Raw genomic sequence first — 53,462 nt, forward strand, 5'->3', positions numbered from 1 at the left:
ACCTCAGCGATGGGGCCTATGTTCCCGCTGTCGGGGGGTCGTCCAGAACCGTGGGGTTCCTCTCGGTGGCTACATCCCCGGTGGAGCAATCAACACTGTTGCACGGTCGGTGATGAAGAAGACCAAGCCTTCATCGTCGGAGGTCGCTGAGGCCGTCCGGTTAACCCGAGGCACAAGGCATCGCGTCGGTGATTGGGCTGACCGTCCAGCCTACCGAATGGCTGTACTGAGACACGGCAAGGCCAGAGAGAGGTTGCCACATCTGTTGGTCGGTAGACGACACGTGCCGAACGCATCAGCCATTGCCAGATCATTCGTCCACTACGTCCTCGCCCGAGAGTTCCTCGGTACTGGTCATCGCTATAACGTCTACCTCGCTGGCGCGACTTTCATGGGTCGCCAAGGTCTTTGTGTCCCGCCTGGTCGCAAGGATGAGGTGCTGACCGGTGATGTCCACTACTCGAAGTACCGCCTGAGTTACAACGACTTCGCCATTATAGGCACACACACGCTCAAGGCAGCTGAGAAGCTTGGTCTGCGTCGATCTGATCGAGACCTAACCGCATTCATTGTGACCGCCTACGGGCGTCTCCTCGCCTCTGGTGAGGCATTCACTCCGGTCTCCGTTCCCATTCGATCCATGAAGACGGACATGCTCGGTGACAGCCTGTTCGATCACGTCCTCCCGAGGTCCCCAGCGATACCCCAGCGATACCACAAGGTGATCCGCAGGTCGTCGGGTCTGATCAAGGGTGAGTGGCCTGACGGCCTCGACCCCGTGTCCGATCTGACACCCCGACCGACACCCACTCCACGGCCAGCACCACCCCCGATGCCATCTACGGATTGGCTGTTTGACAAATAAGGACCGTCACCATGCCCCCAGCGCAGCGTAGAGCAAAACCCAAGAAGCCACCCCGGCAGATGTACCTCAAGACCTGCAACGCCTGCGGTGCGGAACACGAGACCCACAAACCCAAAGCCTCGAGGTGCAACCGGTGCATCGCTGAGAACCGCAGGATTACCTACAAGTCCTGCATCTCCTGCGGTGTAAAGTTTCCGGCTCCATTCGGCGATGAATACAACTGCCTATCCTGTGCCGAAGCTCATGGGATTGGGCAGGCAGAACTCACCCCAGAACAACGCGAAGCACTCAAGGCAGAAGAGACGCTCGCTCGATGGAAGAACAAGGTCGCGACCCTCGAGGCAGCACTCGACGAACGCAGCAACGCAAAACCCAAAGGGACAAAACTCATGAACGAAAAGACCAAGGCATCGGCTGTTGGTGTCGCTTGGCTCGAGTTGTGCGCAAGGGACGGACAGGTCTCCGCGCTGTCGCAGATACATGAACGCGATATCGATGAAGACACAAAGCTGCGTATCGTCCTTGCGTATTCCCGCATTCGACTTCGCGGTTACTCGGTCGAGGCAATCTCGAAGCTCTGCCCGGTACACCTGATGAGCCTTGATGAAGGCAAAGCAATCGACGTCCTGCCATTCGTCGAAAATCCGCCAACACCACAGCAAATGGCCGAGATTGAACTCGGTCTCCACTAGCCCCTCTAACCCCCAATCAAAAGGACCCATGAAACATGGTTGATAGAGTAACCCTCGGTGGTGGTGATGCCACCGTACAGACGATGATCTCCTCCAAGGAACACGCCTCAAGCAGAGACTACGTGAGTAGTGCCGTCACCGTCCGCAACACAAACAACATCCAGCGCGAGGTCCACTCACAGAGTGATCTCAGCGACACCGACGTGATCAATGTTCAGGGCATGTCGATGAAGGTCGCCCAGGCTAAAGAACTTGGCCTGTTGAACACCGTCTTTGATGAAGGTCTGTCTTTCGGTGCTGCTCAACGTGCCGCGCAGGATCACCAGTCGCAGACGCAGGAGACCCCTGAGGAGACCCCACGTAGCGACACAGGGTTTCCCGAGTTCGACACCGTGGTCGATGGTCTCAACGCCGCTCTCGACGATGATATCATGACGATGGGCGAGGCTCAGGTATACGAAGCAGCTTTCGGTCAGATTGCCATGTCCGGTATGTCGGTCGATGAGGTAACTGAAACCATGCGCGGTCTGGCTGATGGGTCGGTGTCGGAGCTAGACGTAGATGGTAGCACTCGCGCCATGTTTGCGAATGTTCAAAGCACGGTCACCGAGGCAGCAACACAGAGCGCAATGCAGGAACTCGGCCCGGATGGCTTCGACTTCCTGAAGCAAGCAGCCTTCACAAACCCCGGTGTTGACCGCGTGGTCCGCCAGTTCGCCGTAGATCGAGCAGCGGGTCGCGCCGATGGCATCACGTGGACCGAGTTCGCTCAGCACATCCGCGAACAACTTGGTCACTGACCTTCGGCATCAGCACGAATGACCGATCTATTAAACAAGGCTTGGGACACAGATATCGATCTGGTCCTGAACCGTATCCAACCCCGCACCTGCGCAGACCCGGATTACTTTTATGCGACCGTCGATCTCATCGAAGATGGGCGTTCACCGACAGGGACCGGGCAGTTGACGCTCAGTGAACTCGAAGCATGGGCAGAGCGCGTGAAGAAAGGAACCAAGGCCGATGTTGAAGATCAGACGCGCATCCACGTACCTGAGAACAACGATGTTCGCCACGTTGCCCCGCGAGAAGACCACCGGCCTATTCGTCAGATACACCCATCACCCAGCTGATCCACGAATAGATGCGACAATCATCGATATCGAACACGCCAAGACTGGTCGCTTCGGGATTGGCTGGCACTACTTGGTGCTGGTCGATGGTACGGTCGAGATTTGCCGCCACCCTCTGTCGGTCGGTGCCGTCGGTCGTGAAAACTTCACGAGAAGTCATATCCAGATCGGCGTGGTCGGTGGACGGGATCGTGAGACAGGCAAGTTCTCCGAGACCCTCACAGATGCCCAGCGCGAAGCACTCGAGGAACTCTACCAGCGACTAGCGGATACACTCGGTGTTCCTCTCGGTATCGATGAGAGCCTCGAGAAATATGCCCACAAACAACACCAACAAGACGAAGCCGCAGAGGCCGAACTCGAAGAACGCCTCGACCGCAACGAGGCGATGACCACAGGCGTCTACTGACGACGCCCAAGAACAACAAAAAGAAAGCTGACCCCATGAAGGACCAAACCGAAACACCCGAGGAAACTCGCAGATGCCGCCACTGCGCAGGACCGATCCCGTCTCACAAGCAACGCAGCGCGGTCTATTGCCACAAGAATTGCAATCGCAAAGCTGTGTATCACCGGAAGACCCCTGAGGAACGCGCTGAGATCAACAAGAGATCGAACCAAAGGCGCTACGTCAAAGACCTACTGCCCCGCATTCAGTTGCTCAAGCAGGTAGCCTCAGAGTTACACGCAGGCAGCGACGTGGGTTACGCTATCGCCGCGCTGGTTCACCGGCAGACGCTAACCGATTGGCGGTGGTCGCTTGCAATCGGTTACGCCCAATCTCAGGAAGCTCTGGTTCATCTTGTGGGTGGCCCTGAATATCTGGAAGAGATCATAGAAAAAGAAATCGAAGCGGTAGCGCTTCACTGACCTCTGGCGTCGTCTTGCCGATTATGAGGCGCTCTCAATAGGCGCTCATTAAATTCCGCGTTTCCCGGCGAAACGTACAATCACCCATTCCCCCGGAAAATCAGAAAGTTGTGGTTGAGAAAGCCTGTTCCATCAGTGGGTTACAGGAGGCGTTCTCACGTCCGCAGCTTTCGCACCATCCCCGCAATCAAGGAACCTAGCATATGTCCCTCGAGACACTCCCTGCATCCGCCAAGAAGGCGACCCAATACTTCATCGACAACAGCAAGCTCCGCAAAGGTAAACGCCGAGATGCGTTGATCGACCAGATCGCACAAGCCAAGCGACCCATGGTTCACGCCAAGAAACTCTTGGACACCTTCGGCAAACCCAAGCCTGCATCGCTGACCACCAAAGAGTTCGAGCATCTGTTCCTTGAACACGTTGCCAAGTCCGGCCTGCCCGATCCAACCGTCCTGCCGATGATCAAGAAGGCAAAGCTCCGAGCCTACCGCCAAGACCTTTCGCTCGAGCAGGCCAAGCACGTTATCAAGATCGCTGGCCGTGCCTTCAATGGCCGTTGCCAAGATGAGATCGACCAGAGCCGCGATGCCGCGCGTCTCGCTTTGGGATTAGACCCCTACGTCAAACCCGAGATCACCGCGAAGAAACCCGAGGTCAGCCCAAGCATGGCCGAGAACAAGGTTGCTGACGCTATCGGCTACGTCGAGACCACAGCGTCGGACACGGCTCGACGGTTCTACGCCAAGGCTATCGCTGAGAATGCTCGAGGTGAACTCACGACCCATCGGGCAGAGCAGATCGCCAGACTTATCAGTGTTCGATGAACCATCATCGCTACCAACAACAACGACACAAGGACCCAGAAACCATGACATCCAAAACCAACCCCACACCGGGACCACTGACCGACGACACCGAAAGCTGGAAGCGCACACTGTCGATCCTCGCGGGCATCAAACAGGTTGCCGGTGAGGTACGCGCCGAAGCTCGCCAGATCGAAGCGGCTTATCCTGACCAATGGATTAAACCCGGCCATTGGGAGCGGGCCGATTTGGTAAGCGCTCTTAACAACGCTTACGCGGTCATGAGCGCAGACGTTCGCGCAATTGCCCGTAGCCGTAACATAGCCGTGCCTGAGAGTTTGAGGTGACGATGGACAAATTCAAAACCTCAAATCACAGGTTTCAAGCGGCTCAGGGTTAACCCTTTGGCCGCTCCTACTTACGCCACATCAGCTACGGCTTTGGATGTACTGTCAGTTGTTCATTTTCCGAGCGGCCTGCTTCGCGTCGTATTGCTTCCACAGCCCCATATGTCCGTTTTGCCGCGCGTTTGCCAGCCATAGCTTCTTTCGAGCGTCGGGCATTTCCATAGACCGGTACTGTCCACCGGAGAATTTTGGCCAGTCTATCGCTAGACCAAGTTTGACCATTTCAGCGGATAGATCACGGCCATCCTCAAGGTAGCACTTTGCAACAGTCCGTCCGTGGGTGTCTTGCTCGGTCACCTCGGCCCTAATTTTTTGACCCTTGCAAAGCGAAACGAGCGCCCATTTCGCCTTCTTGCCATAGGGATGGTTCATCTCGGGAGCATCGACGCCGAACAGACGAACCTGTGTTTTTTTAATGACCAGTGTATCGCCATCTACAACGTACGCTGAACCCGCTAGTATCGTTACGTCGGGTTTCGGGACCGTATGGCCTGGATCAAAACGCTCTGGCTGCGATGTGCGCTGCCGTTGGTTCGTAGCCAATCTAGGGTTCTCATGCACACCTGACTGACTCGGCGACGTAGTTGTATCGTCTGGCCTGTTACTGCGAATTGCCAAATACACAGCAATAGCCAAAACCAAACCCAAAACTATCAATATTTCCACGAGCTAGGTCTCCAAGAGTTAGGTCAATCAAATTTTTCGCACTGGATCAGGATCGAACCAAGCACACGTTCGGGTTGATATGCTAGGGACACCTCATATTCACTCAGGAAGATGTGACGGATTTACCCCGCTGAGCGAATTCACGCGTGTGACAACGAGGCATCTGATCTATGCTCATTGCCGCTCCCAGAATAGCAACTGGAATTTCAGTTGGTTGATGTTTTTCCCGTCTTCTAGAGCTGGTGATGCAAGTTGGCGAAAACTCACATAGGAATGGCAGCTTCGCGCAAGCAATCCATTCGCAACGTCCAGATGTGCAACCCAGGGTGAAAAGTCTTAATAAATGATTAAGTGACGAACATCGCGTGATGAGTGTGGAGCATGTTGAAATATGACTGAGAACAAGGATCGCTTGACGGCTGAGGAAGCAAAGGGACTTCGGACCGCAAAGGAACTAGAAGGTCATCTCGCGTGGTTGGACACGTTTACCCCCGCAGCCTTGGGTGTCCTAGCCATCGCATCTGGTATTTACACCTATCTCGGTGTGTCCTCATTGCTCGAAGATAACGGTGCGGTATCTTTTTTTGCAGCCGTTGCGTACTCAATCGCGGTCTCTGTCGGCATATTCGTCTTTTGGAGCTATATGCTCCGTCTGCTGCCTTCAATGCGTACGGCTAGTGGCTTCATTGGTTTGACGATCTCCACGATTGTTGGCTCGGTCGCCATTATCGCCATGTCTAGCTGGCTGAACGCCGCCGCACTCGCAGGCTCGGCGGCAGTCGAACAACACTTGGAGAACACTGTTCGTGACTACCAAGCTGCTCTCGAGCAAGCCCACGACATAGCCCTCAGTGGCCAAGCGTTGGGTCGCGAGGTGGAACGCGCCCGCCAGAGTTTTGAAGAACTGGCTGAACTCGAGCAGTCCGGAGACCTCTCAGGAACCGCCGGTCGGGGTGCCGTGTTTCGTGTGCTGACACAAAAAGCTGAGGAGTTGCGAAACCTTGAAGAGCAGATCGCGGCGCAACAAGAACCTATCGAGGAAGCCTTCCAACAAGGCAACGAAATCCTCGCAAAGATGCGCGAGCTTACTGTAGCCCCCGGTCCAGTGGATCGCCGTTCGGTTCAGTTCTCCGAGGAAAGCGTGAAGCTGGCGGGTGTTATCTCGCGCCTAAACCAGTACAGCGTGGCACCACTGGTTGCTCGTGCTGCTGAGGACCTGCCATCGTCGGTCGTACTACCAGAGCTTGATGGGCGCAGTTCCGACGTACGAGACGCGCAATCGTCCACAATCAACTCCGTTTTGAACGCGCTGGACCAACGCAGCAAGACACTCAAGAACGCTGCTGACGAGGTGTTGGACATGGAGCCACCCATCGAGACGGCATATAACCCGATTTCCAGCGCCGATGCGGTGATCAAGTACGCCCACAACTTCGTACCTTCTTGGGCTGGAGCTATAGCCATCGACTTGTTGCCCGCCGTGTTGGTGTTTGTGCTGGCTATCACACAAGCCGCAATCCGCAGTGGTAAGGACGGCATGAGCATTGAGGATACTCTGACGCTTTCTGACCTTAGAGCCGCAATGAATGCCATGAAGGACGTAGAGGCGACAATGGGCGTGGCAGACGCAGCTATCCTCAACCGCGCCACTCCACAAAAAGATGAAACGTGATGAACTTACTAAGTCGTCTCGATCCTCGTTCTGGGCTGCGCTACGTACTGATCCTTCAGCTCGCGATTGCGGGCGTTCTGATAGCGTCGGACGTACTTGGTGTAATGCCCAGCCCGTTCAAGGAGCGTGTTGAACTTCCGACTGGCCCGATATCCCCCGGCGATCAACGTCGAGAGTATCGCACTGATCGTAGCGATCCGTCACTTGTGCCGCAGGACGGACCTCTGGACGTACCCGTGCCAGAGGCTTTTCCAAACCGATTGGACTTTTCAGTTCAGGAAGTCGAAGGAATGGGGAGAATACTTCTTCTTAGCGGCCAGATAGAGGTGGACGACTCGGCCCGCTTCGCTTCGTACCTGTCCGACATGCAGGAGAAGCCCGACCTAGTGGCTCTCCACAGCCCGGGAGGAGTAGTTTCTGAGGCACTGTCCATTGGTAAGCAGGTAAGAGGTGCTGAGCTTTCTACAGCCGTTCTAGCTGGCTCGATGTGCGTATCGTCATGTCCTTACGTTCTTGCAGGCGGTGAGGAACGCGTCGTCTCTCTTCGCGGCATTGTAGGTATGCATCAGCACTACTACGACCAACCTCGCTTAATACCTGTCGTCTTCGCGGTAGAGAGCATCCAGAAGGGGCAAGGAGAGACGATGCAGCATCTGATTGACCTGGGTGTGGACCCGTCACTGATGCTGTTCTCACTGAACACACCACCCGAGGAAATCTATGCGCTTATCGAGGACGAACTCGTGGATACCCGCATAGCGACCCAAATTATCGATTAACACGAGACCCCGAGGACTTCGCCTTGTTCAAGAAGCTAACAATTGCCTTGGCATTTTTCGCCACTACTGCTGCCGCTGGTGGCCTCCAAGTACGCGACGCGGACACGATCGTTGTCGATGGCACTCCGGTCCGTTTGAACGGCGTGGATGCGCCGGAGCTAGGCACTCGTTCTGGTCAGGATGCCAAGCGCTGGATGGTGAACTTCCTACGCGGCAAGAACATCGAGTGCAGTCTCAATGGCGAGCGCACATATGATCGCTGGGTTGGAGTTTGTTACGCGGACGGACAAGACATTGGTGCTGCAGTGATTGCTGCGGGGCATGCTCTGGATTGCGCGAGGTACTCGGGTGGGCGATACAGGCACTTGGAAACCCCGGCTGCTAAGTCTCGTTTGAGGCGGGCTGGGTACTGTAGGTAAGGACGATAGATATGAGAAAATCTAGGGTTGTAGGGGGAACCACTGGTGGAATTATTGGGTTCTTGGTTGGCAGTGGGACGGGGATCGTTGGAGGTCCATTCGTGGCTGTGGCTGGTGTCTTTGTGTTCACGTTAATTGGAATAGGTTGGGGCTTGAGTGCTGGCCCGGATATTGCGGACAAACTTCGTGCGTTGCGATCAAAAAGCTGATCTGCTTCCTGTGAATTCGGTCGCGAGCAGGTCGGGCGTAACCGTGAGTTATTCCCGGTAAAGGCTGGTGGTGCGGCTGTAAGGGTTAAACGCTGGAGCTTCGAGGATTTGCTGAAAGAGTGACCCAGCGAGAACTTGGAGGGAGCCGTTAGGTCCCCTCATTTTTTCCGGCCCCGAAGCCACCAACCAAATGTGGCCGTGAGTACCGCAACGAATATGGCCATGATCCAACTGATCGGGGCCACGCCTGTGTAACTCATTGAGGCCAATACGAGCGTGTCAATAACACCGAGAGCTACGCCGACCCCCGCAGCTATTGGCCATCGATCTATAAACAGACCAGAGATGAACCCTCCGATACCGGCTATGGAAAGGAGCTTAGCGAGGAAAGTTCCAAATAGGACAGCCATTTGTTTTCAATTCCTTCTTACCTAACACATCGGCAGTCCGCGTATGGTGACCTCTGCGGGGCATTGCAGATCAGACTAGTCGGGTTTCGGTCAAAGGCATAGTGTTTCTGACACAACGAAAGCTGAAACGGCTTCCGGAATGCGAAAGCGCGTTTTGTCCCGTATGGCCGCTGTTCACCGTTTCGGTAAGGGGATGAACTCCTGATCATCTCCGGGTGGCAAGTGGAACCGTGGGTTGCTTTCCCAAGCCTCAGCCCTCCAAGACTCCTTTGCTTCCTCAATGCGCTCCTTGGATGACGCCACGAAGTTCCACCAGATATGCCGGGGTCCCTCAAGCGTCTCGCCACCCAACAGCATCACCCGTGCGCCTCTCTCGCCGGCTTTCATCGACACTCGGTCACCGGGACGGAAGACCATCATTTGACCCGCTTCAAAGGTATCCCCGGAGACCTCCACTGAGCCATCCACGACGTACACCCCGCGATCCTCGTGATCATCCGGCAGTGGAATGCTGGCACCGGCTTGAAGTACAGCATCGGCGTAGAACATCTCTGCGGGCGTCTTGACTGGCGCACGTTCCCCGTAGGCGTTGCCAAGGATCAGACGCACCTCCTTGCCTTCACCTTCCATGACGGGCAGAGCATCAGCAGGGGCATGTTCGAAGGTAGGGTCTAGGTCCTCGTGGTCCTTTGGGAGTGCAACCCAAGTCTGAATGCCGAAGAATGGCATGGGGTCCACTTGGGTTTCATCGTCAGTTCTCTCAGAGTGAGTGATGCCTCGACCGGCAACCATCCAATTCACCGCACCCGGTTCGATCCATGAGTCTGTCCCGAGGCTATCCCGGTGGTGCATCCGACCGCGATACAAGTAGCTGATCGTTGCCAAGCCGATATGTGGGTGAGGGCGTACGTCCATGCCTTTGGTTGGCAAGAACTCTGCGGGTCCCATTTGATCGAAAAAGATAAAACTTCCGACCATCTGGCGCTTCGGTGCGGGTAGGGCGCGTCGTACCTCGAAACCGCCCAGATCGCGGGCGCGGGGGATTATGACGGTCTCAATGGCGTCCACGGCGTCGCCCGTGGGGCAGTGGGGGTCTAGCGCGGGGTTCCAAGACATGGGCGTACTCCTTTGGCCCTGTCGATAAGATGGCTCACGGAGGCGGGAAAGGAACCCCCAAGGAACGCTCAGGGTTCGTGCGGCGTTGCACATCCGAGCAAGTTACTCATCAACGCCAGTCTTTCTGGCTGGGAATGCGGCATTAGTTGCGTCTATGCTAAGCGATAGAAAACAACTGATTGATATCAATGAACACATCTTTAACACGTAGCGCTGCCCGAATTTACGGAACCCTTAGCGAGCTTGGCGGAGACTCCACGGATGTCTTGTCACGTCTTCTCCCATTTTTTGAACCGATCCTTCGGCCACTACAGGGTCACCGGTTTGAAGTTGACGAGTTCGCAGCGTCTGTACGAGACACTTGGAAGTGGAATTTTAATAGCGACGTAGTTGAGGTTTTTGTTCCTCACCTTGTCGCTGCCGGATGGTTGACTCCGGATAGCGCCGAAACAGAGCCAACTACCTACTCCATAACACTGCCAGATACTGACTTCGATGATCCTGCACATGCCTCGGCTAAAGCTGAACTTCGATCACTCGCCGAACAGTTCAAGTCGTTCTCCGAGGAGTTATCCCCGCTCACTGCGATCCCCAAAACGGTTGAGGAGTTCGAGGAAATACTCATCGAGTGGCTTCTGTATATCGAGGCATTCAGTGAAAAGAACTTGGAGTTCAACGCTAAGGTCGAAAAGAGCGACAGCGGCACCATGCAACAGGTTGTTGAGGTGCCTAGAACGACAAAACTGAAATCCGAAGAGAAATTTCTTTGTGCTCGATTTGTTGAAGAAGCGATCCGTACGCAACCCGAGACAGGAGAGAGACTGGCAAGGATCGCATCCATTGGGCTGTTGACAGAGGTCGTGCAAGACTTCGTAAAGCCGACCACTCCGGTCGAGACTTCGAACCTAGTTGTTTACTTGGATGCGCCTGTTGCAATGGAGTTGTTGGGCGTTTCGGGAAAAGCCTCGAAGGAAAACACTCTACCAGTAGTGAACGAATTGCAACGGATCGGCGCAAATGTCCGGGTGTTCGGCCAAAGCATCGAAGAAATCAGAAGAAGTCTCCATGCCGTCCTTAACAACCCTCGCCCAACAGGACCGACGGCTCAAGCCTTGGCGCGTGGTGAAGTCTTGAAGGACTACGTCGCACAGATCCAAGCCGACCCCGAGAGCTTCCTGAATGAGTTCAACATTTCAGTCACGCACCGGACGTTGGACCAAACACCCTCCGAACACCAATACTTCCCCGATGAATATTGGCAGGAGATATATGGTTCGTTGGTTTTCCAACAGAATATGACAGCGCGAGAGCACGACTCTGATGTCGTTACGCTAGTAATGCGACAGCGCAGGGGGCACACTGATCGTGATATCTTTCGTTCTCGCTTCGTGTTGGTAACTAGGAACGGGCTTGTTGCTCAGCTAACGAGGAAGATGTGTGTAGACTTGGGGGTGATCTCACCGGGCGCTGTTCCTCCGGTAGTCCACCGCAGGTTCTTGACGGCTTCCATCTGGTTAAGGACAGGTCTCGGTAGTCACGATTTGGAAGTTCCAAAGCGTCTTTTGCTGGCGAACTGCGAACGTGTCTTAGCGATCAGGCCTGGAGTTGTTGAGGCAGTCAAAAAGCTAACTGACGATCTTGGGGATGCAGAGAAGGCCAAACAACTAGACCTGCTGATCGGTCAGCATCGCAGCACCCAGGCGCTGATGGATAAGACGCTTGGGACGGCGAGTGTTGTTACTTCGGACAACATTGCAGAGTTGTTTCAAGAAATGATCCATCCCCACCTTGAAGAAGAAAGAGACCGCAGCAAAGAGGCGGTGAAGGCGGAACGTAAGAAAGGTGACGAAAGGGTCAAGAAGGTTCGGAATGAACTTGCCGAAGTTAAGATCGCTGAGCTTGCTGCGAAGAAGCAATACGAAGATAAAGTTGCCGAGGACAAAGAAGCCGTATCTGCGCTATGCGAATACGTTGAGGGTTCACTTGCAGGTGCTCGCAAGCAGCGAAGGACTTGGGCACTGCTTGTTGCAGCACTCCTCGTTCTCCCGATGCTGCTGGCTCCTTCTAGCAATTGGAAATGGCTATCGCTCGCCATAGCGTTTTTCTTGACCTATCTCTCTGTCACCGGGAGTAAGTTGATTGGTGTGACGACGCCCAAAGCTATTGCAATGAATGCCCTGAATGAAGCTGCAGACGACCGAGGTATCGCTAAGAAGCTCTCTCAGTTTTCCGTTGAGTGGCATGGTGAGAGCTTTACGGTAATCGATCCCCCGCAAGAAACGGTCGCTGACAACGGCAGACTGATTTAGCGATGGGAAGATTTGGATTTGGTTGAAAAATCTGAACGGGTTACATTAACGTGATCCTTTCCGCGATCCCCCCGTGGCCCCCTCGGATCACTCGGGGAAAACCAGCAGGACACCCGCTGGGTCGCCGGGGATCGGGCGCAGCCTCGGAAACGGCCGGTCTCCTGCCATTTGATAGGCCCTAAACCTTTTTTCGAATAAAACTCTTCGATCAAATGGGGCCCGCTGAATTCATTACCGAAGGCGGCATCGACGTGCGGCCCCACCCCCATATCGGACTGGGCACGGTCACCTATCTGTACCAGGGCGAATTCGAGCACCGCGACAGCCTTGGCACACATCAGATGATCTATCCCGGCGAGGTCAATTGGATGGTCGCAGGGCGTGGTGTCACCCATTCCGAGCGCACCAGTGACGAAACACGCGGCAGGAAACACAGCCTGTTCGGCATTCAGACCTGGATCGCCTTGCCCGAAGCGCATGAGGATATGGCCCCGGATTTCGAACATCACAAACAGGCCGCGTTGCCACATATTCAGGATGCAGGCGTCAGCGCCCGATTGATCCTGGGTTCAGCCTATGGTGAGACCAGCCCGGTCACGATGCTGTCCGAAACCTTCTATCTCGACGTGCAATTGGAACCCGGCGCGTCTTTGCCTCTGCCTGACGACCACGAAGATCGAGGTGTCTATGTCACGCAAGGTTCGGTCGAAATCGCGGGTGACAGGTTTGACGAGGGCCGCATGATGGTGTTCCGGCCCGGGGACGAGCTGTCTGTCAAGGCCGGTGCGCTGGGCGCGCGGCTGATGCTGCTGGGCGGAGCGACCCTGAATGAAGACCGCTACATTTGGTGGAATTTCGTTTCGTCTTCGAAGGAAAAGATCGAAACCGCAACCCGTGAGTGGATAAGCGCCGATTGGGCCAATGGTGCATTTCAACTGCCTCCGGGTGACGATCAGGAATTTATTCCTATTTCCAAAGAGCTTGAGCGCACCAAACCTCGGCTGGCCCGCTAGCGCGCGACGTCGGGGGCAAGCGGGCTTGTGTCACGGGACGTTTGCGGTGATCCTTTTCGGGTGTACCGGAGGGGGTATCATGAAACTTGTCCTTGCAGGCGCGGGCAGCATCGGCTGTTACTGTGGTGCTTTGCTGGCCCGTGCGGGCCACGCTGTAACCCTGCTGGGCCGCGCCCGTGTGCTGGACCCGATCCGAGAGCACGGGCTGAAGGTTACTGACTTTGACGGCCTTGATTACACGGTCCCGCCGGAATCTCTGGTGCTCAGCGAAGATCCGGCCTGCCTGCGCCGGGCCGAACTTGTCATTGTAACGGTCAAATCGGGCGCAACATCGGATATGGCCGAGCAGATAGGCGCCTTTGCGCCCCGGGATGCGCCTGTCCTGTCCTGGCAGAACGGGATTGAGGCCGCCGAGACGTTGCGCAATACCCTTCCCGGGCGCGACATACGCGCCGGAATGGTTCCGTTCAACGTGGTGCCGACTGCCCCCGCCACCTATCATCGGGCCACGTCCGGAGAGATCGTCATCCAAAGCGGCACCGGTGATCTGGCCGCGCAGCTGAGCAGCGCTGACCTTCCCGTCACGTCCAGCGACCAGATCGAAGCCGTGCAATGGGGCAAGCTGGTGATCAACCTGAACAATGCGCTCAATGCCTTGTCGGGCCTCACGCTGGTGGATCAGCTGATGAACCGCGACTGGCGCAATCTCATGGCGGATCAGATGTCCGAGGCGCTGACCGTCCTCAAGGCGGCGGGTCATCCCGTGGCCTCGACCACACCGCTTCCGGCATGGATGACCCCGCATATTCTGCGGCTGCCGACACCGCTGTTCACCAGGATCGCGGCCCGGATGCTGACAATCGACCCGCATGCGCGAACGTCCATGGCCTATGACCTCATGGCCGAGCGGCAAACGGAAATTGACAGCCTGCAAGGTCACATCATCCGGATGGGTCACGAAACCGGAGTGCCAACACCCATCTGCACGCAGGTGTCCGACCTGATCAAACATGCACCCGATCACCCGTTGTCGCCGGAACAGATCAGGCTCTGACGTCATCCCTCAGGCGAACGCGGTCAGCACCCAGTAAATGACGGCCGACATGGTTGCGGCGGCGGGCACGGTGACAATCCATGCGGCCACGATGGTCATGAAATGCGACCGCCGTACCAGCTTGCGCCGGCGATATTCTTCCGGAGCAAGGTGTTGTGCTTTGCGTTGAAGCTTTCCCTGCTTGCGCCGGCGCTCGGAATCCCACTCGCGGTAGAAGCCGACGCCAAAGACGGCACCAACAGCGATATGGGTCGAACTGACCGGCAGGCCAAGCCAGCTGGCCAGAATCACGGTGATCGCCGCCGACAGGGCGACGCAAAAGGCGCGTATCGGGTTCAGCTTGGTGATCTGGCGGCCCACCATCCGGATCAGCCTGGGGCCGAACAGGAACAGACCGAAGGAAATCCCGAAGCCTCCGATGATCATCACCCAAAGCGGGATTGGAACTTTCGCGGCGAATTCTCCGAATTCGGCCGCGTGGACAATCGCGGCCAGCGGGCCGACCGCATTGGCCACGTCATTTGCGCCGTGGGCAAAGCTCAGGAACGTGGCCGAGATCACAAGCGGCAGGCCAAACAGCGTTTTCAGCGACCGGGTCCGGTTCTCCATCCCTTCGGATCTGCGTTTGACCCACGGGACGGTCACGGACCAGGTCAGCAGCCCCACGCCCAACCCGATCAACAGGGCCATCTTGGGATCGATATGCACGATCCGTTGCAGGCCTTTGACGGACAGATAGGTGGCAAATGCCCCCGCCATCACCGCCAAAAGGATAGGTACCCATTTTCGCGCGGCGGCAATCTTGTCGTCCTGGTTCTGGATTTTCGACTTGATCAGCGCCAGAAAAGCCGCGGCAACCGCCCCCCCGAGCATCGGCGAAATCACCCAGCTGGCTGCAATTGCACTCATCGTGCCCCAGCTCACCGCGCTCAGGCCCGCTGCTGCAATGCCTGCACCCATCACCCCGCCCACGACTGAATGCGTTGTGGACACAGGGGCGCCGATCCAGGTCGCCAGGTTGACCCACATGGCCGAAGATATCAGCGCCGCCATCATGGCCCAGATGAACACCTCGCTGTTTTGCACCGAGGCGGGGTCGACAATCCCCTTTGAGATGGTCGAGACCACGTCACCCCCCGCAAGCAACGCACCAGCGCTTTCGGCAATGGCGGCAATCACGATGGCGCCGCCCATGGTCAGCACATTCGCACCGACCGCTGGGCCCATGTTGTTGGCCACGTCATTGGCACCGACATTGATCGCCATATAGGCCCCGAACGCGGCCGCCGCGACCACGACATGGCTGCCATCCGCCCGACCGAACAGGACCGCCGCCGTCAGCCCGGCAAGCGCCATGAAGGCCAGTGCGACCCCCGGTGCCAGCAGGTGGCGCGCGACATGGATGTTGGCGGTTTCGACCCGCGAAATTCGGTGCAGGTCGCTGTCCAACGTTTGCCAGCGTGGTTTCGGATTCGTGTCAGACATGAACTTGGTCAGATAGTGAAGGATCGTGCGCCACTAACGGTATCCGGCTGCTCAGGCAAGCTGGGTGCCATCGAAATGTTGCGAATTCCTTACAGTCTGCGCAACAAGGCCTGAAGCTCGGGCTCTTGCACCAGGGTGGCAGCTTCAGCCGGCGCAAACCAGCCGCGCTCGCGCTGATCGGCCTCGGGAAAGTCATCGGCCAGCGCACGCACCGATATCCTGTAGACATTGGTCAATACCGGTTGCGCCGATCCGTCTTTGAGGATCTTGTCGTAGGTGAATTGGCCGATGGGTTCATCGTGAACCGCATCCGCGCGCACCCCGGCCTCTTCCCAGGCCTCCTGAAGGGCTGTTTCCGCGCCACTCAAACCATCGATGGGCCAGCCTTTCGGGATGATCCAGCGTTTGGTGTCACGGCTGGTGATCAGCAAGACCTGGTCCTGCCCGTCATAAGTGCGGGTGCACAACGCCGCAAACTGCACCCGTCGGGGGCGCAGGAACAGCGGTCGTCCTACCTCTTCCCAGATATTTTGCAGCCATGCATTCATCAGTTTTTTTGTCAGTCTACTCTATGCCTTCAAAGTTGATACGACTTAACAACGGAAATGGTGAGTTTCAATTAAACCTTCCAGTTTTGGCCGGGTTTGGCCGATTTTTAAGGGTTTTCTGGGTTGTTTTGTGGATTTTGGGCAAGGCTCGGGCTTTGCTGACGGCTCTAGTCACGTCTGCGTTTTGCCCTCAGCGTGGGATCAGCCTGGGTCGGGTCTTCGGGCCAGGGGTGTTTGGGGTATTGCGCCCTCATGTCCTTGCGTACATCCGCGTAAGAGCCTGCCCAGAAACCGGGCAGGTCACGCGTTATCTGGATCGGGCGCTGCGCCGGTGACAGCAGAGTGATCTTCAAAGGCTGGCCGCCGATCGCCGGGTGTCGGGTCACGCCAAACACTTCCTGCAAGCGGACCGAGATTTCCGGCACGGCCGCGCTGTAATCAATTGGCACCTTGCGTCCCAGCGGCGTTTCAAATGACCCCGGAGCGCGCCGGTCCAGTTCCTGCGTCTGCGCCCAGTCCAGCCGCGCGCGCAGGGCGGGCAAAAGATCGAATTTCTTCCAGTCTTCGGCGCTTTTGACCCCTGACAGCATGGGCAGCAACCAGTCTTCCATGTCGGCCATCAGGCCTGCGACCGAAAAATCGGGCAGATCGACGCCATCGGCGCGCACCAGCTCGACACGGGCGGCCAGGCGCGCGGCGGCACCCTCCAGCCGCAGGCCAAGATCGCGTATCCCATCCAGCATCGCGCGGGCCACGGCGTCGTCCGGGACGTCCTTCCATATGCGGTCGTCTAATGTGATCGCGCCGAACCGCTCTTGCCGCCGCGACACGACCCGCCGCTCGCGTTTGGACCAGGCGCAGGTCTCGACCCAGCGGATCTGATCCGCGAACAGATCGCGGATGTCGCGTTCCGAAATCTGGGTGGCCATCCGGACCTTCGCCTCGCGCGGGTTGCCATCCGTGTCGATGGCGACCAGAAACGGCGCGTTGGCCAGTGAATCCGCACTGTCCAGAACAACGCCTTTCCCCCCTGACAGCACATAGCGCGGCGCGTCACCCTTGCGCCGCTGCCCGATGCGGTCAGGATAGGCCAGCGCAGCCATGGCGGCGGAGCTCAGATCGGCCGAGTCGCCCTTGAGCTGTTTCCGCAGCCGTCTGGTCTCAGCATTGATCCGATCCACTGCGCCCATGTTGACCTGCCAGACCCTGTTGCGCTGAAAGGCCCGGGGATCGCGCAGCACCTCTTGCCGCAGGGTGATATCCACCGGCGCACCGCGAAGGGGGTCACGCTCGGCCATCAACGCTGCCAACGGGGCGGCGTTCGGACCGGCCCGCACAAGCATGTGCCCCAACCGGGGATGCAAGGGCAGTGCCGCCAGGGCGCGCCCATGATCGGTGATCCGCCCATTGGTATCGAGTGCGCCCAGCATTGTCATTAAAGCCCGCGCCTCGGCCATCGTCCCCTCGGGAGGTGGTGTCAGAAAGGCAAGATCGGCCGCGTCAGCGCCCCACAGGGACAGTTCCAACGCCAGCCCGGTCAGGTCCGCCGCTTCGATCTCGGCAGGCGGGTAGGCGGCCAGCGCACCGTCTTCCCCCTTCGCCCAGAGCCGGTAACACACCCCTTCGGCCACCCGTCCGGCCCGGCCCGCGCGCTGTGTGGCCTCGGCCCGGGTCACCCGTTCGGTCACCAGCCGTGACATGCCCGATCCGGGATCGAACCGAGCCCGCCGGGCCTGTCCCATATCCACCACGACCTTGATGTCGGGGATCGTCAGCGAGGTTTCGGCAATCGACGTCGCCAGCACGACTTTGCGCCCATGTTCCACCGGGGCAATCGCCGCACGCTGGGCCGCAAAGGGCATGGCTCCGAATAACGGGCGCATCACGCAACTGTCGGGCAACCGACTGTTCAAATGGCTTTCAGCGCGTCGGATTTCACCCTCTCCCGGCAGGAAAACCAGAATTCCGCCGCCGGATTTTCGCGTCTCACGCTCGGCTTGCACCACCAGATCGATCAACGCATCCAACCGTCGCGCTTGCGGCCCCAATGGCCGATCCAGCCAGCGCGTCTCAACCGGGAAGCTGCGCCCGTCCGATGTGACCAGAGGGGCCGCCATCAACGCACCGACGGGATCCGCATCCAGCGTGGCTGACATGGCCAGCAGGATCAGATCGTCCCGCAATGCGTCGGTCACCTCGAGGCACAAGGCCAGCCCCAGATCGGCGTTCAGAGATCGTTCGTGGAATTCATCGAAAATCACCGCGCCAATTCCCGGCAGATCCGGGTTGGATTGCAGCATCCGGGTCAGGATGCCCTCGGTCACCACCTCGATCCGGGTGTCTTTCGACACTTTCGCCTCGCCACGTACACGGTAGCCCACGGTCTGTCCCGTGCGCTCTCCCAACGTCTCGGCCATCCGCTCGGCCGCGGCCCGGGCCGCCAGCCGCCGGGGCTCCAGCATCACGATCCTGTTGTCACACAAACCCGCCTCGAGCATTGCCAGAGGAACCCGCGTGGTCTTGCCCGCCCCCGGTGGGGCCTGCAATACCGCGCGGCCCTGCGCGCGCAATCTGTCCAGCAGTTCGGGAATGGCGTCGTCGATGGGCAGGCGTATCGTCATCCGGCTCTTATCCGCGATCATGCAGGTGGCGTCCAGTTCTCTCGCCGTGCGCGTTCTGGTGACGCCGGGGCGGCAGACCCAACCCTGAACGGCCAAGCGACGCACGAATTGACGCAGCTTTCGCTTTGATCGTATTTCCGGCGACCTGCGGTCTGGACAAACACCCCCCGAGCGCGGCAACTATTCCTGCCTCTAGGATCGGGACAAGAATGCAGACAGACAGCCTCAGCGACAGGATTTTGAAGGGCGAGCGTCGGGCGCTGGCCCGCGCGATCACTCTGGTGGAAAGCAATCGCGCGGATCATCGTGCACAGGCCAGCGAGCTGTTGGCCCAGCTCGTAGGATCGGGGCGTCAGGCGCTCCGGATTGGTTTGTCTGGTACGCCCGGGGTAGGCAAGTCCACCTTCATCGAAAGCTTTGGCATGATGCTGACGGGGCAGGGGCTGCGTGTCGCGGTTCTGGCAGTCGATCCCAGCTCTGCCCGTTCGGGGGGCTCGATTTTGGGGGACAAAACCCGGATGGAACGCCTGAGCCGCGAGAAGAACGCCTTTATCCGCCCCTCCCCCAGCCAGAGCCATCTCGGCGGCGTTGCCCGACGGACCCGCGAGGCCATCGCCCTGTGCGAGGCCGCAGGCTATGACGTGGTGCTGATTGAAACCGTGGGCGTCGGGCAATCCGAAACGGTGGTGTCCGAATTGTCGGACCTGTTCCTGTTGCTGTTGGCCCCGGCGAGTGGGGACGAATTGCAGGGTGTCAAACGTGGCATCATGGAGATGGCCGATATCATCCTGATCAACAAGGCGGATGGCGACCTGAAGGCCACGGCGACCCGGACATGCGCAGACTATGCCGGTGCGTTGCGATTGCTGCGCAAGCGCCCGCAGGATCCCGAAGGTTTCCCCAAGGCAATGACCGTTTCAGCGGTCGAAGAACAAGGGCTGGAGCAAGCCTGGGACGAGATGCAATCCCTGACCCGGTGGCGCCGCGACAACGGTATCTGGGAAGCCAACCGGGCCGCCCAGGCGCGATACTGGTTCGATCAGGAAGTCCGCCATGCCCTTCTGGCCCGGCTCGACACGCCGCAGGCCAAGGCCGAGATGGAACGCCTGAACGCCGAAGTCTCGGCCGGGCGGCTGAACCCGGCCCGCGCGGCCGAAAAACTGCTTGGCACGCTGAGCTGACGGGGTGAAAGGCGGCAAGGTTTCAAAGGCGGGCGCAAAATGAAAGAATTCGTTCGGTCCGTCTTGACCCTTCCTGCGATTCCCACTACACGCATCCAACCAGTTTTCGGGCGCGACTTCGGGTTGTGCCCCTTGTGATTTGGCCGAGGGCTTTGTGCCCGGCCTCCAGAAACAAAGGAAGAAACCATGTCGCGCCGTTGCGAACTGACCGGAAAAGGCCCGATGACTGGCAACAATGTCAGCCATGCCAAAAATAGAACTCGTCGTCGTTTCCTGCCGAACCTGAATGACGTTACCCTGCAGTCCGAGACCCTGGGCCGCGGCGTGAAGCTGCGCATCTCGGCAGCCGCCCTGCGTTCGGTTGACCACCGCGGTGGTCTGGACGCATTCCTGGCCAAAGCCAAGGATGAAGAACTGTCGGCGAACGCACTGAAAGTGAAAAAGGAAATCGCCAAGGCGCAAGCCACGGCCTAAGCCTTTTCGCGGATTGATTTTCAGGCCCTGCACCTCTTTGGTGCAGGGCTTTTTCGTTTTGAGCCGCCCGCTGCAGCCCGACACTGTTTTCAATTTCGAAATTATTTTCCGCTATTGGTGAATTGCTTCACATACGGAATGCCGAATCTGACCTATCGTCACTGTCATTCATCAGGCGGGGGCCTCACTATGACGTTAAAAAGTTTCTACCTTTTCCTGTTTCTGGCCGCGGTTTTTCGCAAAGCAATTTCGGCTTGTACGCGGATGCAGCGCAGGGTGAATCGTTCCCACACCAGCTTCAATACAAGCAAGGTGAAACGACCGGGAATTGATTACTGAAACCAGCTTCAAGCGCGACCCTTTGGCGCTTGAAGCTACTCTACCGACTGACCTATACCCGGGTCAGGATGAGACCAGCCATAACACGATTCCTGCCTTATGTTCTGTCCCTGCTTTTGGTTCTGACCGGGCAGAGCCTTGCCGTGTCCCGCGGCATGGACAAGGCCGTGGGTCAGATGGTGTTGTGCACAGGCACCGGTCCGGTCGTTGTCTACATGGACGAAGACGGACAGCCCACCGCGCCACCGCATTACTGCCCGGATTACGCACTGTCCCTGATGGGCGCGGTCGCCGTTGCCCAGCCGCCCATGCCTATGGCGCCAGAGCGGGCGCAGATAGCGCCGTTGCGACATCTGGTCAATCAAATCGCATTGCCGGTCCCCGGCACCCCGGCGCGCGCGCCGCCTGTACGTGTTTGAAGACACTACTTTTTCAAACTTACAATACAGGAGAGGCACGATGTCCCTCAAAACTACTCTGTTTGCAACCCTGGCCGCTGTGACCCTGGCCATGCCCGCTTTTGCCGAAGGCACTATCAAAGTTGATGACGCCTATGCCCGGTCGTCGGGAAAGACCGCTAAGGCAGGCGCCGCGTTCATGATGATCCAGAATCTGGGCGATGCGGACGACCGTCTGGTCGGCGTGACGTCGGATGCCGCTGCCCGGGTTGAACTGCATACGCACAAAGTCGACGACAATGGCGTGGCCAAGATGGTGCATGTCGAGGAAGGCTTTGCCATTCCGGCAGGTGAAACCCATATGCTGAAACGTGGCGGCGACCACGTGATGTTCATGGGGCTGACCGAACCGTTCGAGCAGGACGCCATGGTTCCGGTGACGCTGATCTTTGAAAAGGCTGGCGAGGTTGAGATCGAAATTCCGGTCGATCTGGAGCGTCAGGACATGGGCGGGCACGGATCTCATTCGAACTAGGGCAACGCCTGTCTTCGGGCCGCGCGGCGGCCGTCATCCATGCGTCAGGCCGGGCATTGCCCGGCCTGTTGTTCCTGCGGCCACCGTTGGTGCTATTTGTTGATGGTTTTCATACCAACACGGTCACCGGCCTGGCGGAATCGGGACGCAAGCCAGAACATGACCGCGGCAATGGCCAGCGCCGAAAAGGCGATGCCCCATCCCAGCGCAACAAGCGCGACCGCTGGCCAGATCATCAAAACAAGCCCGACCACAAGCGCGACAAAACCCGAAACGCGCATGGAGCCGCGTTGAGGGTCTCTCTCGTGCATTTGCCCGGATGCCGCCAGCGAGCCGATCCCGATGATCAGCACCCAGGCGCCCATCAGGAAGAAGGCCAGTTTGACCGTCCCTTCCGGCCAGATCAGCAGGACAAGCCCGATCAGAAGCGCACCGATTGCAGCGCCACCCATTACCCCGCGACGCCCAACGCCCAAAAGCGTCAGGCCGCCATCGAGGATCAGCAGCACACCAACCAACCGCAGCAGCAACGCGATGCTGCCAGACGGCCAGAACAGTGCTGCAATACCGACAAGCCCGGCCAATATTCCGCGCAGCAGAAAGGTCCACCACAGGCTGGAAAGCTGCTCTCCCAGCATGTCGCGCCCGGCCATGCTGCCTTCATCCAGAATTTCACCAGTCCGGGGGTCCTGATCCGTCATGTCTTGTCCTCCAGTCGTTTCGGGGGCAGTCTAACCGAATTAAGCGAGTGTTGTCTGTACTTTAACTATGCGGCGCAAGCAGGTGTCCGACCCATCGCGGAACTGTCTGGGTCGCTTTGCCGACAAGTCTTTCATCAAACCCGGATGCGCCCGGCGACGGTTCCAGATTGATCTCGATCGTCCGAGCGCCCGCCGCTTGTGCCTCGTGCACGAACGCTGCCGCCGGATAAACCTGACCCGAGGTGCCAATGGCGGCAAAAAGCGACGCGCTGCTCAGGTGGTCATAAATCTCGTCCATGAAATAGGGCATCTCACCAAACCAGACCACATCGGGCCGGGCCGTGGGCCGCGCACAGGCGGGGCAGGATTCCCCAACCGCCATTTCGGGCGGGGCGGTCCAGCGATGGCCACAGGCTGAACACAGCGCGCCCGCCAAAGTTCCGTGCATGTGGATGACATCCTTTGCACCGCCCGCCTCGTGCAGGCTGTCCACGTTCTGGGTGACGATCACGACGTCTCCGGGCCAGTCCCGTTGCAGCCGGGCCAGTGCCTCATGAGCGGCATTGGGTTGAACTTTGGCGGCCTGAACCCGCCGCGCATTGTAAAACCCTTGAACCAGTGCGGGGTCGCGGGCGAATCCTTCCGGCGTGGCGACATCCTCGATGCGGTGCTGGGCCCACAATCCACCCTCATCGCGAAAGGTGCTCAACCCGCTTTCGGCGGATATTCCGGCCCCGGTCAGAATCACGATCTTTTCCATTTCTCCTCCGCGCGGTACAGCATGGTGCATGTCACACCGTATCCTCTTTGTCTGCCTAGGCAATATTTGCCGTTCCCCCGCGGCAGAGGGCGTTTTTCGCGCCCGCGCGCCGCATCACGTAACCGATAGTGCCGGAACCATGGGCTGGCATGCGGGGAAACCGCCCTATGGCCCGATGCAAGCAGCCGCGAAGGTCAGGGGAATCGATCTGGGCGACCTGCGCGCCCGTCAGTTCACTACTGCCGATTTCGACCGCTTCGACCTGATCCTGGGCATGGACGCCAACAACATCGCGGATATCGAGAATCTGCGCCCCGCCGGCAGTGACACCCCGGTGCGCCTGCTGACCGATTTCGCCCCTGAAACCGGCGCGGATCATGTGCCTGACCCATATTACACGCGGGATTTCGAAGGCGCTCTGGACCTGATCGAAGCGGCGGTCGAGGGGCTTGCCGCCCATCTGGACAGTTAGCCGCCGATCACCCGCAGCGATCCGCTCAGCCAGGGCAGTTTGGCCAAAGCCGGGTCAACGATCTGGTTCTGCATCAGACGCCGTGTCATGCCCGCCACCTCCTGCGGCACCTGATCGGACCAGCCCGTTCGTGCCAGCAATGATATGCTGCGCGAGAAATCCCCGAACGGGGCAGGGTGGGCCTCCAGCCCGTCATGGAACCGCGCGGCGCGCATGAAACCCAGCGGCGTCGTGATCGCCCAACCCAGACCCCGTGCAACCATGGCCATCAGCGCCATGTGCGAGCCGATCTCGAACCGTTCCTCGAACTCCTGTGCGCCGCGCGCCATGTGCGCTTCGATCTGCCGGCTGATCAGCTGCTCGCGGGCATAGCGCAGATACGGCAGGCTGTTCTGCACAGCCTCCACTCCGCCCGCCCCCTGAGGCGCAACCAGAATGAACGGATCCCGGACCAGAGGGTACTCGACCACCCCCTCCAGCACTTCTCCGCTATGGGCGGTCACGGCCATGTGCAGGCGTTGTTCGGCCAAGGCCTCGAACAGATCGAGGCTCGACAAGGTGATCAGTTTGAAATTCGATCGGGTCAGACTGTCTGCCAGCAACGTGGCCAACCGCGGGGTCAGATCATTGTCGAAGTCGTCGATCAGCCCGATGGACAAAGTGGTCAGATGCCCCAGATCCATGACCGACAATTCGCTTTGTGCCATTTGCAGCTCGGCCAGAACCGCTTTGGCGCGCACCAGAAAGCTGCGCCCGGCCTGTGTCAGGCGCATCGGTCGGCGCCCGTGATCGACCAGTTCGGTGCCCAGAGCCTTTTCCAGATTGCGCAACTGTTGGGAAACGGATGGCTGGCTGAGCCCCGTGATCTCGGCGGCCTGTGCCACCGATCCCGTCCGCGCCAAAGCCTCGAACACCTCAAGGCCCCGCAGGGTCAGCCCTTTTATCACCATAAGATACACCTTTCGCTGCGCCTTTCTGGGGCGCAGCGTGGATCAGGTCAAGGTTTCAGAAGGGCTTAGCTGCAGATCGCCTGTGCCATCTGGCCAAAGTTCTGATACCGGTCCCACAGCGCATCATCGCGCGCGGTCTGCGACATCTTTAACTGTTGCGCCTGATGGGGGTCGGTGAACCATTTGGCCACGGTTTTCTGATCGCTACGGGTAAGCGCCTGATCTGCTACGCGCTGGATGCAACTGCACCGATCCCGCGTCGCCGCTGATCGATCCGACGCCAGACACGCCCGCTTGATCTGCGCCGCGTCAGCAACCGGAGCCACCGCCGTCAGCGATGCCGCACAAAATGCGATTAAGAGGAACTGTTTCATGCTCATGCCTCGTTTTTGCCTGCCCGGAGGGATCTTGCGCCCCTCTCGGCCTGCGGCGAAGTATGAATCAAACTGGAGTTTGGATCAACGGACAAGATGCTGTTGATCAGGAATGTTGCTTCTTTTCTCTTCAGCGTCAGCCTCGCGGTTTCAACGGCATATGAATCCTGATCGACCAGGCTGCGAAAGAACAGATCATCCGGGTTCTGGCCGCTGGTGGATGGTACCAGCAGCAGGCTTTCGGAAATTGCTCCGTTGGCGTTAATGGCATTATGTGTCTCAAGCAGCAGATGATGGTAAATTGCACTGTTTTCTCTGCACAATGTAGCAATGCCCGCATCAACAAGGCTGATGGCTGGTAAAAACACTTCGTTCTCTGCACAAAGGATTTCAGCCAAAGGGTGCGTGACCAGCATTCTGTGTTGCTGTGACACTTTCAAATGCGCGAAATTCGAAAGCGTTCCCTCGGGAATTTCGACCATTCTGAAACGTCCGGCTGTGATGACAGCCTGTTCGCCCGTCCAGATGACAGGTAGATAGCCATTGTCACGGGTCCAAATCTCATCACCCGGCTTCAGCATTTCGATGGGGCGGTATCCGGATTTGGTTTCGATCAGTGTCCCACGGCAGTAGCAAATGGGGCTGACATATGCGTTTGATGCGAAGCTTGGGCCTTCTTGCGTACTGACGACCGTCAGAGGCACTCCGGCTGGTGGAAACTGTCCGGGTCCGCCGATGAATGCGATGCCCTCGACGGTTCCATATGCCGGTGATGAGTTGTTCACGTTGAACGCAACCGCCTGCCACGTGGTTGTCCCGTCTGTCAAAGTAATACCATATTCGGCTTCAACACGCGTGCCGCTGGCGAAAAGCGTACCATCGATTGTCTGATCGCCGTTTAACCGCTGATTGCCATCATTGTCGGAAAAGTTGGTGTCCGATCCGGCATCCGTGATGAAAACTTCGGTCGCACTGCGCGAATTGATGGTAATCGTCTCGCCAATAAGATGTATCCCCGTGCCCTGATTGATCCCGTCCAGACCCTGCGCCACAGAGACGGACAATTGACCTTCACCCAACACAAAGATCGAATAATCGGCCAAGTCTTCCCTGCTTTCTGTTTTTGAAACGGCCAGATGATGCGATCATCTTAACTATTCACTGATTTCGGGTAAATGCCGCTGAACAGAAAGGCGCGGGTGGGACCTTTTTTGCAACGCTTCAACGCTTGACGAGGGGCAAAACTCCCGACATATCCCACTCCATGACAGACCTCGCTCATATCCGCAATTTCTCCATCGTCGCGCATATCGACCATGGCAAATCCACCCTTGCTGACCGGCTCATCCAAGAGACCGGCACGGTCAAGGACCGCGACATGAAAGAACAGCTGCTCGACAGCATGGATATCGAGCGCGAACGCGGCATTACCATCAAGGCCAACACGGTTCGCATCGACTATACCGCCGACAATGGCGAACAGTATGTGCTGAACCTGATCGACACCCCCGGCCATGTGGATTTCGCCTATGAGGTCAGCCGGTCGATGCGCGCGGTCGAAGGCTCTCTGCTGGTTGTGGACTCGACCCAAGGAGTTGAGGCGCAGACGCTGGCCAACGTGTATCAAGCCATCGACGCCGATCACGAGATCGTGCCGGTGCTCAACAAGATCGACCTGCCCGCGTCCGACTGTGACCGTGTGGCCGAACAGATCGAGGATGTGATCGGCATCGACGCCTCCGATGCCATTCAGGTCTCCGCCAAGACGGGGCAGGGCATCCACGAAACTCTGGAAGCCATCGTGCAGAAACTGCCCGCACCGCAGGGCAATCTGGATGCACCGCTCAAGGCGATGCTGGTGGATTCGTGGTACGACGCCTATCTGGGCGTTATCGTTCTGGTCCGCATCATGGACGGCACGCTGAAAAAGGGGATGCGGGTCAAGTTCATGTCGAACGGCACCCTGCACCATGTCGACCGCGTCGGTGTCTTCCGCCCCGAGATGGAGATGGTCGACTCGCTTGGTCCCGGTGAGATCGGCTTTCTGACGGCGTCGATCAAACAGGTCCGCGACACCCGCGTCGGCGACACCATCACCAATGACCGCAACGGCACCGAAAAGGCTCTGACGGGTTTCAAACCCGCGCAGCCGGTGGTGTTCTGTGGCCTGTTCCCTGTGGACTCCGCCGAATTCGAAGACCTGCGCGACGCGATCGACAAGCTGGCCCTGAACGACGCCTCATTCAGCTTTGAAATGGAAACCTCCGCCGCACTGGGCTTTGGCTTCCGCTGCGGCTTCCTCGGGCTTCTGCACCTTGAGGTCATCCGCGACCGCATCGAACGCGAATATGATATCGAGCTCATCACCACCGCGCCGTCGGTGATCTATCACGTCTACATGAAAGACGGCGAGATGATCGAGCTGCACAACCCCGCCGACATGCCCGACCCCTCGAAGGTCGACCATATCGAGGAACCGCGCATCAAGGCGACCATCCTTGTGCCGGATGAATTCCTTGGCGACGTGCTGAAACTCTGCCAGGACCGCCGCGGTATCCAGCTGGACCTGACCTATGCGGGCAGCCGCGCCATGGTCGTCTATGACCTGCCGCTGAACGAGGTCGTTTTTGATTTCTACGACCGCCTGAAATCGGTGACCAAGGGCTATGCTTCGTTCGACTACCAGATGACCGGCTATACCGAGGACAATCTGGTCAAGATGTCGGTACTGGTGAATGATGAACCCGTTGACGCGCTGTCGACCATGGTTCACCGCGACCGGGCCGAGATGCGGGGCCGTGCGATGTGCGAAAAGCTCAAGGACCTGATCCCGCGCCACATGTTCAAGATCCCGATCCAGGCCGCCATCGGAGGCAAGGTCATCGCGCGCGAGACCCTGTCCGCCTTGCGCAAGGACGTGACCGCGAAATGCTACGGCGGCGACGCCACGCGGAAACGCAAACTGCTGGACAAGCAGAAGGCGGGTAAGAAGAAGATGCGCCAGTTCGGGAAGGTCGATATCCCGCAGGAGGCGTTTATTTCTGCTTTGAAGATGGACAGCTGAAGCTGTCCGTTTTGAACAGTCACTGACAGGTTTGCTTTTTGGGTTCGAGCTTGATGCCACCTGATCAGGTGGCGGCTCGCACCAAATGGAATTCGCAGTCCGTCAGGCCGAATTCGCTGTAATCAATCGGCTTGGAAAAGTTCAGGCGCCTCAACTGTCTGTCTGCAATTCGAACCGGTCTGAGGTTGGAATCGTCATGCACGATGAATGCACCGGACGGCATGAGAGCGTGTAGCGCCAGAACCTCTCTGAGGTGCGTGTCCTTGGCCCCGTCCAGGTGCAGGAAATCGATTTTCGCATCAGGGTGCCTCAGGGCGTATGCCGGAGCTTCGATCAGAGAGTTTCCTTTGATCAGCTCAACCCGGTCAGGAAACTTGTACCTTAGCCAGTTGAATGCGGCCGGCACGTAAATGTCCACGCGGGCCCACCGGCGGTTCAATCTCTGGCAGACATCCACGCCGACGCACTTGATTTCAGGGTTGGCCATAAGCGCCAACAACATGCTGTGGCCCGCATTCACGCCTATTTCGAACAGACGTGTCGAGCGTCGGGCCAACTCAAAGAAATTTCTTCGTTTGGGTTCGAATCTTTCAATAAATGGCTGTGTTTGAAAACCCGTCGCGCGGTGTTCATAGAACAGATTGCCATTCAGCGCAGGTGGTTCCCCCACTTGTTCAAGCGAATGTGCGACATACTGATTGAGGTCGCGCAAGTTTTCGTTCCACTGTGCTGAGGACAAGAGATCGTCATAATCTGAAGGATGGAAGTTGGAAGACACAGTACTTTTCCTCGAAACCCTTTAGTTCCATTACACGCGAGCTTTTCGTTAAACTGTTGAAGCGATGGAAAGTAAACCTTTGAAGCGAAAAACAAGTATTCTCGTTTTGTGGGCCTAAAGTGAGTTCCGTCAGTAGCGTATAAGCACGAATGCCCGCCTTTGGGATGACCTTCCTGCGTCAACCAAAGGGTTCACCTTCGAAAAACCGGGCGGCGCGTTTGCGCCCCGGGGCTCCGCCCGTTCGCGGCTGAATTCGTCCACTGGACGAATTCCGAGACGCCGCTTACCCCCTCGGGCCGGCGCTGCCCTCCGGCTTGGCAATCGCACAATTTCTGAAATCCAACCAAAAGTGCTAGACTCCCCGCATTCCAAACAGATTTTTCAAAGGGGGAAGTGTTATGGACCCGCAATTGCGTTCCGAGATTTCGATGCGCCGTCTTGACCATTATTACGACATCATGCGCACCTCGATCTTTGCCTATGTCGCCATCGCCGCGGTCATCGGGTTTGAGGCCGAAGGGGTTGCTCTGCCGCTGATCGTGCTGGTGCTTGTGATCACCACCTATGGTGTTCTGGCGGGCAAGACCGCGCTGGAAGATGTTGAAAACCTGCGCGGCGACATGACCGAGGAGTTTGCGCAGACCAGCTTTGCCCAAGGATTGAAGGCGCGTAACCTGAAAGGGCTGATCTTGACGTCGAATGTGTTGCTGGGTCTGATTGGGCTGTCCGAACTCATCGCAATCGTGTTCTGACCGGAGACTGTGACCAACCTCACAGCCTCAACTTTGCCCACCTGCTAATGTTGACGCAACGGCAACCTCGGCAGGAGGCCCACATGTCCACATCGCTCATCCCTCTCATCGCCCTCGGGTCGGCGGGTCTCTATTCCGTTGCCATGATCTCGATGAAGTTCTGGTGGAAACTCCCCGGTGTTGGCCTGACTCTTCTGATCGTCGCCACGTTGCTGGCTGCGGCGACGCTGGAACTTGCCGCGCTGCGCAACGAACGATTGGGCATCATCTATACCGGCATTCTGGGGGCCGAGGTCGTGCTGATCGCCATCGCCTCGTATTTCCTGTTTGGCGAGAACTTTTCCTATCGCGAGGGGATTGGCATCGCGCTGGTCATTGTCGGGACAGCTCTGGCCTGGGCCTGAAGCCCCATTCTAAGCCGCCGCTGAACCAATCATGAAGTTTCCCTTAAGTAAGTTGTAACCCGCCCGGGCGCTCCCAATCTGTTTACCAGACAGAAGGAGAGAGCCCATGACCAGATACATGACTGCCGGAGCAGCCGCTTTGGCCACGACCCTCGCCCTTGGAACGGCCGCGCTGGCCGATACCACGCCCGACCTGCGCGGCACCTGGCTGGGGTCCTACACGACCGTCCAGCCCAGCCATTACTACAAAGGCGATCAGCCCCGGTTCAATCAGGCCGAATGGATGCTGGATGTGCAGCTTCAGGACGGCAACGTTTTCTGGGGGCACAGCAAATGGCGTCGCGATGGCGATACCGACTGGAATGAATACGAGGCCACCGGCACCATCAGCCTCGATGGGACGGGCAGCATCGGCATCGTCGAAACCTCACCTCTGCTGATCGGCGCGAATGCGTTGATCGATGCGCGGTACGAAGATGGCAAGATCTTTGCCGATTTCCGTAGCCTGCGGAACGGAACGACCTACAGCACCGTTCTGGAACGTCAGGTGAACTGAAGCGTGTCCGGCCCGGGCGATTGTAGGGGGTAAGTATCGCTGCTGCAATTTTGACTGCGGCGGAGGTTAGTAGGTTGCCACGCGCGGGTCGGACCGCTTCTCAAAAACGGAACAATCGTCTCCACAGCGAGGAGACGGGCCGGGCGGCCAGTTCACCGCCTGCGACAGGATCCAGACCACCCCGCGCAAGAATGCGGCGTTCCTCGGCACGGGTCATCTGGATCTCGCGAACCTTCAGCGCGGCTTCGCGCGCGGTGACATAGCTGCCGTCCGGTCCCGGTTCCATTCCGGGGATGTTGCGTCCCCGCGACCACATCCCGCGAATGCCCGACAGCGGATGTTTCCACCCGATTTCGTCATCATCCTGCAAATGCCAGATCCGCTTCGCTTCGGCGACCGAGACCAGAGCGGCCAGCGGTTTACCGTGCCGGGTCAGTATGATCACTTCTCGCGGGTCCTGTGCGCGGGTGACCAGAGCGCCCAAATGGGCGCGCGCATGGGAAATGGTGCAACGCATCGGCGAACCTCCGTATGTACGATTCGAAAGATTTGTGGTCCGAGAGTTGTACAAACCCTGCAACTCTCAACTAATGGCGCGTGCGGTGGCGTTTGCGCCCGCAGCATTGGGCCAAAAGCCGGGCTCAGGTTCAGGCCTGAGATTTTCCCGGGACAAACATGCGTGGAGTCGAAACTTCTCGGATTATCCACAAAGATTTCCCGGCAGATACCAACAGTTTATCCCCGTCTAATTTTCATGCTGCGGTGCTATTTTCTTGTCAGATACAAGGCATGCTGCAACAGTCTGAACACCACAAAGGTTCTTAGGAACCGAAGGTGGGGCGCAAAGGCCCGGGGGTCTTGGCAGAGAGACTGGATCTTAGGATTTGCGTTGAACTGCAATGGCTTACCGGTGGGTGATCAGCCGAGTGAGGGCTTCATGCCCAAGTCGGATGGCTACCTTCTCAGAAGGCCGATGCACGCTGTGATGTCCTTTCGGGGGCAATGCAGCCGCCGCAGCTTCTCAGGGGGCTGTGGCAACTGGATCGGGTGCTCTTCGGAGCGCATCGACCCGGTAAGGCGTCAGGAGTGTCCGAAAGGATGCATGCAAAGACCGCGTCTGCGCACCTGGCGCCTTTTCCTTTGCCGGATTTCGGTTTCATACAGGCTACCACTCACCCCTGCCGAAAGGGACCGGGGCTCTTCTGCGTGTGCGAAAGAGCCCCGATTTAGCGTCAGATGATGCAATGCCGCGTCTATGCACCTGTAAGGGAAAGCTACCGCGGCAAGCCATGTCTTTCAACTATATATTGAGAGAACGCCCGCGTGCGGCGCAAAATAAAGTGTATTACAGGCTTTCCTGCACGTCGGTTGCTGCGCCTTGGATGGCATCTCCGGCTTTTTCGATATCCTTGCCGGCGCCTTTGGCGGTTTCGCAGGCAGTCAGTGCAAACAGGCTCAGGCCCATCAGAATTACGCGGATCATGTTCGTCTCCTTGGTGCTCGATTGTCTTTCGGTAGCACCTTTTAGCAGCCGGAGCCAGTTCCTAGGTCCGGTCGTCGCTGCAGAAGAGCTCGTAAACGACTTCGAGCATGCGGCGGGGACGATCATCCGCCAGACGATAATAGATGGCTTTGCCTTCCCTGCGAGGTATCACCAACCCTTCAAGTCGCAGACGGGAAAGTTGCTGTGATACAGCGGCTTGTCTGGCGGACAGCAATTCTTCCAGTTCGGTGACGGATTTTTCACCGGACACCAGATGGCAGAGGATCATCAATCTGCCTTCGTGGCTTATTGCCTTGAGAAAATTGGAAGCGCGTGTCGCGTTGGTGACCATGCGGTCAAAATCTTCTTTTGACATGTCATTGGACAGCTGAGGAAGTGCCATCGATTGAGTTCCTTGCAAACCCGTTGGCCGGGTGTTGTTTCCGTTACGTAAAGAGACGTGAGTGTGAGACCCTTCACTACATGTTTCGTACATTCATTTCTATATGTATGAATCAAAATAGCGTGATGTATGAAAGGGGAATTCGGATTGAACGTTCCCGCAACGCGAGGGGGCAGATGATTCACTTTAAGGCGATCTGCGGATCGTTGCCGGAAACAACAGATGGTTCGCCTTGACGATTGATGATGATCGACATTCGGTCAGCGTTCTCACTTGCCCCCCTTGCAGCCCCCCTTAGCCGACACTAAGACTCAGGTAACACTTGTTGGGATATTGTCCCGATCCATAGCTAAACAGGCAGGTTACGAATGTTCGATCCCGTAGAAACCTACATGAATACACTTGTTCCCATGGTCGTTGAGCAGACCAGCCGGGGCGAGCGCGCCTATGATATTTTCTCCCGCCTGCTGAAAGAGCGGATCATATTCATCAACGGACCGATTCATGATGGGATGAGCCATCTTGTTGTGGCGCAATTGCTGCACCTCGAGGCGGAAAACCCCAACAAGGAAATCTCGATCTACATCAACTCGCCGGGCGGGGTGGTGACCAGCGGTTTGTCGATTTACGACACAATGCAATACATCAAGCCGAAATGTTCCACATTGGTGATCGGTCAGGCGGCTTCGATGGGCTCGGTCCTTTTGGCCGGGGGCGAGAAGGGAATGCGCTTTTCACTGCCCAACAGCCGCATCATGGTGCACCAGCCCAGTGGCGGATACCAGGGCCAGGCCAGCGACATCATGATTCACGCGGCCGAGACGCAAAAGCTGAAGGATCGCCTGTATGACATCTACGTACGTCATACGGGGCAGACGAAAAAGGCGGTCGAAAAAGCGCTGGATCGTGACAATTTCATGAGCCCGGAAGAGGCCAAGGAATGGGGTCACATCGACGAGATTGTCGAAAACCGAGCGAAAATGGACACGGAAGAGGCCTGAGGCCGATACCCCGCGTCACCGGCGCGGGGGTCATTTTGAGATTGTAGCCGCCAGAGTGCTGGCCTAAGCTGCACACACAGGTGTAAGCGCCCTCGAAAAGGGGCGCAGGGACGAAGCCCGAAAGGTAGATCATGGCGACGAATTCAGGCGGCGATGGAAAAAACACGCTCTACTGCAGCTTCTGTGGCAAAAGCCAGCATGAAGTCCGTAAGCTGATCGCAGGCCCCACAGTTTTCATCTGTGATGAATGTGTTGAGCTGTGCATGGACATCATCCGCGAAGAGACCAAGGCCAGCGGGCTGAAGTCATCTGACGGTGTTCCGACGCCCAAGGATATCTGCGAAGTACTGGACGATTATGTAATCGGTCAGGCCACGGCAAAGCGGGTTCTGTCGGTGGCCGTTCACAACCATTACAAGCGTTTGAACCACGCTCAGAAAGCGGGCAGCGATATCGAGCTGGCAAAGTCGAATATCCTGCTGATCGGTCCGACCGGTTGCGGTAAGACGCTGCTGGCGCAAACGCTGGCGCGTATTCTGGATGTGCCGTTTACCATGGCCGACGCGACGACCCTGACCGAAGCCGGCTATGTGGGTGAGGATGTCGAAAACATCATCCTCAAGCTGTTGCAGGCGAGTGAGTACAACGTCGAACGCGCGCAGCGCGGCATCGTCTATATCGATGAGGTCGACAAGATTACCCGCAAATCCGAAAACCCTTCGATCACGCGTGACGTGTCGGGTGAGGGCGTGCAGCAGGCCTTGCTGAAACTGATGGAGGGGACAGTGGCCAGCGTCCCCCCACAGGGTGGCCGCAAGCATCCCCAGCAGGAATTCCTGCAAGTGGACACGACGAACATTCTGTTCATCTGTGGCGGTGCATTCGCGGGTCTGGACAAGATCATCGCGCAACGTGGCAAAGGCTCGGCCATGGGCTTTGGTGCCGATGTGCGCGACAATGACGACCGCGGTGTGGGTGAGATATTCAAGGATCTGGAACCCGAGGATCTGCTGAAATTCGGACTGATCCCGGAATTCGTCGGTCGTCTGCCGGTTCTGGCGACGCTTGAGGATTTGGATGAAGACGCGCTGGTGACCATCCTGACCAAACCCAAGAACGCATTGGTCAAGCAATACCAGCGTTTGTTCGAACTGGAAGATGTTGAACTGGCCTTTACGGATGATGCCTTGAAAGCAATCGCAAAAAAGGCCATCGAGCGCAAAACCGGTGCGCGCGGCCTGCGGTCTATTCTCGAGGATATTCTGCTGGACACCATGTTCGAACTGCCGGGCATGAAAAATGTCAGCGAGGTTGTGGTGAACGAAGAGGCGGTGATGTCCGACGCACAGCCGCTGTTCATCTATGCCGATGCGGCCAAGGAATCGGCCTCGGCGGGCTGAGGCCGGGCTATTTGCCGCGACGGTGGGACTTCACTTGAACCGGTTCAGGGGGCTCTGCCCCCGCTGCCCTTCGGGCATCTCCCCCGGGATATTATTAGCCAGATGAAGCTGTGGATCCGTCGCTCGCACATGAGTGTCGGTGCAGTTATGCGGCGGAAGCTTAAGCAAGTTTTCGAACAACAAAGGTGACGGATTATGGCAGTGAAGCGCGTTTCTTCGGGCGGTGAGTTCGAAGCCAAAGTCGGGTACTGCCGTGCGGTGGTCGCGGGCGGATGGGTTCATGTCGCCGGGACCGTCGGGCAGGGCGAGGACGTGGTGGCGCAATGCCGGTCTGCGCTGGACATCATCGGCAAGGCGCTGGCTGAGGCGGGCGCAGGCTTTGACGATGTGGTTCGGGTCACATACATGCTGCCCGATCGCAGTGAGTTTGCGCCGTGCTGGCCGATCCTGGCCGAAACTTTTGGCACCAATCCTCCGGCAGCGACAATGATTGAATGCGGTTTGATTGATCCGAAATACAGGATCGAGATCGAAGTGACCGCCTTTCTGCCGGAGTGACGCAGGTGGTATCAGGGGCACTGGACCTTGGCGGGCCTTTGGTCCATACCTTTCTTCGACGAAATGCCGGAGGCACCCGATGGGAATCCTGAACAGTCTTTTGCGAGCCGTTACCTGGTGGAATGGGTCAACTTTGAACACTCAGATCTACACTGCACGCAAGGGCGTGAAAGTGGGCGAAGACAATGAAGGCAACGTGTTCTATCGCAATGCCGATGACAGCAAGCGTTGGGTTATCTTCAATGGCGAGGCCGAAGCCAGCCGGGTTGATCCTGAATGGCATGGTTGGTTGCATCGCACTTGGGACGAACCTCCGACAGATAAACCGCTGCCGCATAAATCCTGGGAAAAACCACATCAGGAAAACCTGACTGGCACCGCGCTGGCCTATGCTCCTGCCGGATCTCTGCGTCGAGCGGAACCGGTTGAACGTAAGGACTATGAGGCCTGGAGCCCGGAATAAACGAGGCGATAATGTCGACCCATAACTGGACCGAAGTTCTTGTCGGCGGCGTCGTTTTGGCCGGTGCTGTGGCATTTGGTGTCTATGCCAGCCAATCAACGGGCTTGTCGCAAGGGGCTGCTGGATACGAACTGGGCGCGTCTTTCAGATCTCTTGAGGGTGTGGGTGTCGGCACGGATGTGCGCCTTGCCGGCGTCAAGATAGGAACCGTGACGGGCGTCACCCTGAACCCTGAAACCTATCGCGCTGACACGACTTTCACGATTGCGGACGGAATTCTGGTGCCGGACGACAGTGCCATTGTCATTTCCTCAGAAGGTTTGCTGGGGGGCAATTTCGTCGAGGTGATGCCCGGTGGGTCGCCATTCTACTTTGAACCCGGCGACGAGATCGAGGATACGCAGGGCGCGGTCAGCCTGATTTCTCTTCTGGTCAAGTTCGTAGCCGGAGACGGCAGCGAATGATACGCGCCGCGTTTCTTGCCTTGTTTCTGGCCGCCACTGGTGCGGCCGCGCAGCAGAAAGTTCAATCTGGACCCGGGGCAATGTTGCGGGGCCTGGACAAGGTGAACGGCCAGACCGTCGATGTTGAATTGAAAACCGGCGAGACGGTAGCGGTATTTGGGCTGGATGTTGCCTTGGGAGATTGCCGTTTTCCCGTTGACAATCCAACGGGTGACGCGTTCGCCTATCTGACCATCTGGGAGAGCGGAAAGGCCGATCAGCTGTTTGACGGTTGGATGATCGCAACCTCCCCCGCGTTGAACGCGCTGGATCACGCGCGTTATGACGTTTGGGTCATACGGTGTATCACACCTGCCGCCGACTGATTCAGCGGTGCCGAGAAATCGGCGCTGTGGTTCAAGGCCTCTTCCAGCGCTTTCTTGTAGGCGCCGCGCGGAATTTCGATTGCGCCCAAAGAGGCCAGGTGCGCGGTCAGAAACTGCGTGTCAAACAGACGGAAGCCGGTTTGCCGCAGGCGGTCCACAAGATAGGCGAGGGCGATTTTCGAGGCGTCTTTGCGTCTTGAAAACATGCTTTCGCCGAAAAATGCTGCGCCCAGGGTCACGCCATAGACGCCGCCCACCAGGTTGTTGTTTTCCCATACTTCCAGTGAATGCGCATGCCCGGTTTGGTGCAACTGACGGTACAGGTCATGAAGTTCGGCGTTGATCCAGGTATCTGCCCTGTCGGCACACCCGTCGACGACGCCGGAAAAGTCCTGGTCGATCGAGATATCGAACCCGCAGTTTCGGATACGGCGCGCCAGGCTTCGAGAAACGTGGAAACCGTCCAATGGAAAGACGCCGCGAAACTTGGGATCGACCCAAAACAGCTCGGGGTCATCGCGATGCTCGGCCATCGGAAAGATACCGATGGAATAGCCATGCAACAAAAGTTCGGGAGACAGGCTCATGTCAGGTATGAGGCAACCGGAGGGCATAGGCCCTCCGGTCCTTGGTGACTATTGTTCCATGTTCTCCGCAAGCCAGCGCTCCAGCCAGTGGATGTTGTAGTCGCCGCTGCGCAGATCGGGTTCCTGCAAGAGTGCGTGGAACAGAGGGACCGTGGTATCGATACCGTCGACAATCAATTCCCCCAGCGCGCGTTCCAGTCGGGCCAGCGCTTCGGCCCGGTCACGGCCCTGCACGATCAGCTTGGCGATCAGAGAGTCATAATAGGGTGGAATCGAATACCCGTCATACAGAGCCGAGTCCATTCGAACGCCAAGGCCCCCCGGCGCGTGGTACGCGGTGATCTTGCCGGGGCAGGGCGAGAAATTTGGCAGCTTTTCGGCGTTGATCCGAACCTCGATGGCGTGGCCGTTGATTTCCAGATCGTCCTGATCGAACGACATCGGTTCACCCGCTGCGACAAGGATTTGTTCGCGCACCAGATCGACGCCAAAGATACCTTCGGTGACCGGATGTTCCACCTGAAGGCGGGTGTTCATTTCGATGAAATAGAACTCGCCATTTTCGTAGAGGAACTCGATGGTGCCGGCACCGATATAGTTGATTTTCGCGACCGCATCCGCGCAGATCTTGCCGATCCTGGCGCGTTCTTCGGGTGTGATGCAGGGGCCGGGGGCCTCTTCGAACACCTTCTGGTGGCGCCGCTGAAGCGAACAATCCCGTTCGCCCAGATGAACAGCCTTGCCTTTACCGTCGCCAAACACCTGAATTTCGATATGGCGCGGCGTGGTCAGGTATTTCTCGATATAGACTTCGTCATTGCCAAAAGCGGCCTTGCCCTCGGCCCGCGCAGTCATGAAGGCGCTTTCCATTTCGTCAGCGTTCATCGCAACTTTCATGCCGCGACCACCGCCGCCTGCGGTAGCCTTGATGATGACCGGATAGCCGAATTCCTCACCGATCTTCTTGGCCGTCGCAAGATCAGGCACGCCGCCGTCTGATCCCGGCACGCAAGGCACGCCCAGAGCCTTCATCGTGTCCTTGGCCGTAATCTTGTCGCCCATGACGCGGATGTGTTCCGCGGTGGGGCCGATGAACGTGATGCCGTGATCTTCGACGATCTGCACGAACTCGGCATTCTCGGACAGGAAGCCATAGCCGGGGTGGATCGCCTGCGCACCGGTGATTTCACAGGCCGAAATGATCGCGGGCACGGACAGGTAGCTTTGGGGGCTGGGCGGGGGGCCGATGCAGACCGATTCGTCCGCCATGCGCACATGCATTGCGTCGCTATCCGCGGTGGAGTGGACGGCTACCGTCTTAATCCCCATCTCGCGGGCGGCGCGGATGACGCGCAGGGCGATCTCGCCTCGGTTGGCAATCAGGATCTTGTCGAACATGGGCCCGCCTTACTCGATGATGACCAGAGGTGTGCCGAACTCCACAGCGTCGCCATCGCCGACCAGAACACGTTTGATCGTGCCCGACTTGGGCGCGTGGATGTGGTTCATGGTCTTCATCGCTTCGACGATCAGCAGCGTGTCGCCTTCGGACACGGAAGCGCCGACCGAGATAAATGCGGGCGCGCCGGGCTCGGGCTGCATGTAGACGGTTCCAACCATGGGTGAGGTCACCGCGCCAGGGTGGCTGGCCGGATCTTCCTGAGCGGCAGGGGCTTCGGCCACGGCAGGCGCAGCCGCAGCAGCAGCGGCAGGAGCTGGTGCTGCCGCAGGGACGGCAACCTGAACTGGTGCGGCTGCGGCCTGTGTCATGCGGCTTACGCGCACGTTCAGGCTGTCCTCCTCGCCATATTCGCGCTTGACCTGCAATTCGGTCAGGTCATTGTCACGCAGCAACTCGGCCAGAGCCTTGATGAATGCCACATCCGCTTCGTGTTTGGTGTCTGTCATGAGTGTCCTCGACGGTTCCCCTTTGGCCCGTCTGTTTCTTGCGGGCTCTGATCAAATTACGCAGGGTTATAGGCTAAGCGGCGGTGCATGAAAAGCGCCGACTCGCACCATCACAGGCGGGAATCCCGTATAATTTAAAGGGGCGGACAGATTACAGAGGCATCCCTGACAATTTGGCGACAAGCTCGGACAGTTTGCGGGCGCCGAATTTCTCAAGCAGGCGGGCGCGATAGGCTTCGATTGTGCGGTAACTCAGGCCCAGTTCGGCGCCGATTTCTTTGGCGGACAGGCCGCGGCAGGACAGGATCGCCACTTCGCGTTCTCGAACGGTCAATTCGACAAGGGGACGTTCTTCCGAGATGTCGGAAAAGCTCCAGATTCCATGGCGGAACGGGTCATCGGGCGTCAAAGAGCGGCCACGGGCGCGGCACCAGAACAGATCGCCATTGCGCCGCCGCATGACGCGCTCATCCGTATAGTACCCGGTGTCTCGCATCACTTGCAGGCTGCGTTCCCCGATCCTCTCCCAATCCGCGACCGAAGGGTAGAGATGCAACAGCGGCATGTTGCGGTAATCGGCCTCTTCCCCGCCGAAAGTGCGGGCGAATTGCAGATTGCAGCGTCTGATGATCCGGTTTTCCAGTTCAACAAGCCCGATCGGTGCGTATTCAAAGGCGGGGTCACTCATCCGCTTATCGTGCCGGGAAACCACGCGGAATTGAAGGGGAGATGCGGTTTCTTGTGGCCATTGATGCGCATTGGCGGCTGCCGCTTTTGTTAAGGTTGTAAACATGGTTTGAAAATATCTCGGTAAACCAGTGAAACACATGATATGTTCTGAAAAAAGAGGCTGAATCCTGGCCAGGAGAATACGATCATGCGTGATATGCTGACGGGAAGCCGTATTCGGGAAAGACGGCAGATTGCAGGGCTTCGGCAGGCGGAACTTGCCCGCCTTGCCGGGATATCCGCGTCTTACTTGAATCTGATCGAACATAACCGCCGCCGGATCGGTGGCAAATTGCTGGTGGATATTGCGTCTGCGCTTTCCGTCGAACCCTCTGTCCTGACACAGGGGATCGAGGCAACCCTTGTGTCGGCCCTGCGGGAGGCGGCGGATGACGCCGTCGGGCAGCAGGCCGAAGTGGACGGGCTGGAGGAATTTGCCGGGCGCTTTCCCGGATGGGCCGGAGTTCTTGCGCAGATGCACCGCCGGGTTGTTTCGCTTGAGCGGAATGTCGAGATCTTGTCGGACCGGCTGACTCATGACCCGCATCTTGCGGCATCTATGCACGAAGTGCTGTCGACGGCGGCGGCGATTCGGTCAACAGCGGCAATTCTTGCAGACACAGAGGACATCGAAGCAGAGTGGCGGGAACGGTTTCACAAAAACCTGCACCAGGATGCAGAGCGGCTGGCCGGGAGTTCAAAGGCACTTGTAACCTTTCTGGACGAAAGCGACTCGTCAATTGATCCGCGCGGTGTTCCGCTTGAAGAGGTCGAAGCGTTCTTCGAAACCCGCAGGTACAGTTTTCCGGAATTGGAACAGGGCGAGGACGTGGATGCCGTTGATCTGAGCAGTCTCAACACGTCGGCGGCCCGAACTGTGGCGCGTGAAGTTTTGAAGATGTATCGCGATGATGCAATCGCTTTGCCGCTGGATGCGCTTCGATCGAGCCTGCAAAAAGGCGACACGGATCCCATCGCGTTGGCTTATCGCTTTTCCGTGGACGTCGCCACCGTTCTGCGTCGATTGGCGTTCATACCCGATGACGTGTTGCCGCAGCCGGTTGGCATGGTGCTGTGCGATGCATCCGGCAGCATATTGTTCATCAAGCCGATTCCGGGCTTTGCTTTGGCGCGGCATGGTGAGGTTTGCCCGCTGTGGCCGTTGTTCACGGCTTTGAGCCGCCCACTTGTTCCGGTGCGCAAGCAGGTTGTCCAGATGGGGCGGACCCCGGCTGAATTCGAATGCTTCGCCTATGCTTGGCCTTATGCGGTATTGGGGTATGATCAGGATCCCGTTTATCGCTCGGTTATGCTGGTCCGTTCGGGCAACGAGGCGGCAGGTGACGCTCCGGTCACGCAAGTCGGGCCAAACTGCCGCGTCTGTCCCAGCAATGCTTGCAAGGCCCGCCGTGAACCGTCGATTTTGAGCGAAGGCTTTTGACACTTTCCCGACAGAAGGCTTAATCTGGTGGGGACCGATCTGAGGATGGAGGAACGGTCTTGGGGAGGAACTGAAAATATGAGCCGTAAGGTTCTGTTGATCGAGGACGAGCCGAACATTGCCGAGGCAATCCGGTTTCTGCTGACCCGCGAGGGATGGCAGGTGGACACGCATGGCGATGGCACGGATGCGGTTCAGGTGATTCAGAGGGCACAACCCGATCTGGTCATTCTGGACGTCATGCTGCCGGGCAAGAGCGGCATGGATATCCTGCGGGACATCCGAGAGATGGAAGAGCTGGCAGGTTTGCCGGTTTTGATGCTGACGGCGCGCGGTCAGTCGCGCGACAGGGAAATGGCGGAAAACGCTGGTGTCAGCCGTTTCATGACCAAACCGTTTTCCAATGCCGAAGTTCTGACGGCCGTGCGCGATCTTCACGCGCAGGCGACGCGAATATGATGTCTGGCGAGGGCAAAAAGGGCGCACCACAGGGCGCACGCCCCTCGCTTTTTCTCGAACGTCAAAGCTATCGCCGACGTAGGCTGGCGGATGCGGCGCGGCTGCTGCCGTTCTTGGGGGCGGCGCTGCTGGCGCTTCCGTTGTTGTGGCCCGATCAGCCCGGCAAGGGCGAGGCTGTCCCCTTGTCTTCGGCAATGTATTACATCTTTATCTGCTGGGGTGCTCTGATCCTGGTAGGGCTGGTTTTTGGAATTGCCGCGCGCCGTTTGGGCGTGCGCGAGGATCAAGACGCGGACGCTGAGTGATGGCAACCATTAACACGCTGATCCTGGTCTGCCTTGGCTATGTCATCTTCTTGTTCGCCGTGGCTTTCGCTGCTGACCGGATGGCTGCGGCAGGGCGGGGCAAGTGGCTGCGCTCGCCCCTGATCTATACCTTGTCGCTGTCGATCTATTGCACGGCGTGGACGTTCTATGGTGCGGTGGGCAATGCCGCGCGGTCCGGGTTGGAGTTTGTAACGATTTACCTTGGCCCAACCCTGGTGATGGTCAGTTGGTGGTGGGGACTGCGCAAACTGGTGAGGGTCGGGCGCAGTCAGCGGGTGACCTCGATCGCGGACCTGTTGTCATCGCGCTATGGCAAGTCGAACACGCTTGCCGTGTGTGTGACCGTTCTTGCCGTGCTTGGCGGGACACCCTACATCGCGCTCCAGTTGCAATCGATCACCCTGTCCTTTTCGATTTTCGCCGAAGCCGATCCATCGGGTCTGTATCGCGAAGGGTCCAGCGTATTCTGGATGGCAGCGGGGCTTGCCGTGTTCGCAATTCTATTCGGCACGCGCAATCTGGACGTGAACGAGCGTCACCACGGTGTGGTCACCGCCATCGCCGTGGAGGCCGTTGTCAAACTGTTTGCTCTTATCGCCGTGGGCGTTTTCGTGGTGTGGGGCATTGCCGGTGGCATTGGCCCGATGATGGAGAGGATAGATGCCTCGGAAATCGGACAGTGGAACGTCGACGCCGGGCGCTGGACGACTTTCATATTCCTATCCGCCGCGGCCTTTATCTGCCTGCCGCGCATGTTTCAGGTGATGGTGGTCGAAAACGATGACGAAAGCCATCTGCGAACCGCCGCCTGGGCGTTTCCGCTCTATCTGCTTTTGATGAGCCTTTTTGTCGTGCCAATTGCCGTCGTTGGTCTGGATCTGTTGCCAGAGGGGGCCAATCCCGATCTGTTCGTGCTGACGGTGCCGCTGTCGCAGGGCAATGACTGGTTGGCCATGCTGTCCTTTATCGGCGGGTTTTCGTCCGCAACGTCGATGGTCATCGTCAGCGCAATGGCCTTGTCGACGATGGTTTCGAATCATGTGGTCATGCCCATTTGGTTGAACACGCATGAGGGTACGGGCTCGGTCTCGGGCGATGTGCGCAGCATCGTTCTGGTTGCGCGCCGCGTGTCCATCGCCGTGATCATGGCGTTGGGATACTTTTATTATCGGTTGTCCGGTGGGGGTGCGGCACTGGCCTCGATCGGATTGATTGCCTTTGCCGGAATTTCACAGATTCTGCCAGCTTTGGTCGGGGGATTGTTCTGGCGCGGAGCAACCCGGACAGGGGCGCTGGTCGGGTTGAGCGTAGGTTTCGCACTTTGGATATATACGCTGTTGTTGCCAGGTATGGGCGCGCCGTGGATGCCGGAAGCCGTCATGCAGAATGGGCTGTTCGGCCTTGCCTGGTTGCGTCCTCATGCCCTGTTCGGGATCGAAGGGATCGATCCGATGGTCCATACCGTGATGTGGTCCCTGTCCCTGAACACCATTGCCTTTTGCATAGCGTCCCTTCTGAGTTTTCCCAGCCCTCTGGAGCGTTTGCAGGGGGCGCAGTTCGTCAATGTTTTCGATCACTCGGTTTCACCCGGTGGCTGGTCCGGCTCGGTGGCGCAAAGCGAAGACCTGATGATCATGACACAGCGTATTCTGGGCGCCGCCCCGGCGCAGGAGTTCTTTCAGGCAGAGGCTGAAAAACAGGGCGGCCGGTCGCATATGCCAGAACCGACCCCGGGTTTCCTGAACCGGCTGGAGCGAGAGTTGAGCGGGTCGGTCGGCACCGCCACGGCGCATGCGATGATTGCGCAAATCGTCGGTGGGTCTTCAGTTTCCGTAGAAGATCTGCTGGCGGTGGCGGATGAATCGGCCCAGCTTTTGGAGTATTCGGGGAAGTTGGAAGAGAAGTCGTCGGAATTGTCCCGTACGGCGCGCCAATTGCGCGAAGCAAACACCAAACTGACGCAGATTTCCGAGCAAAAAGACAGCTTCCTCAGCCAGGTCAGTCACGAGTTGCGCACGCCGATGACCTCGATCCGAGCGTTTTCCGAGATCATGCGGGATACAGAGGGCCTGAGCCGAGAGGAGCAGACCCGCTATGCCGCAATCATTCACGATGAGGCCTTGCGCCTGACCCGGCTTCTCGACGATCTGCTGGACTTAAGCGTGCTGGAAAACGGGCAGGTCAATCTGAACCTCAGCGATGACAGTTTGCGTTCGGTTCTGGACCGGGCGGTGTCCAGCGCACTGGCCGGAGCAGAGCGGAAAATCATGGTCCGGCGGACTCTTACGGCAGAGCGAATGCGCCTGTATACGGATCTGGACCGGTTGGGGCAGGTGTTCATCAATCTGATCTCGAACGCGCAGAAATACTGTGACGCGGAAGAACCGGTATTGGTCATTTCAGCCCACGACGTCGGCGGCAGGGTCATCATAGATTTCATCGACAACGGCAGCGGCATTCCACCGGGCGCGCGTTCGATGGTGTTCGAAAAATTTGCCCGTGTCGGGGTCGACAAGGCGGGGGGCGCAGGTCTGGGCCTGGCCATTTGCCGTGAGATCATGCAGCGGTTGGGCGGTGAGATCACCTATTTGCCTGGGCAGGGCGGTGCGGCGTTCCGGGTCAGCTTGCCTTTGGCTTTCCAGCAGGCCGCGCAATGACACGGCCATAAAGAACTTCGTAACGCTCGGCAGGGTAAACCAATAGCCAGTTATTGAAGCAACTGGTGATCGGGCGCCATGTCACAAACCGTCAGCGCCGCTTTGGCGCGCAAACTGTCTGTTGGACGAAAAGATCTGGGCGATCGCCCGCGTTCGGTTCTGCGGGCGCTGCGCTTGGGGTTTGCGCGGGCGGCAAGTGATCGATTGAACCTTCCCTTGGCTGTCATCGGGGCAAAACAGGCCAGCCGCACGCAGGATGACATGGTGGAATCAGTCGCTCAGGATTGGCTTATGCTGGTGTTTGACGGGCCGGAGGCGCGCGCAGGGATTTGCCTGAGCCCGCATGTGGTGTCCGCCATTGTGCAAACCCAGACCATCGGTGAAGTACTGCCCGGTGATCCCGACCCAAGGGCCTTTACGGATACGGACGCCGCCATGGTGGTGCCATTTATCGAAACCGCTCTGACCTTGACCGCCGGCTCAATAGACGCTGCGGCCGAGCAGGTCTGCCTGACGGGATACGAGTTCGCGGCACGTACGAAAGATTCGCGCGGCTTGTCGTTGGCCATGACTGAAGATGAATACCGCGTCTTCGATCTGACGGTTGATCTGGCCGGCGGGGCGCAGCAGGGACAGATCTCGATCTTTCTTCCAGAGCATCCTGCCACGCCGGAAAAGGCAGAGGAGGTCACGGACCCGGCCGGTCCCCGGCTTGAGCAGGCATCGGGTGTTGTTCGCGCGGAACTGAACGCCGTCTTGTGCCGGATGTCGCTGCCACTGTCCGATCTGTCAGAAATTCAACCTGGATGTGTTTTGCCGTTGCGCGGGGCGCGCCTGGACAGAACTGAGATTTTGACCATCGACCGAAAGCCAGCGGGCATTGGCCGCCTTGGTCAATGTGGCGGGTTGCGCGCCGTTCGGTTGAACGAACATTCGACCCCGCCCGCCTTGTCGGGGGACGACGCGCAGGAGTTCATCGAAAGCCGAGGGAGAATGCAGCCGCACGATGACCTGGTCGAACCGGTTTCCGGCGCGGTGGATGTCATGCCTCCGGCAATAGAGGACGCGGGTTTGGACCTGACGGACAACGATCTGTCACTGAACGATTCCGAACGCATGGTCGCAGAGATTTCGCAACTGGCTGGCCTTGACGCGGCCGACACGAATCCCGGCGCGGAATAGGGGCTAGTCTGCCTTGCTGCGGAAGTGTTCCAGGGCAGGGCGCAGGTTTTCCAGTTGATACCCGGCATTTGTCGTGGCGGCCAGAATGTCGTCCGTGCTCATGCGGTCGCATTGACCAAGGGCCCAGACCACCGAACATCGAGTGCCCGAGGCGCAATAAGCCAGAACCGGGCCATCGCAGCTTTCTGCCAGGTCACGCTGCTGCTTTGCAATCTCGGGCGTCATGGTCTGGTGGGTCAGCTCCAACACCTCGTATTCCATGCCAGCCGCACGGACGGCTTCACCGATCGCGTCGGATTGCATGATCGCTGGAACCTCAACATCGGGCCGGTTGCAGATCACCTTGACGAAGCCTGCCTCGGCAATTGCCGGGACGTCTTCTACCGTGATCTGCGGTGAGACAGCATAGCGGGGCGTGATCGGTCGAATCTCCATGCCAAATCCTTAGGCCGCGTTTGCGGCTCTGTCCAGTTGCGCCCCCAGCGTTGGCGCGATGAACATGCCTGCAACCATCGCGATCAGGAAGACCAAGCCACCCAAACCACCATATGTCAGCGAGGCCATCGCCGGTCCCGGGCAAAGCCCGGCCAAGCCCCAGCCCATTCCGAACAGGACGGAACCAATGATGAGCCTGCGATCAACCTCGGACCTCGGAGGAGGTGGAAAATCGCCTCCGGTCAAGGCCTTGCGCCCAGAGGTCAGCCTCCAGGCCACAAGCATCGGCAGGATGGCGCCGCCCATCACAAAGGCCAGGGTCGGGTCCCAGTTTCCGAAAACATCCAACCAGCCCTGAACCTTGGTCGTGTCCGTCATGCCCGAAATCAACAATCCGGCACCGAACAGCGATCCTGCGAGCAAAGCAATCAAAAGGCGCATCAGATCAACCCCCAAACATGGCGCAGCAGAACGAGGGTCATTCCGCCGGCAAGGATATAGAATACGGTGGCCACGATGCCGCGCAGAGAAAATCGCGAGATGCCACAGACCCCGTGACCCGACGTGCAGCCATTAGCGATACGCGTTCCCACACCGACCAGAAGCCCGGCCACAACAACAAGGCCCAGATTGCTGGTGAGATGCGTTTGGGCCTCGGGGGCGATCAGTGGCCGCAGCAGAAGCGGCATACCGATCAACCCGGCGATGAAGGCCAGGCGTTCGGCTTTGGTGTCGCGGGCCTCACCGTCGACAAGGCCACCCAAAATGCCGCTTGCCCCCATGATCCTGCCATTTCCAAGCAGGTAAACGGCTCCGCCCAGGCCAATCAGCAGGCCACCGCACAACCCCCAGATCCACTCGATGTTCATGTGGGTTTATCCTTTTTTGATTGACTTGACTTGCGTCAGATTTTGTTCACCGGCAGCTTCAGGAATACATCGCCTTGCTCATCAGCAGGCGGCATTTGCCCCGCCCGCATGTTGACCTGCAAAGAGGGCAGGATCAGGCGCGGCATGGCAAGGGTGGCGTCCCTTGCGTCGCGCATTTCCACGAATTCTTCGATGCTCCGCCCTTGTCCGATATGGACGTTCAGCGCTTTCTGTTCGCCTACCGTCGTTTCCCAGGCATATTCATCGCGGCCCGGCGCTTTGTAGTCATGTCCGACAAAGATGCGCGTTTCGTCCGGCAGCGACAGGATTTTCTGGATCGATTCAAACAATGTGGCTGAGGAGCCTCCGGGAAAATCGCAGCGGGCCGTGCCGAAATCCGGCATGAACAGCGTGTCGCCTACAAAGGCGGCGTCGCCTATTACATAGGTCAAGCAGGCCGGGGTATGGCCCGGGGTATGAAGAACATCGCCGCGCATCTGCCCAATGTGAAAACTGTCCCCCTCCGAGAACAAGGCGTCGAACTGGCTACCATCGCGCTGGAACTCGGTTCCTTCATTGAAGACTTTGCCGAACGTGTCCTGCACTGTGACGATCTGAGCGCCAATTCCGATTTTGCCACCCAGTTCCTGTTGCAGGTAGGGGGCCGCAGACAGGTGATCGGCGTGAACGTGGCTTTCCAGAATCCACTCAACCTTTAGGTCGTGCGCGCGCACAAAGTCGATGATTGCGTCAGCCGATTTTGTCTCTGTGCGCCCCGAAGCATGATCGAAATCCAGAACACTGTCGATGATGGCGCAGGCACGCCCTTGCGGTTCATGAACAACGTAGGACACCGTGAAGGTTTGATCGTCAAAAAACGCTTTCACTGCGGGTGTCATGATTTCCTCCGTATCGGTTGTCGTTATCATATATGTAAAATGGAATGTGATGCAACATCGAACCTGTGTTTGATGCGCGTCAAGGCATTCACGATTAAATCAGCTTAAACTTTAGCCCATCCGCGCCGGATTGCCGAAAACGCGAATGTGTTGGGCAATATCCCGCACAATTTCAGGTTAATATCAGCGGGTCTTATTCCTGTTACCTATATCTGGGATACTGGCGACACTTGGGAGGGTATTATGACATCGACAAGTCTTTATTCCGAAGCAGAACGGCTTGAACAAGAGCTCAGAAATGCGTGCCTTGATACGCGTTTGGCGCTTCAGCCGAGTGTGAGCAAGGTTGTCGACCGTATGCGACAGCAGGGGATGCAGGTGCCGTCCCGCCTGCGGCGTCTGGATGCAGCCCTGTGCGAAGACGCTATGGAAGCGCAGTTCGACAACTTGCCGATTTGAAACAAGTGGTCATCCAAAGGATATCCCGAGGATGACCAGCATCAATCCAAGGACGGACAGGAACAAAGACGCCAGGTTCCAGGGCAAAACGCCCTGAACGGTCGCGCGCAGTTCGTCGTCTGACAGACCCGCCTTGCGCGCTTTCATCACGCGAAGAATACACCAGATCAGGCCGGCGAGGCCGGTCATAGAAAGGGCTGCGCCGCCCCAAGTGATGAATTCGAACATGGTGCCCTACATCTCTTCGTGAACTACCCCCGCGCTTACCGGATCGGATCACGCCGTACAAGTGTGCTCGGGGATTGGGTGGGATTGGGTGCTTGCGACCCGGGCGGCGGCATTGTATCCGGCTTCCTGCATCAGATTTCAGCCCTTGGGACGGACGCGTATGGAAGGCATATTCAAAGATCAGGCTGCCCCCAACTGTCGCGTGACTGCCGATGAGCGGTGCCAGTTCATCGAACGGTTTGAGGGGCTGGATACGGTGAATACAAGCCGGTGGAACAACGGAAAAAAGCCATGGCTGCGGCTCGGGCACGTCGTTGCTTCTGCCTCTCGAGAACTGTTTTGTGTGTAGCAACCAAAGCTTGAGGCGAATACAGGTGGTATGAACTGTATTCTCTTAGCGGTGATGATCCAGAATTGGGAAGAATTGGATGAGCATGTCGGAAGAAGCAGAAGCAAGTTACAAGGTCACCTCTGGGGAGTTGCGCCAATTTGTTGAGCGTATCGAGCGCTTGGAGTTGGAAAAGAAAGACATCGCGGATCAAATAAAGGAAGTGTACGCAGAGAGTAAATCGCGCGGCTACGACGTGAAGGCTCTTCGCAGCATCATTTCTCTCAGAAAAAGAGATAAGGATGATATTGCCGAGCAAGAGGCTGTCATCGAGATGTACAAAGAAGCCTTGGGCATGAACTAAGGCCGGTTCTTGGCAAAAGCGCTAATTCATTCGGGCTGACGAAAGCTTCAGCCCGAACAGCGTGTCACTGGCCAAGACTGCAACATGTACAGCCAGACAGGGCAGAGATTTCAAAAATCGCAGACTTGGCTGGCTGTCCGGTGATAACTTTTGCCTCAGTTGCCTTGTGGGTTTGCAGGGTCCTTGTTGACGACCAGATCTGTTTTACACAGGCAGATATTCAATGTGTCAGAAAGCCGAAGCTGCGGTTGCTGAAGACCTTGTTGCCTTTTTTGATAGTTTATCCGAGGCAAGATCTGCCTCGTGATTGCCTGAAGGCTTGCGGCTCAAAGGCTGGGTTCTTTTGGCATTAAAGATCGTTGAAGATTCCTGTTCCGCCTTTTGCGGAGTGACGCATGCGATTGGGCTGTGCAGAATTCTCGACCGACCCTGCGGCATTGCGGGTGCGAGCGCTGCAAACCATCCTTTAGATCAACCAAAAGGCCGGTCATGCATCAAACAACAAAGCCTGACCATTCAAGTGGAGCTGATCAGCGCGACCGACACCTTTTTGGCATAAGGCATGGTGGTGTTAAGAACTCAGCGCTCGGTAATGAAGGACAGCCCGGACACGAGTTGTCTCAGTCCCAGCGCCGCGCCCGCAAAGATCGCGGCGAATGTCACGGGCGCGCTGTATGCCAGAAGTGAGAAGGCAGACATGCCTTGTCCGACGCTGCAACCGACTGCGATGATCGCTCCGGGGCCCATGATCGCCGCGCCCAGCATCTGCCGTTTCAGTTCGCGCGGATCTTCGCAGGCTTCCCAGCGAAAATGACCCTTTGACCAGGACCCCAAAAACGCGCCGATCAGAACGCCCGAGACTGATCCGACGGCAAAAGACAAAGTGTTTCCGGACGCTGTCATCAAGTAGAATATCGTGTCACCCAAGGGTGCCGCGAAGGTATGCGTTTGCACCGGCTCACCGTCAAAGCCGTGGGTTGCTACCCAATTCGTGCCAAGCCAGCCCGAAACGATCGCCAGTCCAACCACAGATCCCCAGAACACCTGCGCTGGCGTACGGCGGAACTGCGGGTTCGCCAAAGCGAAGACCACCAAAACGACACCGACGGCAGTACCGACGAGCCACGCCGGAACAGAGGTCAACCGTTCAGCTAGAAAGCTGACGCTTTGGGGCGCGCTGATATCCATTTCTACTGGAAACAGCCAAACCCGCAGATATGCCAGGGGGCCGGACATTACGACATACGCCGAAAGGCCCATGATCAGGACGATGACGAAGGATCGAAGGTCGCCACCTCCCAGCCTTGCCAGCGCCCCATAGCCGCAGTTCCCGCTGATGGCCATTCCATAACCGAACATGAGGCCGCCCACGATCGAACCGATCGGGTTCCAGGTCTGGGCAAGGTAGCGTGTTCCTACAGGGTCAAGCCACCCGAACGCCATGGCGCCATGGCTTCCAACAATGGCGACGCCAATCGCAACCGCCCACATGCGAAGTCGCCGATCATCGCCTGCGTAAAGGAAGTCTTCGATTGCACCCAACGTGCAAAAGCGACCGATGCGCGCAGCCAGCCCCAAAGCGATGCCCCCAATCAAACCGATCAGAGCAACAGCATTTGCGTCTCCCAATGCTTCGAACATTGCCAGTCTCCTCCCAAAGCTGGCGGCGTCTTGACCGGCTTCTACGTCTCCCGGCAGAAAAGATCGTAAACGACTTCCAGTATTTGCGTCGAACGATCATCAGCCAATCTGTAATAAATTGTCTTACCCTCGCGCCGTGTTTTGACCAAGCCTTCAAAGCGCAGTCGGGATAATTGTTGGGATACGGCGGCCTGTCTCGCCGACAGCATCTCTTCCATCTGGGTGACGGACTTTTCACCCGATGACAGATAGCACAAGATCATCAGACGCCCCTCGTGGCTGATGGCCTTCAGGAAGTTTGATGCCGTCTGGGCATTCTCCATCATTCGGTCCAGATCTTCCGCACACATGTCCTTTGTGAACACCGGCAGTTTCGATGGTTTGTCCAAAAGGATCGCCTCGCTTTCTCAGCTTCACGCATTCAAAACAGTTTATGTAATTTGCCGCCGATTAGCCAGAGGTCTCAACCTGTACCCCTGCGTCACGCAGCATCACGCCCAACAACCCCCAGAAAAAGTCTTCGCCGGGGTAGCCTTCGATCCGGCCGACTTCTTGGCCGTTGTCCAGCAAAACAAAGGTCGGAGTGTAGTAGAGAGGTCGTTTTAGGGTGATCCCATCCGGCAGGGATTCATGGATGTCGACACGCTGAAGCGGGGCGGCAACTCCTTCTTGTGTTTTCGGGTAGATCCCCGAGATTTCGGAATCCCATCGGGCACACCACATGCACCCATCTTCTTCGGCCATCAGAAGCGTCATTTCAGCCCGTAAAGCCAGGGGCGAAACAAGCAACGTGACCGCAAGCACAAGCAGGAAAAAGTGGCGCATCTCAAGCTCCGATTGACCGCAGCGTCATATCTTTATTACTTTGAATGTATGAATGATAGCGTGCCAGGACGGGTTTGACCATGCTCGACATCACATTTGCAGGGGCTTTGGTCGCAGGGCTGTTGTCATTTCTGTCCCCGTGCATCCTGCCGATTGTCCCGTTTTACCTCAGTTACCTGGCGGGTGTCGGGATGGAGCAGATTTCTGCCAGTTCAGTCATTTCTGGGAACGTTCGCCGCAGGGCAACGCTTTCTGCAATCGCTTTTGCAGCAGGGATCATAACGATTTTTATGGCGCTTGGAGCCACGGCTTCGATATTCGGTCAAATGATCCGCGAATACTTCGATATCCTTCGATGGATTGCCGCGGCCATCATCATGGCGATGGGCTTGCATTTCCTGGGGCTGATTCGCATCGGGTTTCTGTATCGCCAGTTTCGGGCAGACGTCGGTGAAACATCAAACCTGAGCCTGATTGGTGCGTATGTTCTGGGACTGGCATTTGCTTTTGGCTGGACGCCCTGTGTCGGGCCCGTGCTTGCTGCAATCCTGTTTACGGCGGCCGGAACCGAGACGGCTTGGCGCGGTGCGATGCTTCTATTCGTTTACGGGGCGGGAATGACTGCCCCCTTTGTTCTGGCGGCCTTTTTGGTGCGCCCCTTCATGCAGTGGATGGCGCGGTTCAGAAAGCATTTGCCCCTGATCGAGAAGGCTATGGGCTGTCTGTTGATTCTGTTCGGCGCTTTGATCGCAACCAACTCGATCAATCGCGTGGCCCAATGGATGCTGGACCATATGCCCTGGCTTGCGGCCATCGGATAATACGGGAGGAAAACATGAAGCGAACAATGTCAGTTTTGATGGCGTGCTTGGTGGGCGTGGCGGTTTCCGCCGCCGAGCTTGGCGACGACGGGTTGCACAAAACACTATGGATGCGCGACACGTTCAAAGACCTTCGCGAGGATCTTGAAGAGGCGTCAGATGAAGGCAAACGCCTGGTTTTGTTTATCGAGCAACAGGGCTGCATCTATTGCAAGAAAATGCACGAAGAGGTTTTCCCCCAGCCCGACCTGGCGGCGTACATCGAAGATAACTTCTTTGTCGTCCAACTGGATCTGCACGGAAGCACCACGGCCACCGACTTTGACGGGGAAGAGAGCGAGCAACGAGCGCTGAT

Annotated in this window: 64 protein-coding genes and 1 pseudogene (1 of these 65 running past the window's edge); 39 read left to right on the forward strand and 26 right to left on the reverse strand. The window is 57.8% G+C overall.

Annotated elements, in window-relative coordinates:
• The first annotated feature begins 265 nt into the window (after positions 1-265).
• The 8 genes from FIU92_RS03890 to FIU92_RS03920 all read left to right on the forward strand — a co-directional run bounded on the left by FIU92_RS03890 (position 266) and on the right by FIU92_RS03920 (position 4,713).
• Positions 266-865 carry a hypothetical protein gene (locus tag FIU92_RS03890; protein WP_152457310.1) on the forward strand — a complete coding sequence of 200 codons (600 nt, stop codon included), beginning with the start codon at positions 266-268 and terminating at the stop codon, positions 863-865.
• Between the two features lie 59 nt (positions 866-924).
• Positions 925-1,557 carry a hypothetical protein gene (locus FIU92_RS03895; protein WP_216646558.1) on the forward strand — a complete coding sequence of 211 codons (633 nt, stop codon included), beginning with the start codon at positions 925-927 and terminating at the stop codon, positions 1,555-1,557.
• 35 nt (positions 1,558-1,592) lie between these two features.
• Complete coding sequence (locus FIU92_RS03900; RefSeq protein ID WP_152457312.1) at positions 1,593-2,357, forward strand: hypothetical protein; 765 nt, start codon at positions 1,593-1,595, stop codon at positions 2,355-2,357.
• Between the two features lie 18 nt (positions 2,358-2,375).
• Positions 2,376-2,690, forward strand: a complete 315-nt coding sequence (locus tag FIU92_RS22710) for a hypothetical protein (protein WP_172978461.1) — start codon at positions 2,376-2,378, stop codon at positions 2,688-2,690.
• Positions 2,623-3,099: an N-acetylmuramoyl-L-alanine amidase gene (locus FIU92_RS03905; protein WP_172978462.1), complete on the forward strand. Its 477-nt coding sequence runs from the start codon at positions 2,623-2,625 to the stop codon at positions 3,097-3,099. Before FIU92_RS22710 ends, FIU92_RS03905 begins: the two co-directional genes overlap by 68 nt.
• A 35-nt stretch (positions 3,100-3,134) precedes the next feature.
• Positions 3,135-3,560 carry a hypothetical protein gene (locus FIU92_RS03910; protein ID WP_152457314.1) on the forward strand — a complete coding sequence of 142 codons (426 nt, stop codon included), beginning with the start codon at positions 3,135-3,137 and terminating at the stop codon, positions 3,558-3,560.
• A gap of 203 nt (positions 3,561-3,763) precedes the next feature.
• Positions 3,764-4,387 carry a hypothetical protein gene (locus FIU92_RS03915; protein WP_152457315.1) on the forward strand — a complete coding sequence of 208 codons (624 nt, stop codon included), beginning with the start codon at positions 3,764-3,766 and terminating at the stop codon, positions 4,385-4,387.
• Positions 4,388-4,431: 44 nt separating this feature from the next.
• A complete protein-coding gene (locus FIU92_RS03920) occupies positions 4,432-4,713 on the forward strand; it encodes a hypothetical protein (protein ID WP_152457316.1) in 282 nt (93 codons plus the stop codon).
• A 105-nt stretch (positions 4,714-4,818) separates the two neighbouring features.
• Here the strand turns inward: FIU92_RS03920 and FIU92_RS03925 are convergent, their stop codons facing one another.
• Positions 4,819-5,439 (reverse strand): thermonuclease family protein, encoded by a 621-nt coding sequence (locus FIU92_RS03925; protein WP_152457317.1) that lies wholly within the window; start codon positions 5,437-5,439, stop codon positions 4,819-4,821.
• Positions 5,440-5,830: 391 nt separating this feature from the next.
• Between FIU92_RS03925 and FIU92_RS03930 the strand changes: the two genes are divergently transcribed.
• The 3 genes from FIU92_RS03930 to FIU92_RS03940 all read left to right on the forward strand — a co-directional run bounded on the left by FIU92_RS03930 (position 5,831) and on the right by FIU92_RS03940 (position 8,309).
• Complete coding sequence (locus FIU92_RS03930; RefSeq protein WP_152457318.1) at positions 5,831-7,111, forward strand: hypothetical protein; 1,281 nt, start codon at positions 5,831-5,833, stop codon at positions 7,109-7,111.
• Entirely contained in the window at positions 7,111-7,890 is a 780-nt protein-coding gene (locus FIU92_RS03935) for a hypothetical protein (RefSeq protein ID WP_152457319.1), read from the forward strand. Before FIU92_RS03930 ends, FIU92_RS03935 begins: the two co-directional genes overlap by 1 nt.
• A 143-nt stretch (positions 7,891-8,033) precedes the next feature.
• The gene (locus FIU92_RS03940) at positions 8,034-8,309 is read left to right on the forward strand and encodes a thermonuclease family protein (protein ID WP_254705370.1); all 276 of its coding nucleotides are present in this window, start codon (positions 8,034-8,036) and stop codon (positions 8,307-8,309) included.
• A 793-nt stretch (positions 8,310-9,102) separates the two neighbouring features.
• Here FIU92_RS03940 and FIU92_RS03950 read toward each other — a convergent pair.
• The gene (locus FIU92_RS03950) at positions 9,103-10,044 is read right to left on the reverse strand and encodes a pirin family protein (RefSeq protein ID WP_152457322.1); all 942 of its coding nucleotides are present in this window, start codon (positions 10,042-10,044) and stop codon (positions 9,103-9,105) included.
• Between the two features lie 188 nt (positions 10,045-10,232).
• Here FIU92_RS03950 and FIU92_RS03955 point away from each other — a divergent pair, with 188 nt between their 5' ends.
• The 3 genes and pseudogenes from FIU92_RS03955 (at position 10,233) to FIU92_RS03965 (ending at position 14,420) form a co-directional block, all read left to right on the forward strand.
• The gene (locus FIU92_RS03955) at positions 10,233-12,353 is read left to right on the forward strand and encodes a hypothetical protein (RefSeq protein ID WP_216646559.1); all 2,121 of its coding nucleotides are present in this window, start codon (positions 10,233-10,235) and stop codon (positions 12,351-12,353) included.
• A gap of 203 nt (positions 12,354-12,556) precedes the next feature.
• Positions 12,557-13,366 (forward strand): annotated as a pseudogene (locus FIU92_RS03960) (pirin family protein); the annotation flags it as partial.
• A gap of 79 nt (positions 13,367-13,445) precedes the next feature.
• Entirely contained in the window at positions 13,446-14,420 is a 975-nt protein-coding gene (locus FIU92_RS03965) for a 2-dehydropantoate 2-reductase (RefSeq protein WP_152457324.1), read from the forward strand.
• Between the two features lie 9 nt (positions 14,421-14,429).
• Here FIU92_RS03965 and FIU92_RS03970 read toward each other — a convergent pair whose 3' ends face one another.
• The 3 genes from FIU92_RS03970 to hrpB all read right to left on the reverse strand — a co-directional run bounded on the left by FIU92_RS03970 (position 14,430) and on the right by hrpB (position 19,074).
• Positions 14,430-15,905: an inorganic phosphate transporter gene (locus FIU92_RS03970; RefSeq protein ID WP_152457325.1), complete on the reverse strand. Its 1,476-nt coding sequence runs from the start codon at positions 15,903-15,905 to the stop codon at positions 14,430-14,432.
• 89 nt (positions 15,906-15,994) lie between these two features.
• The gene (locus FIU92_RS03975) at positions 15,995-16,453 is read right to left on the reverse strand and encodes an NUDIX hydrolase (protein ID WP_152457326.1); all 459 of its coding nucleotides are present in this window, start codon (positions 16,451-16,453) and stop codon (positions 15,995-15,997) included.
• 167 nt (positions 16,454-16,620) lie between these two features.
• On the reverse strand, positions 16,621-19,074 hold the full coding sequence (gene hrpB, locus FIU92_RS03980; RefSeq protein WP_152459829.1) for an ATP-dependent helicase HrpB: 2,454 nt from the start codon (positions 19,072-19,074) through the stop codon (positions 16,621-16,623).
• A gap of 209 nt (positions 19,075-19,283) precedes the next feature.
• Between hrpB and meaB the strand changes: the two genes are divergently transcribed.
• The 4 genes from meaB to FIU92_RS04005 all read left to right on the forward strand — a co-directional run bounded on the left by meaB (position 19,284) and on the right by FIU92_RS04005 (position 22,001).
• The gene (meaB, locus tag FIU92_RS03985) at positions 19,284-20,255 is read left to right on the forward strand and encodes a methylmalonyl Co-A mutase-associated GTPase MeaB (protein ID WP_152457327.1); all 972 of its coding nucleotides are present in this window, start codon (positions 19,284-19,286) and stop codon (positions 20,253-20,255) included.
• Positions 20,256-20,441: 186 nt separating this feature from the next.
• Positions 20,442-20,729, forward strand: a complete 288-nt coding sequence (gene rpmB, locus FIU92_RS03990; protein WP_050603240.1) for a 50S ribosomal protein L28 — start codon at positions 20,442-20,444, stop codon at positions 20,727-20,729.
• 407 nt (positions 20,730-21,136) lie between these two features.
• Entirely contained in the window at positions 21,137-21,487 is a 351-nt protein-coding gene (locus FIU92_RS04000; RefSeq protein ID WP_152457329.1) for a hypothetical protein, read from the forward strand.
• A 40-nt stretch (positions 21,488-21,527) separates the two neighbouring features.
• Complete coding sequence (locus tag FIU92_RS04005) at positions 21,528-22,001, forward strand: copper chaperone PCu(A)C (RefSeq protein ID WP_152457330.1); 474 nt, start codon at positions 21,528-21,530, stop codon at positions 21,999-22,001.
• A gap of 92 nt (positions 22,002-22,093) precedes the next feature.
• Here the strand turns inward: FIU92_RS04005 and FIU92_RS04010 are convergent, their stop codons facing one another.
• Both FIU92_RS04010 and FIU92_RS04015 read right to left on the reverse strand, forming a co-directional pair.
• A complete protein-coding gene (locus tag FIU92_RS04010; protein ID WP_152457331.1) occupies positions 22,094-22,702 on the reverse strand; it encodes an HdeD family acid-resistance protein in 609 nt (202 codons plus the stop codon).
• 61 nt (positions 22,703-22,763) lie between these two features.
• Positions 22,764-23,462 carry an NAD-dependent deacylase gene (locus tag FIU92_RS04015; RefSeq protein WP_152457332.1) on the reverse strand — a complete coding sequence of 233 codons (699 nt, stop codon included), beginning with the start codon at positions 23,460-23,462 and terminating at the stop codon, positions 22,764-22,766.
• 28 nt (positions 23,463-23,490) lie between these two features.
• On the opposite strand from FIU92_RS04015, the gene FIU92_RS04020 reads away from it, so the two are divergent.
• The gene (locus FIU92_RS04020) at positions 23,491-23,934 is read left to right on the forward strand and encodes a low molecular weight protein-tyrosine-phosphatase (RefSeq protein WP_152457333.1); all 444 of its coding nucleotides are present in this window, start codon (positions 23,491-23,493) and stop codon (positions 23,932-23,934) included.
• On the opposite strand, the gene FIU92_RS04025 is transcribed toward FIU92_RS04020, so the two are convergent.
• The 3 genes from FIU92_RS04025 to FIU92_RS04035 form a co-directional block, all read right to left on the reverse strand.
• Positions 23,931-24,884 carry a LysR family transcriptional regulator gene (locus FIU92_RS04025; protein ID WP_152457334.1) on the reverse strand — a complete coding sequence of 318 codons (954 nt, stop codon included), beginning with the start codon at positions 24,882-24,884 and terminating at the stop codon, positions 23,931-23,933. The genes FIU92_RS04020 and FIU92_RS04025 overlap by 4 nt on opposite strands.
• 65 nt (positions 24,885-24,949) lie before the next feature.
• Positions 24,950-25,258, reverse strand: a complete 309-nt coding sequence (locus FIU92_RS04030; RefSeq protein ID WP_152457335.1) for a hypothetical protein — start codon at positions 25,256-25,258, stop codon at positions 24,950-24,952.
• Positions 25,259-25,260: 2 nt separating this feature from the next.
• Positions 25,261-26,361, reverse strand: coding sequence for a Hint domain-containing protein (locus FIU92_RS04035; RefSeq protein ID WP_172978464.1), 1,101 nt, complete (start codon positions 26,359-26,361; stop codon positions 25,261-25,263).
• A gap of 161 nt (positions 26,362-26,522) precedes the next feature.
• Between FIU92_RS04035 and lepA the strand changes: the two genes are divergently transcribed.
• On the forward strand, positions 26,523-28,322 hold the full coding sequence (gene lepA, locus FIU92_RS04040) for a translation elongation factor 4 (protein WP_152457337.1): 1,800 nt from the start codon (positions 26,523-26,525) through the stop codon (positions 28,320-28,322).
• Positions 28,323-28,386: 64 nt separating this feature from the next.
• Here the strand turns inward: lepA and FIU92_RS04045 are convergent, their stop codons facing one another.
• The gene (locus FIU92_RS04045) at positions 28,387-29,100 is read right to left on the reverse strand and encodes a class I SAM-dependent methyltransferase (protein WP_117869650.1); all 714 of its coding nucleotides are present in this window, start codon (positions 29,098-29,100) and stop codon (positions 28,387-28,389) included.
• A 398-nt stretch (positions 29,101-29,498) separates the two neighbouring features.
• Here FIU92_RS04045 and FIU92_RS04050 point away from each other — a divergent pair, with 398 nt between their 5' ends.
• The 3 genes from FIU92_RS04050 (at position 29,499) to FIU92_RS04060 (ending at position 30,812) form a co-directional block, all read left to right on the forward strand.
• On the forward strand, positions 29,499-29,852 hold the full coding sequence (locus FIU92_RS04050; RefSeq protein ID WP_152457338.1) for a hypothetical protein: 354 nt from the start codon (positions 29,499-29,501) through the stop codon (positions 29,850-29,852).
• Between the two features lie 83 nt (positions 29,853-29,935).
• Positions 29,936-30,256, forward strand: a complete 321-nt coding sequence (locus FIU92_RS04055) for a hypothetical protein (RefSeq protein ID WP_152457339.1) — start codon at positions 29,936-29,938, stop codon at positions 30,254-30,256.
• Positions 30,257-30,362: 106 nt separating this feature from the next.
• Positions 30,363-30,812 carry a hypothetical protein gene (locus FIU92_RS04060; RefSeq protein WP_152457340.1) on the forward strand — a complete coding sequence of 150 codons (450 nt, stop codon included), beginning with the start codon at positions 30,363-30,365 and terminating at the stop codon, positions 30,810-30,812.
• 100 nt (positions 30,813-30,912) lie between these two features.
• On the opposite strand, the gene FIU92_RS04065 is transcribed toward FIU92_RS04060, so the two are convergent.
• The 3 genes from FIU92_RS04065 to FIU92_RS04075 all read right to left on the reverse strand — a co-directional run bounded on the left by FIU92_RS04065 (position 30,913) and on the right by FIU92_RS04075 (position 32,698).
• Entirely contained in the window at positions 30,913-31,329 is a 417-nt protein-coding gene (locus FIU92_RS04065) for a type II toxin-antitoxin system Phd/YefM family antitoxin (RefSeq protein ID WP_152457341.1), read from the reverse strand.
• 828 nt (positions 31,330-32,157) lie between these two features.
• Entirely contained in the window at positions 32,158-32,295 is a 138-nt protein-coding gene (locus tag FIU92_RS04070) for an entericidin A/B family lipoprotein (protein ID WP_152457342.1), read from the reverse strand.
• 61 nt (positions 32,296-32,356) lie between these two features.
• Positions 32,357-32,698, reverse strand: a complete 342-nt coding sequence (locus tag FIU92_RS04075) for a helix-turn-helix transcriptional regulator (RefSeq protein ID WP_152457343.1) — start codon at positions 32,696-32,698, stop codon at positions 32,357-32,359.
• A gap of 368 nt (positions 32,699-33,066) precedes the next feature.
• Here FIU92_RS04075 and FIU92_RS04080 point away from each other — a divergent pair, with 368 nt between their 5' ends.
• The 6 genes from FIU92_RS04080 to FIU92_RS04105 all read left to right on the forward strand — a co-directional run bounded on the left by FIU92_RS04080 (position 33,067) and on the right by FIU92_RS04105 (position 36,949).
• Entirely contained in the window at positions 33,067-33,699 is a 633-nt protein-coding gene (locus tag FIU92_RS04080; RefSeq protein WP_117869644.1) for an ATP-dependent Clp protease proteolytic subunit, read from the forward strand.
• A 131-nt stretch (positions 33,700-33,830) separates the two neighbouring features.
• On the forward strand, positions 33,831-35,099 hold the full coding sequence (gene clpX, locus FIU92_RS04085) for an ATP-dependent Clp protease ATP-binding subunit ClpX (RefSeq protein WP_152457344.1): 1,269 nt from the start codon (positions 33,831-33,833) through the stop codon (positions 35,097-35,099).
• A gap of 195 nt (positions 35,100-35,294) precedes the next feature.
• On the forward strand, positions 35,295-35,657 hold the full coding sequence (locus tag FIU92_RS04090; protein WP_152457345.1) for a RidA family protein: 363 nt from the start codon (positions 35,295-35,297) through the stop codon (positions 35,655-35,657).
• Positions 35,658-35,736: 79 nt separating this feature from the next.
• A complete protein-coding gene (locus FIU92_RS04095; protein WP_152457346.1) occupies positions 35,737-36,120 on the forward strand; it encodes an NADH:ubiquinone oxidoreductase subunit NDUFA12 in 384 nt (127 codons plus the stop codon).
• Between the two features lie 11 nt (positions 36,121-36,131).
• Positions 36,132-36,584 carry an outer membrane lipid asymmetry maintenance protein MlaD gene (mlaD, locus tag FIU92_RS04100; protein WP_152457347.1) on the forward strand — a complete coding sequence of 151 codons (453 nt, stop codon included), beginning with the start codon at positions 36,132-36,134 and terminating at the stop codon, positions 36,582-36,584.
• Positions 36,581-36,949 (forward strand): DUF2155 domain-containing protein, encoded by a 369-nt coding sequence (locus FIU92_RS04105; RefSeq protein WP_152457348.1) that lies wholly within the window; start codon positions 36,581-36,583, stop codon positions 36,947-36,949. The genes mlaD and FIU92_RS04105 overlap by 4 nt, the downstream gene beginning before the upstream one ends.
• On the opposite strand, the gene aat is transcribed toward FIU92_RS04105, so the two are convergent.
• The 4 genes from aat to FIU92_RS04125 form a co-directional block, all read right to left on the reverse strand.
• Positions 36,904-37,536: a leucyl/phenylalanyl-tRNA--protein transferase gene (aat, locus tag FIU92_RS04110; RefSeq protein WP_216646561.1), complete on the reverse strand. Its 633-nt coding sequence runs from the start codon at positions 37,534-37,536 to the stop codon at positions 36,904-36,906. The two genes, FIU92_RS04105 and aat, sit on opposite strands and share 46 nt — an antisense overlap.
• A gap of 48 nt (positions 37,537-37,584) precedes the next feature.
• Complete coding sequence (gene accC, locus FIU92_RS04115) at positions 37,585-38,934, reverse strand: acetyl-CoA carboxylase biotin carboxylase subunit (protein ID WP_152457350.1); 1,350 nt, start codon at positions 38,932-38,934, stop codon at positions 37,585-37,587.
• 9 nt (positions 38,935-38,943) lie between these two features.
• A complete protein-coding gene (gene accB, locus FIU92_RS04120) occupies positions 38,944-39,444 on the reverse strand; it encodes an acetyl-CoA carboxylase biotin carboxyl carrier protein (protein WP_152457351.1) in 501 nt (166 codons plus the stop codon).
• 151 nt (positions 39,445-39,595) lie between these two features.
• Positions 39,596-40,132 carry a LuxR C-terminal-related transcriptional regulator gene (locus FIU92_RS04125; RefSeq protein WP_152457352.1) on the reverse strand — a complete coding sequence of 179 codons (537 nt, stop codon included), beginning with the start codon at positions 40,130-40,132 and terminating at the stop codon, positions 39,596-39,598.
• A 189-nt stretch (positions 40,133-40,321) separates the two neighbouring features.
• Here FIU92_RS04125 and FIU92_RS04130 point away from each other — a divergent pair, with 189 nt between their 5' ends.
• From FIU92_RS04130 to FIU92_RS04150, 5 genes are all read left to right on the forward strand, one after another.
• Positions 40,322-41,614 carry a helix-turn-helix domain-containing protein gene (locus tag FIU92_RS04130; protein ID WP_152457353.1) on the forward strand — a complete coding sequence of 431 codons (1,293 nt, stop codon included), beginning with the start codon at positions 40,322-40,324 and terminating at the stop codon, positions 41,612-41,614.
• A gap of 78 nt (positions 41,615-41,692) precedes the next feature.
• Positions 41,693-42,073 carry a response regulator transcription factor gene (locus FIU92_RS04135; protein ID WP_152457354.1) on the forward strand — a complete coding sequence of 127 codons (381 nt, stop codon included), beginning with the start codon at positions 41,693-41,695 and terminating at the stop codon, positions 42,071-42,073.
• Positions 42,070-42,378: a hypothetical protein gene (locus tag FIU92_RS04140; RefSeq protein WP_254705354.1), complete on the forward strand. Its 309-nt coding sequence runs from the start codon at positions 42,070-42,072 to the stop codon at positions 42,376-42,378. Before FIU92_RS04135 ends, FIU92_RS04140 begins: the two co-directional genes overlap by 4 nt.
• A complete protein-coding gene (locus FIU92_RS04145; RefSeq protein ID WP_152457355.1) occupies positions 42,378-45,056 on the forward strand; it encodes a sensor histidine kinase in 2,679 nt (892 codons plus the stop codon). Before FIU92_RS04140 ends, FIU92_RS04145 begins: the two co-directional genes overlap by 1 nt.
• A 78-nt stretch (positions 45,057-45,134) precedes the next feature.
• Complete coding sequence (locus tag FIU92_RS04150) at positions 45,135-46,238, forward strand: FliM/FliN family flagellar motor C-terminal domain-containing protein (protein WP_152457356.1); 1,104 nt, start codon at positions 45,135-45,137, stop codon at positions 46,236-46,238.
• A 3-nt stretch (positions 46,239-46,241) separates the two neighbouring features.
• On the opposite strand, the gene FIU92_RS04155 is transcribed toward FIU92_RS04150, so the two are convergent.
• Genes FIU92_RS04155 through FIU92_RS04170 form a run of 4 tightly spaced genes read right to left on the reverse strand, consistent with a single transcriptional unit; the run spans position 46,242 to position 48,441 of the window.
• Positions 46,242-46,673: a TIGR01244 family sulfur transferase gene (locus FIU92_RS04155; protein ID WP_152457357.1), complete on the reverse strand. Its 432-nt coding sequence runs from the start codon at positions 46,671-46,673 to the stop codon at positions 46,242-46,244.
• A 9-nt stretch (positions 46,674-46,682) separates the two neighbouring features.
• Positions 46,683-47,114, reverse strand: a complete 432-nt coding sequence (locus FIU92_RS04160; protein WP_152457358.1) for a DUF6691 family protein — start codon at positions 47,112-47,114, stop codon at positions 46,683-46,685.
• A complete protein-coding gene (locus tag FIU92_RS04165) occupies positions 47,114-47,542 on the reverse strand; it encodes a YeeE/YedE family protein (protein WP_152457359.1) in 429 nt (142 codons plus the stop codon). Before FIU92_RS04165 ends, FIU92_RS04160 begins: the two co-directional genes overlap by 1 nt.
• A 35-nt stretch (positions 47,543-47,577) precedes the next feature.
• A complete protein-coding gene (locus FIU92_RS04170; protein WP_152457360.1) occupies positions 47,578-48,441 on the reverse strand; it encodes an MBL fold metallo-hydrolase in 864 nt (287 codons plus the stop codon).
• A gap of 243 nt (positions 48,442-48,684) precedes the next feature.
• On the opposite strand from FIU92_RS04170, the gene FIU92_RS04175 reads away from it, so the two are divergent.
• Positions 48,685-48,900, forward strand: a complete 216-nt coding sequence (locus tag FIU92_RS04175) for a hypothetical protein (protein ID WP_152457361.1) — start codon at positions 48,685-48,687, stop codon at positions 48,898-48,900.
• A gap of 9 nt (positions 48,901-48,909) precedes the next feature.
• Here FIU92_RS04175 and FIU92_RS04180 read toward each other — a convergent pair whose 3' ends face one another.
• Positions 48,910-49,128 carry a hypothetical protein gene (locus FIU92_RS04180; protein ID WP_152457362.1) on the reverse strand — a complete coding sequence of 73 codons (219 nt, stop codon included), beginning with the start codon at positions 49,126-49,128 and terminating at the stop codon, positions 48,910-48,912.
• Between the two features lie 428 nt (positions 49,129-49,556).
• On the opposite strand from FIU92_RS04180, the gene FIU92_RS04185 reads away from it, so the two are divergent.
• Together FIU92_RS04185 and FIU92_RS04190 are read left to right on the forward strand one after the other, a co-directional pair.
• A complete protein-coding gene (locus FIU92_RS04185) occupies positions 49,557-49,820 on the forward strand; it encodes a DUF2312 domain-containing protein (RefSeq protein WP_152457363.1) in 264 nt (87 codons plus the stop codon).
• 307 nt (positions 49,821-50,127) lie between these two features.
• A complete protein-coding gene (locus FIU92_RS04190; RefSeq protein WP_152457364.1) occupies positions 50,128-50,379 on the forward strand; it encodes a hypothetical protein in 252 nt (83 codons plus the stop codon).
• A gap of 20 nt (positions 50,380-50,399) precedes the next feature.
• Here FIU92_RS04190 and FIU92_RS04195 read toward each other — a convergent pair whose 3' ends face one another.
• From FIU92_RS04195 to FIU92_RS04205, 3 genes are all read right to left on the reverse strand, one after another.
• Positions 50,400-51,461: a YeeE/YedE family protein gene (locus FIU92_RS04195; RefSeq protein ID WP_152457365.1), complete on the reverse strand. Its 1,062-nt coding sequence runs from the start codon at positions 51,459-51,461 to the stop codon at positions 50,400-50,402.
• 41 nt (positions 51,462-51,502) lie between these two features.
• Complete coding sequence (locus FIU92_RS04200) at positions 51,503-51,811, reverse strand: metalloregulator ArsR/SmtB family transcription factor (RefSeq protein ID WP_152459831.1); 309 nt, start codon at positions 51,809-51,811, stop codon at positions 51,503-51,505.
• 100 nt (positions 51,812-51,911) lie between these two features.
• Positions 51,912-52,286: a hypothetical protein gene (locus tag FIU92_RS04205; RefSeq protein ID WP_152457366.1), complete on the reverse strand. Its 375-nt coding sequence runs from the start codon at positions 52,284-52,286 to the stop codon at positions 51,912-51,914.
• An 80-nt stretch (positions 52,287-52,366) separates the two neighbouring features.
• On the opposite strand from FIU92_RS04205, the gene FIU92_RS04210 reads away from it, so the two are divergent.
• Positions 52,367-53,107, forward strand: a complete 741-nt coding sequence (locus tag FIU92_RS04210) for a cytochrome c biogenesis CcdA family protein (protein WP_152457367.1) — start codon at positions 52,367-52,369, stop codon at positions 53,105-53,107.
• 14 nt (positions 53,108-53,121) lie between these two features.
• Positions 53,122-53,462: the 5' portion of a thioredoxin family protein gene (locus tag FIU92_RS04215; protein ID WP_152457368.1), read on the forward strand. It continues 238 nt past the right edge of the window; the window shows 341 of its 579 coding nt (coding positions 1-341); the start codon lies at positions 53,122-53,124; its stop codon lies beyond the right edge, outside the window.

The organism is Ruegeria sp. THAF33, from assembly GCF_009363615.1.
GTDB lineage: Bacteria > Pseudomonadota > Alphaproteobacteria > Rhodobacterales > Rhodobacteraceae > Ruegeria.

What these genes read in the sequence shown, in the direction of transcription:
- FIU92_RS03895 (WP_216646558.1), top strand. Translation starts at nt 925, where the DNA reads ATGTACCTCAAGACCTGCAACGCCTGCGGTGCGGAACACGAGACCCAC.
- FIU92_RS03900 (WP_152457312.1), top strand. Translation starts at nt 1,593, where the DNA reads ATGGTTGATAGAGTAACCCTCGGTGGTGGTGATGCCACCGTACAGACG.
- FIU92_RS22710 (WP_172978461.1), top strand. Translation starts at nt 2,376, where the DNA reads ATGACCGATCTATTAAACAAGGCTTGGGACACAGATATCGATCTGGTC.
- FIU92_RS03905 (WP_172978462.1), top strand. Translation starts at nt 2,623, where the DNA reads ATGTTCGCCACGTTGCCCCGCGAGAAGACCACCGGCCTATTCGTCAGA.
- FIU92_RS03910 (WP_152457314.1), top strand. Translation starts at nt 3,135, where the DNA reads ATGAAGGACCAAACCGAAACACCCGAGGAAACTCGCAGATGCCGCCAC.
- FIU92_RS03915 (WP_152457315.1), top strand. Translation starts at nt 3,764, where the DNA reads ATGTCCCTCGAGACACTCCCTGCATCCGCCAAGAAGGCGACCCAATAC.
- FIU92_RS03920 (WP_152457316.1), top strand. Translation starts at nt 4,432, where the DNA reads ATGACATCCAAAACCAACCCCACACCGGGACCACTGACCGACGACACC.
- FIU92_RS03930 (WP_152457318.1), top strand. Translation starts at nt 5,831, where the DNA reads ATGACTGAGAACAAGGATCGCTTGACGGCTGAGGAAGCAAAGGGACTT.
- FIU92_RS03935 (WP_152457319.1), top strand. Translation starts at nt 7,111, where the DNA reads ATGAACTTACTAAGTCGTCTCGATCCTCGTTCTGGGCTGCGCTACGTA.
- FIU92_RS03950 (WP_152457322.1), bottom strand. Translation starts at nt 10,044, where the DNA reads ATGTCTTGGAACCCCGCGCTAGACCCCCACTGCCCCACGGGCGACGCC.
- FIU92_RS03955 (WP_216646559.1), top strand. Translation starts at nt 10,233, where the DNA reads ATGAACACATCTTTAACACGTAGCGCTGCCCGAATTTACGGAACCCTT.
- FIU92_RS03965 (WP_152457324.1), top strand. Translation starts at nt 13,446, where the DNA reads ATGAAACTTGTCCTTGCAGGCGCGGGCAGCATCGGCTGTTACTGTGGT.
- FIU92_RS03970 (WP_152457325.1), bottom strand. Translation starts at nt 15,905, where the DNA reads ATGTCTGACACGAATCCGAAACCACGCTGGCAAACGTTGGACAGCGAC.
- FIU92_RS03975 (WP_152457326.1), bottom strand. Translation starts at nt 16,453, where the DNA reads ATGAATGCATGGCTGCAAAATATCTGGGAAGAGGTAGGACGACCGCTG.
- hrpB (WP_152459829.1), bottom strand. Translation starts at nt 19,074, where the DNA reads ATGACGATACGCCTGCCCATCGACGACGCCATTCCCGAACTGCTGGAC.
- meaB (WP_152457327.1), top strand. Translation starts at nt 19,284, where the DNA reads ATGCAGACAGACAGCCTCAGCGACAGGATTTTGAAGGGCGAGCGTCGG.
- rpmB (WP_050603240.1), top strand. Translation starts at nt 20,442, where the DNA reads ATGTCGCGCCGTTGCGAACTGACCGGAAAAGGCCCGATGACTGGCAAC.
- FIU92_RS04000 (WP_152457329.1), top strand. Translation starts at nt 21,137, where the DNA reads ATGAGACCAGCCATAACACGATTCCTGCCTTATGTTCTGTCCCTGCTT.
- FIU92_RS04005 (WP_152457330.1), top strand. Translation starts at nt 21,528, where the DNA reads ATGTCCCTCAAAACTACTCTGTTTGCAACCCTGGCCGCTGTGACCCTG.
- FIU92_RS04010 (WP_152457331.1), bottom strand. Translation starts at nt 22,702, where the DNA reads ATGACGGATCAGGACCCCCGGACTGGTGAAATTCTGGATGAAGGCAGC.
- FIU92_RS04015 (WP_152457332.1), bottom strand. Translation starts at nt 23,462, where the DNA reads ATGGAAAAGATCGTGATTCTGACCGGGGCCGGAATATCCGCCGAAAGC.
- FIU92_RS04020 (WP_152457333.1), top strand. Translation starts at nt 23,491, where the DNA reads ATGTCACACCGTATCCTCTTTGTCTGCCTAGGCAATATTTGCCGTTCC.
- FIU92_RS04025 (WP_152457334.1), bottom strand. Translation starts at nt 24,884, where the DNA reads ATGGTGATAAAAGGGCTGACCCTGCGGGGCCTTGAGGTGTTCGAGGCT.
- FIU92_RS04030 (WP_152457335.1), bottom strand. Translation starts at nt 25,258, where the DNA reads ATGAAACAGTTCCTCTTAATCGCATTTTGTGCGGCATCGCTGACGGCG.
- lepA (WP_152457337.1), top strand. Translation starts at nt 26,523, where the DNA reads ATGACAGACCTCGCTCATATCCGCAATTTCTCCATCGTCGCGCATATC.
- FIU92_RS04050 (WP_152457338.1), top strand. Translation starts at nt 29,499, where the DNA reads ATGGACCCGCAATTGCGTTCCGAGATTTCGATGCGCCGTCTTGACCAT.
- FIU92_RS04055 (WP_152457339.1), top strand. Translation starts at nt 29,936, where the DNA reads ATGTCCACATCGCTCATCCCTCTCATCGCCCTCGGGTCGGCGGGTCTC.
- FIU92_RS04060 (WP_152457340.1), top strand. Translation starts at nt 30,363, where the DNA reads ATGACCAGATACATGACTGCCGGAGCAGCCGCTTTGGCCACGACCCTC.
- FIU92_RS04065 (WP_152457341.1), bottom strand. Translation starts at nt 31,329, where the DNA reads ATGCGTTGCACCATTTCCCATGCGCGCGCCCATTTGGGCGCTCTGGTC.
- FIU92_RS04070 (WP_152457342.1), bottom strand. Translation starts at nt 32,295, where the DNA reads ATGATCCGCGTAATTCTGATGGGCCTGAGCCTGTTTGCACTGACTGCC.
- FIU92_RS04075 (WP_152457343.1), bottom strand. Translation starts at nt 32,698, where the DNA reads ATGGCACTTCCTCAGCTGTCCAATGACATGTCAAAAGAAGATTTTGAC.
- FIU92_RS04080 (WP_117869644.1), top strand. Translation starts at nt 33,067, where the DNA reads ATGTTCGATCCCGTAGAAACCTACATGAATACACTTGTTCCCATGGTC.
- clpX (WP_152457344.1), top strand. Translation starts at nt 33,831, where the DNA reads ATGGCGACGAATTCAGGCGGCGATGGAAAAAACACGCTCTACTGCAGC.
- FIU92_RS04090 (WP_152457345.1), top strand. Translation starts at nt 35,295, where the DNA reads ATGGCAGTGAAGCGCGTTTCTTCGGGCGGTGAGTTCGAAGCCAAAGTC.
- FIU92_RS04095 (WP_152457346.1), top strand. Translation starts at nt 35,737, where the DNA reads ATGGGAATCCTGAACAGTCTTTTGCGAGCCGTTACCTGGTGGAATGGG.
- mlaD (WP_152457347.1), top strand. Translation starts at nt 36,132, where the DNA reads ATGTCGACCCATAACTGGACCGAAGTTCTTGTCGGCGGCGTCGTTTTG.
- FIU92_RS04105 (WP_152457348.1), top strand. Translation starts at nt 36,581, where the DNA reads ATGATACGCGCCGCGTTTCTTGCCTTGTTTCTGGCCGCCACTGGTGCG.
- aat (WP_216646561.1), bottom strand. Translation starts at nt 37,536, where the DNA reads ATGAGCCTGTCTCCCGAACTTTTGTTGCATGGCTATTCCATCGGTATC.
- accC (WP_152457350.1), bottom strand. Translation starts at nt 38,934, where the DNA reads ATGTTCGACAAGATCCTGATTGCCAACCGAGGCGAGATCGCCCTGCGC.
- accB (WP_152457351.1), bottom strand. Translation starts at nt 39,444, where the DNA reads ATGACAGACACCAAACACGAAGCGGATGTGGCATTCATCAAGGCTCTG.
- FIU92_RS04125 (WP_152457352.1), bottom strand. Translation starts at nt 40,132, where the DNA reads ATGAGTGACCCCGCCTTTGAATACGCACCGATCGGGCTTGTTGAACTG.
- FIU92_RS04130 (WP_152457353.1), top strand. Translation starts at nt 40,322, where the DNA reads ATGCGTGATATGCTGACGGGAAGCCGTATTCGGGAAAGACGGCAGATT.
- FIU92_RS04135 (WP_152457354.1), top strand. Translation starts at nt 41,693, where the DNA reads ATGAGCCGTAAGGTTCTGTTGATCGAGGACGAGCCGAACATTGCCGAG.
- FIU92_RS04140 (WP_254705354.1), top strand. Translation starts at nt 42,070, where the DNA reads ATGATGTCTGGCGAGGGCAAAAAGGGCGCACCACAGGGCGCACGCCCC.
- FIU92_RS04145 (WP_152457355.1), top strand. Translation starts at nt 42,378, where the DNA reads ATGGCAACCATTAACACGCTGATCCTGGTCTGCCTTGGCTATGTCATC.
- FIU92_RS04150 (WP_152457356.1), top strand. Translation starts at nt 45,135, where the DNA reads ATGTCACAAACCGTCAGCGCCGCTTTGGCGCGCAAACTGTCTGTTGGA.
- FIU92_RS04155 (WP_152457357.1), bottom strand. Translation starts at nt 46,673, where the DNA reads ATGGAGATTCGACCGATCACGCCCCGCTATGCTGTCTCACCGCAGATC.
- FIU92_RS04160 (WP_152457358.1), bottom strand. Translation starts at nt 47,114, where the DNA reads ATGCGCCTTTTGATTGCTTTGCTCGCAGGATCGCTGTTCGGTGCCGGA.
- FIU92_RS04165 (WP_152457359.1), bottom strand. Translation starts at nt 47,542, where the DNA reads ATGAACATCGAGTGGATCTGGGGGTTGTGCGGTGGCCTGCTGATTGGC.
- FIU92_RS04170 (WP_152457360.1), bottom strand. Translation starts at nt 48,441, where the DNA reads ATGACACCCGCAGTGAAAGCGTTTTTTGACGATCAAACCTTCACGGTG.
- FIU92_RS04175 (WP_152457361.1), top strand. Translation starts at nt 48,685, where the DNA reads ATGACATCGACAAGTCTTTATTCCGAAGCAGAACGGCTTGAACAAGAG.
- FIU92_RS04180 (WP_152457362.1), bottom strand. Translation starts at nt 49,128, where the DNA reads ATGTTCGAATTCATCACTTGGGGCGGCGCAGCCCTTTCTATGACCGGC.
- FIU92_RS04185 (WP_152457363.1), top strand. Translation starts at nt 49,557, where the DNA reads ATGAGCATGTCGGAAGAAGCAGAAGCAAGTTACAAGGTCACCTCTGGG.
- FIU92_RS04195 (WP_152457365.1), bottom strand. Translation starts at nt 51,461, where the DNA reads ATGTTCGAAGCATTGGGAGACGCAAATGCTGTTGCTCTGATCGGTTTG.
- FIU92_RS04200 (WP_152459831.1), bottom strand. Translation starts at nt 51,811, where the DNA reads ATGTGTGCGGAAGATCTGGACCGAATGATGGAGAATGCCCAGACGGCA.
- FIU92_RS04205 (WP_152457366.1), bottom strand. Translation starts at nt 52,286, where the DNA reads ATGCGCCACTTTTTCCTGCTTGTGCTTGCGGTCACGTTGCTTGTTTCG.
- FIU92_RS04210 (WP_152457367.1), top strand. Translation starts at nt 52,367, where the DNA reads ATGCTCGACATCACATTTGCAGGGGCTTTGGTCGCAGGGCTGTTGTCA.